The sequence below is a fragment of the Pseudovibrio sp. Alg231-02 genome, assembly GCF_900143565.1.
Lineage (GTDB): Bacteria > Pseudomonadota > Alphaproteobacteria > Rhizobiales > Stappiaceae > Pseudovibrio.
In genome coordinates, this window is sequence record NZ_FREX01000007.1 from 230,687 (window position 1) to 288,357 (window position 57,671).

45 protein-coding genes (2 of these 45 running past the window's edge) are annotated in these 57,671 nt (G+C 51.7%); 29 read left to right on the plus strand and 16 right to left on the minus strand.

The features are described from left to right. Positions 1-418, minus strand: partial view of a lysozyme inhibitor LprI family protein gene (locus DHN43_RS18710; RefSeq protein ID WP_108819634.1) — the 5' portion only. The gene continues 65 nt to the left of window position 1, outside the view; 418 of the gene's 483 nt are visible here — the first part of the coding sequence; the start codon lies at positions 416-418; its stop codon lies beyond the left edge, outside the window. A 742-nt stretch (positions 419-1,160) separates the two neighbouring features. On the opposite strand from DHN43_RS18710, the gene DHN43_RS18715 reads away from it, so the two are divergent. From DHN43_RS18715 to DHN43_RS18725, 3 genes are all read left to right on the plus strand, one after another. Then, positions 1,161-2,861, plus strand: coding sequence for a Na/Pi cotransporter family protein (locus DHN43_RS18715; protein WP_108819635.1), 1,701 nt, complete (start codon positions 1,161-1,163; stop codon positions 2,859-2,861). Between the two features lie 99 nt (positions 2,862-2,960). Further along, positions 2,961-5,267 (plus strand): nitric-oxide reductase large subunit, encoded by a 2,307-nt coding sequence (locus DHN43_RS18720; RefSeq protein WP_108819636.1) that lies wholly within the window; start codon positions 2,961-2,963, stop codon positions 5,265-5,267. A gap of 241 nt (positions 5,268-5,508) precedes the next feature. After that, positions 5,509-6,921 (plus strand): MATE family efflux transporter, encoded by a 1,413-nt coding sequence (locus DHN43_RS18725; RefSeq protein WP_108819637.1) that lies wholly within the window; start codon positions 5,509-5,511, stop codon positions 6,919-6,921. Positions 6,922-6,930: 9 nt separating this feature from the next. On the opposite strand, the gene DHN43_RS18730 is transcribed toward DHN43_RS18725, so the two are convergent. After that, positions 6,931-7,770, minus strand: coding sequence for a helix-turn-helix domain-containing protein (locus tag DHN43_RS18730; protein ID WP_063287741.1), 840 nt, complete (start codon positions 7,768-7,770; stop codon positions 6,931-6,933). Between the two features lie 126 nt (positions 7,771-7,896). Between DHN43_RS18730 and DHN43_RS18735 the strand changes: the two genes are divergently transcribed. Further along, positions 7,897-8,133 carry a DUF2061 domain-containing protein gene (locus DHN43_RS18735; RefSeq protein WP_108819638.1) on the plus strand — a complete coding sequence of 79 codons (237 nt, stop codon included), beginning with the start codon at positions 7,897-7,899 and terminating at the stop codon, positions 8,131-8,133. 16 nt (positions 8,134-8,149) lie between these two features. Here DHN43_RS18735 and DHN43_RS18740 read toward each other — a convergent pair whose 3' ends face one another. The 3 genes from DHN43_RS18740 to DHN43_RS18750 form a co-directional block, all read right to left on the minus strand. After that, positions 8,150-8,560 (minus strand): NUDIX hydrolase, encoded by a 411-nt coding sequence (locus DHN43_RS18740; RefSeq protein WP_108819639.1) that lies wholly within the window; start codon positions 8,558-8,560, stop codon positions 8,150-8,152. Positions 8,561-8,632: 72 nt separating this feature from the next. Next, positions 8,633-9,271 carry a peptide chain release factor H gene (gene prfH / locus DHN43_RS18745; RefSeq protein WP_108819640.1) on the minus strand — a complete coding sequence of 213 codons (639 nt, stop codon included), beginning with the start codon at positions 9,269-9,271 and terminating at the stop codon, positions 8,633-8,635. Continuing rightward, entirely contained in the window at positions 9,268-10,425 is a 1,158-nt protein-coding gene (locus DHN43_RS18750; protein WP_108819641.1) for an RNA ligase RtcB family protein, read from the minus strand. The genes prfH and DHN43_RS18750 overlap by 4 nt, the downstream gene beginning before the upstream one ends. A gap of 287 nt (positions 10,426-10,712) precedes the next feature. Between DHN43_RS18750 and DHN43_RS18755 the strand changes: the two genes are divergently transcribed. Next, entirely contained in the window at positions 10,713-11,747 is a 1,035-nt protein-coding gene (locus DHN43_RS18755; RefSeq protein WP_108819642.1) for an NAD-dependent epimerase/dehydratase family protein, read from the plus strand. 4 nt (positions 11,748-11,751) lie between these two features. Here the strand turns inward: DHN43_RS18755 and DHN43_RS18760 are convergent, their stop codons facing one another. Beyond that, positions 11,752-12,867 carry an NAD(P)/FAD-dependent oxidoreductase gene (locus DHN43_RS18760; protein WP_108819643.1) on the minus strand — a complete coding sequence of 372 codons (1,116 nt, stop codon included), beginning with the start codon at positions 12,865-12,867 and terminating at the stop codon, positions 11,752-11,754. A gap of 123 nt (positions 12,868-12,990) precedes the next feature. Between DHN43_RS18760 and DHN43_RS18765 the strand changes: the two genes are divergently transcribed. The 8 genes from DHN43_RS18765 to DHN43_RS18800 all read left to right on the plus strand — a co-directional run bounded on the left by DHN43_RS18765 (position 12,991) and on the right by DHN43_RS18800 (position 20,476). Further along, entirely contained in the window at positions 12,991-13,434 is a 444-nt protein-coding gene (locus tag DHN43_RS18765) for a MarR family winged helix-turn-helix transcriptional regulator (RefSeq protein WP_108819644.1), read from the plus strand. A 92-nt stretch (positions 13,435-13,526) separates the two neighbouring features. Next, on the plus strand, positions 13,527-13,916 hold the full coding sequence (locus tag DHN43_RS18770) for a hypothetical protein (RefSeq protein WP_108819645.1): 390 nt from the start codon (positions 13,527-13,529) through the stop codon (positions 13,914-13,916). A gap of 396 nt (positions 13,917-14,312) precedes the next feature. Then, positions 14,313-15,815 (plus strand): NCS1 family transporter, encoded by a 1,503-nt coding sequence (locus tag DHN43_RS18775; protein ID WP_082596461.1) that lies wholly within the window; start codon positions 14,313-14,315, stop codon positions 15,813-15,815. Between the two features lie 111 nt (positions 15,816-15,926). Continuing rightward, the gene (locus DHN43_RS18780; RefSeq protein WP_108819646.1) at positions 15,927-16,457 is read left to right on the plus strand and encodes a GNAT family N-acetyltransferase; all 531 of its coding nucleotides are present in this window, start codon (positions 15,927-15,929) and stop codon (positions 16,455-16,457) included. Positions 16,458-16,561: 104 nt separating this feature from the next. After that, entirely contained in the window at positions 16,562-17,077 is a 516-nt protein-coding gene (locus tag DHN43_RS18785) for a YgjV family protein (protein WP_108819647.1), read from the plus strand. Between the two features lie 130 nt (positions 17,078-17,207). After that, on the plus strand, positions 17,208-18,329 hold the full coding sequence (locus DHN43_RS18790) for a type III polyketide synthase (RefSeq protein WP_108819648.1): 1,122 nt from the start codon (positions 17,208-17,210) through the stop codon (positions 18,327-18,329). Continuing rightward, positions 18,322-18,822 carry an isoprenylcysteine carboxyl methyltransferase family protein gene (locus DHN43_RS18795; RefSeq protein ID WP_057461081.1) on the plus strand — a complete coding sequence of 167 codons (501 nt, stop codon included), beginning with the start codon at positions 18,322-18,324 and terminating at the stop codon, positions 18,820-18,822. Before DHN43_RS18790 ends, DHN43_RS18795 begins: the two co-directional genes overlap by 8 nt. Before the next feature lie 136 nt (positions 18,823-18,958). Next, a complete protein-coding gene (locus DHN43_RS18800) occupies positions 18,959-20,476 on the plus strand; it encodes an aldehyde dehydrogenase (NADP(+)) (RefSeq protein ID WP_108819649.1) in 1,518 nt (505 codons plus the stop codon). Between the two features lie 187 nt (positions 20,477-20,663). Here DHN43_RS18800 and DHN43_RS18805 read toward each other — a convergent pair whose 3' ends face one another. Genes DHN43_RS18805 through DHN43_RS18835 form a run of 7 tightly spaced genes read right to left on the minus strand, consistent with a single transcriptional unit; the run spans position 20,664 to position 28,819 of the window. Next, on the minus strand, positions 20,664-21,767 hold the full coding sequence (locus DHN43_RS18805; protein ID WP_108819650.1) for an ABC transporter ATP-binding protein: 1,104 nt from the start codon (positions 21,765-21,767) through the stop codon (positions 20,664-20,666). 10 nt (positions 21,768-21,777) lie between these two features. Continuing rightward, positions 21,778-22,647 (minus strand): endonuclease/exonuclease/phosphatase family protein, encoded by an 870-nt coding sequence (locus DHN43_RS18810; protein ID WP_108819651.1) that lies wholly within the window; start codon positions 22,645-22,647, stop codon positions 21,778-21,780. Beyond that, on the minus strand, positions 22,634-23,668 hold the full coding sequence (locus DHN43_RS18815; RefSeq protein WP_108819652.1) for a LacI family DNA-binding transcriptional regulator: 1,035 nt from the start codon (positions 23,666-23,668) through the stop codon (positions 22,634-22,636). The genes DHN43_RS18810 and DHN43_RS18815 overlap by 14 nt, the downstream gene beginning before the upstream one ends. 11 nt (positions 23,669-23,679) lie before the next feature. After that, a complete protein-coding gene (locus DHN43_RS18820; protein ID WP_108819653.1) occupies positions 23,680-25,776 on the minus strand; it encodes an alpha-amylase family protein in 2,097 nt (698 codons plus the stop codon). 3 nt (positions 25,777-25,779) lie between these two features. Then, positions 25,780-26,601, minus strand: coding sequence for a carbohydrate ABC transporter permease (locus tag DHN43_RS18825; protein ID WP_057461075.1), 822 nt, complete (start codon positions 26,599-26,601; stop codon positions 25,780-25,782). Then, entirely contained in the window at positions 26,598-27,551 is a 954-nt protein-coding gene (locus DHN43_RS18830; RefSeq protein WP_063293524.1) for a carbohydrate ABC transporter permease, read from the minus strand. The genes DHN43_RS18825 and DHN43_RS18830 overlap by 4 nt, the downstream gene beginning before the upstream one ends. After that, on the minus strand, positions 27,548-28,819 hold the full coding sequence (locus DHN43_RS18835) for an ABC transporter substrate-binding protein (RefSeq protein ID WP_063307040.1): 1,272 nt from the start codon (positions 28,817-28,819) through the stop codon (positions 27,548-27,550). The genes DHN43_RS18830 and DHN43_RS18835 overlap by 4 nt, the downstream gene beginning before the upstream one ends. A 1,008-nt stretch (positions 28,820-29,827) precedes the next feature. Here DHN43_RS18835 and hmgA point away from each other — a divergent pair. The 4 genes from hmgA (at position 29,828) to DHN43_RS18860 (ending at position 42,142) form a co-directional block, all read left to right on the plus strand. Continuing rightward, positions 29,828-31,192, plus strand: a complete 1,365-nt coding sequence (hmgA, locus tag DHN43_RS18845) for a homogentisate 1,2-dioxygenase (protein WP_108819655.1) — start codon at positions 29,828-29,830, stop codon at positions 31,190-31,192. A gap of 113 nt (positions 31,193-31,305) precedes the next feature. After that, the gene (locus DHN43_RS18850) at positions 31,306-32,832 is read left to right on the plus strand and encodes a Fic family protein (RefSeq protein ID WP_108819656.1); all 1,527 of its coding nucleotides are present in this window, start codon (positions 31,306-31,308) and stop codon (positions 32,830-32,832) included. A gap of 386 nt (positions 32,833-33,218) precedes the next feature. After that, positions 33,219-40,781: a type I polyketide synthase gene (locus tag DHN43_RS18855; RefSeq protein ID WP_108819657.1), complete on the plus strand. Its 7,563-nt coding sequence runs from the start codon at positions 33,219-33,221 to the stop codon at positions 40,779-40,781. Next, positions 40,781-42,142, plus strand: coding sequence for an aminotransferase class I/II-fold pyridoxal phosphate-dependent enzyme (locus tag DHN43_RS18860; RefSeq protein ID WP_108819658.1), 1,362 nt, complete (start codon positions 40,781-40,783; stop codon positions 42,140-42,142). The genes DHN43_RS18855 and DHN43_RS18860 overlap by 1 nt, the downstream gene beginning before the upstream one ends. Positions 42,143-42,161: 19 nt before the next feature. Here DHN43_RS18860 and DHN43_RS18865 read toward each other — a convergent pair whose 3' ends face one another. Further along, positions 42,162-42,929, minus strand: coding sequence for an SDR family NAD(P)-dependent oxidoreductase (locus tag DHN43_RS18865; RefSeq protein WP_108819722.1), 768 nt, complete (start codon positions 42,927-42,929; stop codon positions 42,162-42,164). Positions 42,930-43,173: 244 nt separating this feature from the next. Here DHN43_RS18865 and DHN43_RS18870 point away from each other — a divergent pair, with 244 nt between their 5' ends. The 7 genes from DHN43_RS18870 to DHN43_RS18900 all read left to right on the plus strand — a co-directional run bounded on the left by DHN43_RS18870 (position 43,174) and on the right by DHN43_RS18900 (position 50,722). Next, positions 43,174-44,355: a polysaccharide biosynthesis/export family protein gene (locus DHN43_RS18870; protein ID WP_108819659.1), complete on the plus strand. Its 1,182-nt coding sequence runs from the start codon at positions 43,174-43,176 to the stop codon at positions 44,353-44,355. Positions 44,356-44,520: 165 nt separating this feature from the next. Further along, entirely contained in the window at positions 44,521-45,894 is a 1,374-nt protein-coding gene (locus DHN43_RS18875) for a hypothetical protein (protein ID WP_063303039.1), read from the plus strand. 9 nt (positions 45,895-45,903) lie between these two features. Next, entirely contained in the window at positions 45,904-46,674 is a 771-nt protein-coding gene (locus DHN43_RS18880; protein ID WP_108819660.1) for an ABC transporter permease, read from the plus strand. Next, positions 46,671-47,327, plus strand: coding sequence for an ABC transporter ATP-binding protein (locus DHN43_RS18885; RefSeq protein WP_063303037.1), 657 nt, complete (start codon positions 46,671-46,673; stop codon positions 47,325-47,327). Before DHN43_RS18880 ends, DHN43_RS18885 begins: the two co-directional genes overlap by 4 nt. 18 nt (positions 47,328-47,345) lie before the next feature. Continuing rightward, a complete protein-coding gene (locus DHN43_RS18890; RefSeq protein ID WP_208995489.1) occupies positions 47,346-48,647 on the plus strand; it encodes a capsule biosynthesis protein in 1,302 nt (433 codons plus the stop codon). After that, the gene (locus tag DHN43_RS18895; protein ID WP_108819661.1) at positions 48,644-49,942 is read left to right on the plus strand and encodes a capsular biosynthesis protein; all 1,299 of its coding nucleotides are present in this window, start codon (positions 48,644-48,646) and stop codon (positions 49,940-49,942) included. The genes DHN43_RS18890 and DHN43_RS18895 overlap by 4 nt, the downstream gene beginning before the upstream one ends. Before the next feature lie 33 nt (positions 49,943-49,975). Further along, a complete protein-coding gene (locus tag DHN43_RS18900; protein WP_108819662.1) occupies positions 49,976-50,722 on the plus strand; it encodes a formyltransferase family protein in 747 nt (248 codons plus the stop codon). Positions 50,723-50,746: 24 nt separating this feature from the next. On the opposite strand, the gene DHN43_RS18905 is transcribed toward DHN43_RS18900, so the two are convergent. Beyond that, positions 50,747-51,679, minus strand: a complete 933-nt coding sequence (locus DHN43_RS18905) for a DMT family transporter (protein ID WP_063293512.1) — start codon at positions 51,677-51,679, stop codon at positions 50,747-50,749. 214 nt (positions 51,680-51,893) lie between these two features. Beyond that, positions 51,894-52,163: a DUF2798 domain-containing protein gene (locus DHN43_RS18910; RefSeq protein WP_057461061.1), complete on the minus strand. Its 270-nt coding sequence runs from the start codon at positions 52,161-52,163 to the stop codon at positions 51,894-51,896. 258 nt (positions 52,164-52,421) lie between these two features. On the opposite strand from DHN43_RS18910, the gene DHN43_RS18915 reads away from it, so the two are divergent. The 5 genes from DHN43_RS18915 to DHN43_RS18935 form a co-directional block, all read left to right on the plus strand. Further along, positions 52,422-53,792: a cytochrome P450 gene (locus DHN43_RS18915; protein ID WP_063307046.1), complete on the plus strand. Its 1,371-nt coding sequence runs from the start codon at positions 52,422-52,424 to the stop codon at positions 53,790-53,792. Positions 53,793-53,885: 93 nt separating this feature from the next. Continuing rightward, a complete protein-coding gene (locus DHN43_RS18920) occupies positions 53,886-54,398 on the plus strand; it encodes a GNAT family N-acetyltransferase (RefSeq protein WP_108819663.1) in 513 nt (170 codons plus the stop codon). 66 nt (positions 54,399-54,464) lie between these two features. Further along, entirely contained in the window at positions 54,465-55,151 is a 687-nt protein-coding gene (locus DHN43_RS18925) for an MOSC domain-containing protein (RefSeq protein ID WP_108819664.1), read from the plus strand. A gap of 190 nt (positions 55,152-55,341) precedes the next feature. Continuing rightward, the gene (locus tag DHN43_RS18930; protein ID WP_108819665.1) at positions 55,342-56,301 is read left to right on the plus strand and encodes an ADP-ribosylglycohydrolase family protein; all 960 of its coding nucleotides are present in this window, start codon (positions 55,342-55,344) and stop codon (positions 56,299-56,301) included. A 224-nt stretch (positions 56,302-56,525) separates the two neighbouring features. Continuing rightward, a protein-coding gene (locus DHN43_RS18935; protein ID WP_108819724.1) for a flavin monoamine oxidase family protein crosses the window boundary here: on the plus strand, positions 56,526-57,671 show its 5' portion. Its footprint extends 237 nt past the window's final position; 1,146 of the gene's 1,383 nt are visible here — the first part of the coding sequence; its start codon is at positions 56,526-56,528; its stop codon lies off the right edge, out of view.

Here is a 57,671-nt window from a genome sequence, read left to right on the forward strand (position 1 = left end):
CCATGCAAACGGACATGGCAAGCGATGCGTTGCTGCCTCCCTCATAAATCAGCGCATTCGCGGAGCACGTATCATCACGAAACTTGATCCAGTTGCGTTGCGCATTCTTCAGGCTGGCTTTCACATTGGTGCTGGCCACCTTCATGATCTCAGCATACGCAGTGTTGAAGCGCTGGTCCCACACCATATACTCCTGCACTGCGCAGAAAATCATGTGGCTGTTTTGGTACTGACTACCGATACACTGCTCCATCACCTCTCCAAAGCAAGCCATAGCCGGATAGCCACCGCCCTTCTCTTCTACACACTTTGCGATAGTCGCGGCCTGTTCCTCCGTTGGCTCATCAGCAGCCTGAGCGAGAGAACAGAGTGAAAGAACCAACGAGAGCGAGAACAGAGACGTGCGCATAAAACTCATAGAAACCTCAAAGTAATTTTCTCTATAAAATGTGATAGGTGATCCACTATGAGAAATTACTAAACCAACTCTCTGAGAATAGCCTAGTCATTCTCCGCAATACTTCGCAGATTTCCCACCATAGTTACATGACAAACGAGTTTGGTTTGAAACGCCACACAAGATCGAAGCGGGTCATTCAACTTGATGCGCCTTTGCGGTCGGTCCTCAAAACTGGGCGAAACCGATTCAATTACAAGAAGTGCAGATCGAAAGGCGCTATATTACGCTTTTGTGAGGGGCTGGGGAAAACGCACGTTGTGCGCATTTTGCAAGCACTGCTTCCCATTGGTTTGCCAACTAATAAATATTCAATTATTTCAGAGCCTTGCGAGAGTTCATAAAATTCAACCTCATAAGTTTGCTGTGATCACGTAACATCTCAAAAAACGCAATTATTGCGCAAATTTCTCGTCATAATTGAGCTAAGCATATTGAGTTATTGGCATAAGTGTCTTAAGTTATTTATTAAATCATTGAGGTGGCTAATTTGGTTGCCGGATCGATTTCAAGAATCCGCTAAAGCTCCCAAGGCACGCGAGCGATCCCTTGCTTCCCTTCTCGTCCAAACGGGGAAGCGAGAGATCTCGCATATTCTGATAGTCCGACAACTCCTGCTTAAAGACCTTTGCCGTGCATCACGACAACTGCGTTTAAGTGAGCCTCCTATTAATAACCGCGAGAGCTGAATCCGGAGGCTGTGATGGGCAGTTTTGAAATACTTCTACACCTTGCTGCCGGCATTTCCCTATTATTTTGGGCCACCAGAATGATCCGGACAGGCGTTGAGCGGGCAGTTGGTCAAAAATTCCAAGGTTGGATGCAGCAAGCTTCTAAAAACCGCTACACCAGCTTCACAACCGGCTTTTTAGTCTCCATCATCTTGCAGAGTGCAACGGCTACAGCCATTCTTGCGCGCGGGTTCATCAGCAAAGGCTCCATTACGCTGGCAGCTGGTCTTGCCATCATGCTTGGCGCAGACCTTGGCTCCACCATGGTCGTTCAGGTGCTCTCATTGGACCTCAGCTGGTTGCTACCGGTTTGTCTTGTTGTTGGTGGCGCCTTGTTCTCGCGCGGCAGCACACGCACCATGCGCCAGACGGGCCGCATCATCATTGGCGTGGGGCAAATGCTGATCGCACTGTCTTTCATCGGCATGGCCTCCGAGCCTCTGCGTGAAAGTGGAGCTCTGCCAGTTATCCTGAACCTGCTGATCGGTGACCCATTTGTTGCGATCATCACTGCAGCTGCTTTGACCTGGCTGCTGCATTCATCCGTTGCAGTGGTTCTCATGATCATGACACTGGCAAGCACCGGCGTGCTGCCGATGGAAGGTGCTCTGCTTTTCATTTTAGGTGCAAACATCGGTTCCAGTATTATCCCTCTGGTCCTTACCATGAGCGATAGTGCAGATGTACGCCGTGTACCGCTTGGCAATATGATCTTCCGCGTGGCCGGTGTGTTGATCACATTGCTGCTGATGCGCTTTGATGTGTTCACCATCGACATGTTGGGCGATGATCCGGCACGCGCGATTGCAAACTTCCACAGTGGGTTCAACCTTGCTGTTGTTCTGCTGGGCATTCCAACCATTGGCCTTGTCGCTCGCCTGACCAAACTCATCATCTCTGATAGCGCAGGCCAGTCTGACGAAGATGCTGTTATGGAGCGCCTCAGCCTGCTTGACCGCAAGCTGCTGGAGACCCCCGACCTCGCCTTTAACGCTGCTACCCGTGAAATGCTGCATATGAGCGAAAAGGTGGAAGCCATGCTGCGTGGTGTGATGGTGGTGTTCCGTGGCGATGATGCAAACACAGCCAGACGGTTGATGAAGATGGATGACGAGATCGACGATCTGCACCGCTCCATCAAAGAGTATCTGACTGATGTGACCACCAAATCCATGAGCGACGAGGACTATCAGAAGTATACGGAATTGATGAACTACTGCGTTTGTCTGGAACAGATGGGCGATGTCGTTCAGCGCAACCTGCTTGTTCTGGCAGAGAAGAAATCCGGTCTCAACAAGGAGTTCTCGCAGGAAGGCTGGAAGGAAATCAAAGTCCTCCACGCCGCAGTGCTGCAAAACCTGCAACTCTCTCTGCGTGTGCTCATCACTCGCGATGCTGAGCTTGCACGGGATCTGGTTGCTCGCAAGGTTCTTGTGCGTGAGTTGGAATACAAGAGCCGCGATGCACACCTGCGCCGCCTGAGCCAGAACCGTCAATCCAGCCGGACAACAAGCTCCATTCATCTGGAAACCATCAGTGATCTGAAGTATCTGAATGCGCTTTTGACCACTGTCGCCTACCCGATTGTTGAGGGGGAAGGCGAACTACTGCGTAGCAGGCTCACCAACGAGCCACAGAAAAACCCGGTTAGCGCCGTACCAGTGGGCACATAAGCGCCTCTCCTAACTTTGAGGGAGGCACGGCCGAAGTCAGATTGATACTCTGATTTGAAACGCAAGCCAGTGTTTCCCCCGAGGTCAGGAGCTACAAGCATGTTTGACAAGGACTATGATGTAACCTTTTCACTCAAACGGCTTTGGATATTCCTCGCCGTTGGCATGGTCCTCTCATTTGGTGTTCTGCTTTTTTTTGGCGCTGAAATTTACCGCTTGAAACCGCCGATCCCGGACATGGTGGTCTCGGACAATGGCGATATCATCTACACAAAGGATGACATCGAAGAAGGCCAGAATGTTTGGCAGTCTTTAGGTGGCATGCAGCAGGGCAGCGTCTGGGGGCATGGCAGCTATGTAGCGCCGGACTGGTCCACCGACTGGCTGCACCGTGAAGCACTGGCTCTTCTGGATGTTTACCACCGCGATCGAGTTGGTTCCGGTTACACCCCACCAAGCGATGAGCAACGGGCCTTCCTTCAGGTCCTCATAGAAGACGAAATGCGGCGCAACCGCTACAACTCTGCCAACGAAACCATCACAATTTCAGATGACAGGGCAATTGCCGTCAGACAGGTGGAAGATCACTTCACAAGGCTGTTTTCATCCTATGACAACATCGACGGGCAAAACCTTCGAGACGATTACGCCTTCCCTCCCAACATCCTGATCACACCCGATCAAGCTCAAAAACTCTCCGCCTTTTTCTTCTGGACCTCCTGGAGCTCCGTCACCAACCGGCCAGATGATACAATCTCCTACACCAGCAACTGGCCTCATGAACCACTGGTCGGCAATCAGCCCACCGGGGCCGCCTTCATCTGGACCATTGTCAGCATCCTTCTGCTGCTCGGCTGTGCAGGAGCCCTGTGTTTCTATTACGTGCGCCAGTATGACTTATGGCGCGAGCGCATTGTGCCGGAAGGTGGTGCAGCAACAAAGAACCCACTGGCAAATGCCAAACTGACACCATCTATGCGCGCGACAGCCAAATATTTCTGGGTGGTTGTAGCCTTGATGGTTGCTCAGGTGGCCCTGGGAATTCTCACCGCTCACTATGCCGTTGAAGGGCAGGATCTCTATGGCATCCCGCTGGCGGAGTTTATTCCTTATTCCATCTCACGCACCTGGCATACACAGCTGGCAGTGTTCTGGATCGCAACGGCCTGGCTGGGCACAGGCCTGTTCATGGCACCGTTACTTTCCGGCAAAGACCCAGCCTATCAGACGCTTGGCGTCAACTTCCTTTGGCTCTGTCTCATCATTATCGTCGTGGGCTCATTTGCTGGCGAATGGCTCGGGGTCAATCAGTTCTTCTCCCGCACGATGAACTTCTGGTTCGGTCATCAGGGCTACGAATATGTTGATCTAGGGCGCTTCTGGCAGATCTTCCTCTTCATCGGCCTGCTGCTCTGGACCGGTCTGGTCCTGCGTGCTCTCTATCCCGCGTTGAAGGGCGGTCATAATCGCAGTCTCATTGCTCTCACACTACTGTCCGCTGTTGCCATTGGTTTACTTTACGGCGCAGGCCTGCTTTGGGGCCAGAACACTCATATCAGCGTCATGGAATACTGGCGCTGGTGGGTGGTTCACTTGTGGGTTGAGGGCGTCTTTGAGGTGTTCGCGACAGCCATCATTGCACTCATTTTTGTGAATCTGCAACTGCTTCGCGCCTCAACCGCAGCTGTCGCCGTCATTTTCGCCACCATCATCTTTATGGCCGGCGGTGTGCTGGGCACATTCCACCACCTGTACTGGAGCGGTACTCCAATCGGTGTGCTGGCGCTTGGGGCAGTGTTCTCGGCGCTGGAGGTTGTTCCGCTATTGGTTATCGGCTTTGAGGCCTATCAGACCCACAAGCTGGAACAGAACACTCAATGGATCAACCACTACAAGTGGCCGCTTAACTTCTTCGCCTCGGTTCTGTTCTGGAATCTGGTTGGCGCTGGCTTGCTCGGCTTCTTCATCAATCCACCACTGGCGCTCTATTACATGCAAGGGCTCAATTCCACACCAGCCCACGGCCACGCCGCCATGTTTGGTGTGTATGGCCTGCTGGGTATTGGCCTCATGTTGTTCTGTCTACGTTCCCTCATTCCAGACAATCGCTGGAGTGACAAGTGGCTGCAGCAAGCGTTCTGGGGGCTCAATATCGGCCTTGCCATGATGCTTGGGCTCTCGCTGATCCCGCAGGGGATTTACCAGGCCTACATCAGCTTTACTGAGAGTTACTGGCTCGCTCGTGCACCAGAAACGATCCATGGCCCGGTCATGACTGCATTGGTCTGGGCCCGCGTGCCCGGAGACATTGTCTTTAGCTGGGGTATCTTTTCAATCGTCATGTTCATGTATCGCGCTTACTTTGGCCAACCAGTAAATGAAAAAGAACAGACGGCAAAGGCTTAAGGCCTCAAACGCACTCTGATGCTGAGCAAGTGCTTATAAAGCCATAAAAAACAGGCCTCGCCTCATTAGTCGGCGAGGCCTGAAAACGTAGCGGCACACACCGTTTGTGGCGGAGCAGCAACACATACTCTCATTCATGTGTATAGCCATGTGCATTGCGTAAAAGTGTATCTACAACTAGAAAGAGCTATATATACTGGCTACGATTTTTAGTTTTATTTCCGTAAGGTACATTTCTTAGTTGCTTAGATTTCCGCTGTTCCATCATGAACTGACGCGGGTTCTGCGCATTTCAGGTCCTTTGATGCTGGCCATGTCCGGTAGAACTCTGATGATGATCGTAGACCGACTGTGTCTCGCCGCCTATTCCGAACAGACCCTCACGGCCTCTGGCCCGGCGGTCTTCATGGGCATGTCCGCAATCTCCTTCTTCTCCGGCGTCACCCAGATTGGCCGATCAGTCATTGCAGAAGCTTATGCCCGCAGCGGAATAGAAGCGGCACACAAGATGGGCGGCAGACTGTTCGCCGTCGCAATCCTGTGCGTATTGGGTCTCATCCTCACGCTGCCTTTACTGATGAACCTGTCGCAATTCAGCTCCCGACCGGGCGAAATCATTGCACTGGAGAATATTTATCTCAGTTGGGCCATGCTGTTCGGGTCCATCATGATCCTTGATGGCGCAGCGAGTTGCTATTTTGGCGCTGTTGGAAACACACGCCTCATTTTCAAGGCCAGCATTGCAGGCCAGTTGGTGTCCATGCCCATGACCTATGTTCTGGTGTTCGGGCTCTATGGATTTCCCGAGCTTGGCATGGCGGGTTCCGCCATCGGCACGGTGCTTGGGTCCCTTGCGGTATTGATTGTCTACCTCACTCAAACACCTCGCGCTTTGCGGGTTGCAGCGTTGAATGAGGCGAAGGCGTTGATCAGTAAATCACGCCGGGCTTTTGAGGTGATTGCGCTCTTCAAACGCGGTGTTCCTCTGGGCGCACATGACAGTACGGATGAGATTGGCAACACCGCCATTATCTGGGCTGTGTCCATGGTGGGGGCCACCGCACTGGCGGCCAACAACTTCAACGTCATTCTCAATTATGTCGGCATCATTCCGGTGATCGGCATTGCCAATGGCGCGACGATCCTGTCTTCCCAAGCCATTGGCCGCAATCAGTTTGAGCGTATTCCCAAAATTGCCAGCGCCTCCCTGTTCGTGGCGTTTTCCTATGTGGCAGTCGTGACGGTGCTGTTGCAGAGCTTTGATCGGGAAATCACCTCTCTGTTCTCGCTTGGCAATTATGGGCAGGACATTTTCGAGCTGTCAGTCTCCGTCACCTCACACATCTGGTATTATGCGGTGGCTTTTGCTGTTTCCTTCATCGCCAGCGGTATGTTGCAGAGCTTTCACCAAAACACATATGTTTTCAAAACCCGCATCCTCACCATGTGGTTTGGCAGCGTCCCGGCCTCCTATCTGATTGCTTACAACTGGAGCATTGAGGAGGGTGCGCTTCAACTCATCTGGATCTCCCTGAGCACATTCGAGCTGGGGCTCGGCCTGCTGTTCACAGTCAAGATCTTTTCTTGCCTGAAAGAGCACAACCTGCCCGAGCCTGCTTGGGAGACAGAAATTGAGAGAACCGAAGTGACTTGAGTTGCAGATCTACGCGATCAGAGTCTCCACATAATCTGCGACGTCTCTGGCATCCACAGAGGCCTCGCGGACAAGCCAGTCGAAATGATCAGTGAGCGAGCTGACCCTTTCCGCTTCACGAAATGCCAGATAGCACTGCCCCACATAGACCACCGCCAGATTTGGTCCGAAGATGGTGATCGGCGCGCTGAAGACTTTGTGCGCATCAAAGAGAAACAGGCGTAAGCGAGGGAACATTTGGCGGCAGGTATCTGCCACAAATTTCAGCTGCTCAACCCGCGTTTCCTTATTCAGATGGGCATAATAGCCAATGCCTTGCGCGCAGGCTTGTATCTCATGAAGCGGGATGGCGATTTCATAATCAGACTGACGCGAGCGCAGCCAGTCCAGCTGTCCGCTGATAGACCCAACCACCTCTTCAGGGTCCAACCCGCGAAACGAGGCATACTCCCATGCCAGCATACGGTCTGTCTTTAAAATGTCAGGCAGTGTGGCTGGCACATGGCGCACTTTCAGTCCGGTTGCTTCCTTGTGCCAGTTGAGGATTTGCTCATCAACGGAGGATCGCTCCGCCGGGCTCAGGGCCATTGCAGCTGCAATGATATCACCCGGACGCTCTGGCCTGTTGGTGAGCCCTAGCAACCAATCCGCACTCACCCTGAGCGAGGCTGCCAGATCGGCCAGCAACTGGCTGTTGGGCAACCGCGGGTTTTCATTGTTCAGTAACTGACCAACGGTAGAGCGATCAACACCCGCATTGCGAGCCAGTTGGCTGCGTGTCACATCGGCCTCTGCCATCGCTTCAAACAGCCTGTTTCGAAACAAAGTCGCTCTGTCGCGCTTGTCCATCAAAATCACCATTGCAGATTATAATCAACAAAATGAATTTATTGCAGCTAATTTACCAAATGTCCAATCTGCATTTTCTCCGGTAGCAACGAGAGTAGGAATTACATTCTTACCTGGACATCTTATATGGACACTGCATCACGCATTTTTACAAAATCAGTTACCTGGCAAGTCATGGGGCTTTTCTCTATGACGTTGATCGGATTTGTTTTTACGGGCTCCGTCACGCTCGGCGGCGGCATTGCTATCGTCAGCTCCATCCTCGGCTTCATCTTCTACTTCCTGCATGAGATGGTTTGGTCCAACATCCAGTGGGGCCGCAAAATCACCGAGACAAACGCACAGCAGGATACTCGGAACTGACTTCACTGAGCTGTCCTCACAGCTCTCCTCTTTCTCTCAGCACGTCAAAGACTTCCCTATACTCAGGAAATGCAAGGTCAGGCAGGCTGACAGCTTCCTCAAAACCCATCCACCGCAGTTCGGTATGCTCATCACCAAGGTTCTCTGTCTCACCCTGCCATTGGGCTACAGTGAACAGGTGAAAGACAATTGCGTCTTGCGGATCGTCAGCTTGTGTTCTGAATTCGGTGATTTTCGCAAAGGCTTCTGCCTGAATGCCAGTTTCCTCTTTCAGTTCACGTAAAAGAGCCACCTCCAGTTTCTCCCCGGCTTCAACATGTCCGCCGGGGAAACTCCAGACATTCGGGGAATTCTGCCGTGCTGGCGACCGGAAGCCCATGAGAACACATTTGCTCTGCAGCAGCAGCCCATTCACAATATCAGTCATTATCGGATTTCCCCCAAGGCGAATCTGAGCCACGAAGTGCCAGTTTAAAGAGGCACTCCGTGGTTGTTCAAATCAGATTTCCTTAAAGCGTGCCCCTTTAAAGCAACGCACAGGATTTCCCCGTTCCAGTTCGTGATGGAGTTGTCGCTGTGATCTCCGCAGGCGGTCCTCCTCTGTCACAGAAAGACCCGCAAGTTTTTCCTGCAAGCGCTGCACAGCGAGTTGCTTGTTGCGGTGTTGTGAGCGTTCATCCCGAGCCACGACAGTGAGACCAGTCGGCACGTGGGTCGCACGCACCGCGCTTTCGGTCTTGTTTTGATGTTGGCCACCCGGCCCACCAACACGCAACGTCTCAAACCGAAGCTCATCTGGTTTCAGCTCACCGCGTTCCTCTGAGAGGGGCGGCAACTCGAACACACCGATGAACCAGTTCTGCCGCTTGTGGTTGGGGCGAAACGGGCTCTGGCATGTCCACTTGATTGTGCCATGCCATGACTTGGCGAAGGCCTCGTAGCCGCTGCCTGAGAGCGTGACTTCAACAGACGCTACATCAGCAGACAAACCGGAAGTCTCAGGATCACACACCATGGAAAGCCCAAGCTTTTTCGCCGCTTTTTCCATGGCACCAAGTGTATGCCGAATGGCGAGCCTGCATTCCGCAGGTCCGTCACCGGATGTTACCAGCAAGCGCAAAGATGCATTCTTTGTCATCGTTTGACCCTCCGCTCATCCGCACCACGTGCCGTCTTGAACGTGACGACAGGTGTCATCACTCCAACACACGTGGCAAGCTGTGCTTCAACTAGTTGGCTCAGAACATCCTCAGAGTTTTTGTAGGCCTGCGGAGCTTCTTCCACGAGGAGCTGTTTATCCTCACAGACAACGCGCCCGCCATAAGACGTGCGCGCTAAAGCATTGCGAACAGACTTCTGCTTTGCGATACGCCCATGCATGGACGCGCGGTCATATTTGCGCCCTGCTCCATGTGCCAGTGAGGACAGTGCCTCTGGATTGTTGCCGGTTGGTTTCAGCAAAAAGCTCTTTGCATCGCGAGAGCCTGCCAGCGGGACCAGATCCACATCGGCTTTGGCTGCTCCTTTGCGGTGAAGAAACGCATCATCATAACGCTCAATGAGGTTATGGCTGCTGTCTACCACCAACTCCGCATCGCAGCGCAGAGCAGCTGCTGCCCGCTCTGCGATCACTTTGCGGTTCAGACTCGCCCATCGCACAGCAAGGTCATGCCACTTGAGATAAGCGTGAGTGCGTTCGTCCCCAGCTGGCATCCCTTCCGGGCCAAGCGCTGCATATTCTTCAAAGATGCTGGCTCCCAAGGAGCGGGAACCGGAATGCACGAAGAGCAGTACGTCGCCTTTTGCAATACCAGCTCTCGAGGCAAGATCCGGATCCGGCGTCTCAGCCAGAACCTGCACCTCGCAGAAATGATTGCCGCCACCGATTGTGCCGATGGCATGGGGAGACAAGTCCTCTGGCAAACCAGCAGAACGCAGATACGCCTGCCCCTCTTCCAGATCAGAATAATCCTGAAGCATACGCAAACGATCCGCCAGTTTCTGCGGTTTTAGTTTGTGAGCACTGAGCGAGGTGCGGAACACGGTCATGCCGCAGCCGATGTCATTACCGATCATGTGCGGATGCACGCGGTCAGACAGGATAGCGACACCGACCGGACCGGGGTGAAGGTCAGGAAACGCGGCGATCTGTTTGACGGCTTCAAGCTCAGCGAGTTTGTTAAGTTGGACTTCTGCATCCCCAAGGATCCAGGCGGAAGTCCCATAGAATTTATGGATTGGCGCAGGCGCACTGGCAGCGCGGGTCGCGCAATCCAAGCGTAAATTGCCCATAAGAATGGCCTATAGTTCTTGAAAGTATCTCCGAGCAATGGCTCGAAAGAAGATCCTAAAGGCCGCTAGCGCTGGCTCTGAGAAGGATCAGTGCCCTTTTAAGGGCGAAACGCGGAAAGACATGGTTCGCTCCAAACTGTGCTGCGCACCAATTGCTGCAGCTGAGGGCTGGGGAAATAGCAGAGGGAAGCCGCAACGTCAATGTGGCTATCCTCGTCAATCCGAGCACCGTGGCTGGACAACCACATCAGTACGTCTAGGGTACTTTACAAACAGGGGGGACTGTCATGCGGGTTTTGGTTGTTGGAGGCACCGGTTTTCTAGGCGGCGCGATAACGGATGCGCTTGTCAGTGCAGGCCATCAGGTTGCTGTGCTGGTGCGAGGTAGTACCAAACGATCGTTACCAGAGGGCGTTGAAGCAATCACAGCTGATCGGTACGGTGATCTTAGCGTTTTGAAACACCACACGTTTGACTGGGTCTTTGACACCTGCGCCTTCTCACCTGATGCCGTGCGCAACTTGCTTGGTGCGCTTGGAGACCAACTGCAACGCTATGTGTTCATCTCCTCAATTTCAGCCTACGGCACATTTGCAAAACCGCATCTGAATGAACAAGACCCTGTGCCCGCTGCGACTGAGGGTGATCTGGCTGTTGCTCAAGGCCTTTCACCTGCCGAGCGTAGTTCAGCGGCTTCTTACGGGGCGTCTTATGGTGCCCTCAAACGGGCAAGTGAGCTTGCTGCGGAAGATGTTCTTGGTGAGCGAGCAACCTCCTTGCGCGTGGGTCTGCTGGTTGGCGCTGGCGACTATACAGATCGGCTGACCTGGTGGGTCCGCCGTATTGACCAGGCCACACCGCAAGCCCCTGCGGTCCCAGCCCCTGCTCCGGTCTCAAGACAAGTGCAGATGATTGACGTGCGGGATGTGGCTGATTTCGCTCTGGCCTGTGCGCAGACCAAACGCGGAGGCATCTGGAATGTCACCAGCCCTCCGTTTCAACTCGGTGATCTTCTACAGGCAATTATATCAGAAGCGAACTCCCCTGCTCGCCTGCATTGGGTGGAGGAAGAGCATATCGTTGATGCAGGCATTCAGCCGTGGACCGACCTGCCCGTCATGATGCCCTCCCTTCCAGACTATGCACACTTCATGAACGTGGACACCACCCGTGCAGAGGCAGCCGGTTTAACCTGTCGCCCACTGAACGAAACGCTCAGTCCGTTGCTGGCGTGGGACCGTACCCGGCGCGATACAGCTCTCAAATGCGGTTTGACAGCTGATCAGGAAGCAGCTCTGCTCAAGCAACACACCACAAGCTGAGCGTCTACGCCTTGGCAGCAGCACCGAGCGCTTTGCGGTACATGGGCACCAACATGGTTTTTGCCTTTGCCATGCGTGTGAACCAGCTGGCTTTTACTGTACCGATTGGTGGCACATCGGAAACACCGGTTTGACTGCCAAGGGTGACGACCATCATGTTATCGTTGGTTTTCGGCTTGTAGCTCTTCAGCTTGGCCTGCGGGTTCTTCAAAATTTGCAACACGTTATGGGTCACAGTTTTCACATGACCGCGCACATACAGTGCCTTCTTCACTTCATCAATCCCAGCGATGTCACCCAGCACAAAGACGCTGCTTTTGCCTTTCATCTGGAACGTGTCTTCAACCGCAATATAGCCGCGTGTATCAAGCAGATGAGCAAAATCCTGTTGCATGTAATCCGTATTCGGCTTGCCGCCTACACACCAGATGATCAGGTCGTAATCTACGACCTCGCCGCTAGAGAGCTTGGCTTGCCCGGCTTCAGCCTTCAGTGAGCTGGATGGCGCAGGTGAAAGCACGCGTTCGCCCAGCATAAACCTCACCCCGCGCTGCTGCAGCACTTTCACGGCATGGTTTGCCGTCTTGCGGGAAGTGCCTTTGAGGATTTCACCGCTGGATTCCACCAAGACAACAGATTTTTGCGGGAACCGCTCGGTAATCTCACCTGCCATCTCAACGCCAACAGGGCCACCGCCAACAAGCAAGATTTTCTGCGCAGACTCAATCGCACTATGGGTCGACTTGAACGCGGCGTGTCGCTCCTTCGTTGAGCCAGAAGTCGGGCGGATCAGCTCTGAGGGAAACCGGCTACCTGTTGCCAGAATGGAGATATCAGCCTCCAACATATGCTCAGCACCATCAACACCGATGACGTGCCCGACTTCACCAGTAAACCGCTCCAGCTTGCCGTGAATGAAGTCCACGCCCTTCAAAAACGAATGAAATGGCATAACCGCCTGGTGCACATAGTCTGGCTGCACCGCTACACGGGGCATGGCCATTGGCACCTCAAAATAATCAAGCGAGCTGACAAGCTTCACATTGGCATGCTTTGAAAGCTGGGTTGCAAGGGTCGCTCCGGCGATTCCACCGCCATAAATCACAACTGACTTGGACATGTCTTTACTCCGTTCTGTTGCGCCTTATATACTACAATGATTTAATAGTTCAATATTATAAATATTACTTTTTTAAAGCAAACCTGATATGACGCCACCTGCAGATTTGAGGACGTGAATGAAATGAAAGACTTACCGGCAAGCATGCTTGTGCTTTTCCAGTTTCAGGAAATTTTGGGACGTATCCATAAATCCTACTCGGAATACGCTGATAAGCTCACACCGACAGAAACCAATATGCTGCTGCATCTGGGCGAACCGGTGCGCATGGGCAAACTTGCAGACCTGTTGTTCTGCCTGCCCTCCAACGTGACTGTGCTGGTTGATAAGTTCGAGAAACTCGGTTTGCTGCAGCGTCAACGTTCCGCAGAAGACCGTCGCGCAATCGAGGTCGCACTGACCAGCAAAGGTCAGGCGCTCCGCACGCAGACCATCAAACACATTTCAAAAGTCATTGAAGAGCAATCCGGTCTTGAGCAGGAAGATTTTGAGAAGATCTTCGACGTGCTGAAGCAGAAGTCCATGATTGACGGTTCCTGTGGAGCCTGCCCTTCAGGGGAGAGTTAAGGTTTACCCCGCCATCTCGTCCGCTTCACAAAACCATTCTAACTGCGTCTCCTGAATGCCCAAGGTTGGGCCAATAAGAACAGGAGAACCACATGAAGCTTTCACAAATGATTCTGGGCGCGTTTCTCGCCTCAACAATGGTAGTTTCTGGCGCGCAAGCGGCGGTCTACATTGGAGACAAACTAGCGACGGCGGAGCAACTGGCTTCTAAATCCTCCGACAGCGATAAAACCACGATCGCAGAAACGCTTTCCAATTCCGTTCAAGAGTCTATCACGAACGGCTACAACTCCATCGGCAACACAGACCTGGAGATCACCAAGGGCTGGCACAAAGGCGGCAACTTGCCATTCGACAGTACGTTTGAGCACGTCACGGTCCAAGTCTACAAAAATAATGAGTATGTTAAAACCTGCCATGCCTACTCTTTTCAAACTAAACTGGATGGTCCGTATCAGGCCAGTTGCGTAAAACCAAAGTAAGTTATCCATCTGACAGCGTGTCTCTATTCCTGCTGAGGTTTAGGGGCACGTCCCACAAGAATTACATCAATCAATACTTTTACCAGTTGATCAAAAAACTTAGTTTTGAAGATTTATTCGCACTTGATAAATATTTTCACTCTAATACTTTTGCGAAAATCTAGTAAAATTTGCTCTGTCCTACTTGCGCAATACATATTTTCAGGTTAGTTAGCCGACTTTAGCAGAACAATCTCATCAGGCTGTATTCAGCCTCGCAGTGCATGTAGTGCAACTACCGGCAAACGGTAATGTTATTTCTACTTCTTGCTGTGAGCGCTGCTTTTGCACGCGCATACTTGCGCCCTGCTAAGATTTACTGTCTCAAAAAAGTTAATATACATCAGGATCTAGAACATGGCACAAACCCAAGTTATGGATGAGACTTCACGCGGCCAATCCCGCCTCATGGAGCCAGCCATCCTTCCCGTCTGGCTTAATCAACGTGCCATCTCCAACCGTGGTTACATTGGACTTTGGATCTCGATGGCAGTGATCATCGCAACCTTCCAGCTGGGTGCTGGCGGTGTGGCGGGTCTCCCTCTCCCAATCGTTATCGCAACAATCTTCTTCGCCAACCTGCTGCTTGGCATCGTCATGGCGATGACCGCCGACATCGGCACCGAGCACGGCATTTCCTTTGCAGTTTACCTCCGCGCCCCGTTTGGCACTGTGGGCACGCACATTCCCTCCATCACACGTGGTGTAGTCGCGGCCATCTGGTTCGGCATTCAAACCTACCTTGGCGCTCTGGCGCTAAACGGCATCTTCTCTTACCTCACCGGGTTCGATAACTGGGTGGTCTGGTACATCGGGTTTGCCGTTCTGCAGGTGGCCAACACCGCCATGGGCATTCGCGCTGTTGAGCGTCTTGCGAAAATCGCCGCTCCAGCTATCATGGCAATCTCTGTTTGGATGTACTTCACACTCGACAACCTTGCCACAGCAAGCGGAAAAGACATCTGGTCCTTTGCTGGTGATGCAGAAATCTCCATCGTTGCCCTCTTCGTTGCCAACATGGCCTTCTGGTCCTCGCTGGCGGTGGACATTCCAAACATCACCCGCTTCCTGCATGTGGAAGCTGGCACCAAGAGCTTCTTCAAGCGCAACAAGAATGTGTTTCTGGCGCAGTTCGTCGCCCTGCCAGTCGTACAGAGCTGGATCGCGCTGATCGGTGCGGTGTCCTTCATCGCAGCTGGTGACTGGAACCCGATCACCGTTATTCAGGGTCAGGGCACTGGCATCACGCTGGTGGTTCTGCTGGTCATGGTGGTGCTGGCGCAGTGGTCCACCAACACAAGCGCCAACCTCATCCCGGCAGCACTGACCTTCGTGAACGCCGGTGCTCCATGGATCACTTACGCCATGGGTCTGGTTCTGGCGGCCATTGTGGGCACGCTGGCGATGCCTTGGCTGATCCTTGATCACCTCTTCACATACCTTGGCCTTTACGGCGCCATGCTGGCAGCGCTGGGTGGCATCATGATCTGCGATTACTTCGTGATCCGCAAACGTCGCCTCAATGTACCTGAGCTTTATGAGGAAGACGGCCAGTTCAAGTACATCGCGGGCTGCAACCCGGCAGGTCTGATTGCATGGGCTGTGGGCGGTGCATTGGCGATCTACGTGATCGACCTCTCCTACTTCGTTGGTTTCTTCTCCGCCTTTGCGCTCTACTGGGTGCTGATGAAACTCTGGATCCTGCCAAAGTTCAAGCAGGATGAACTGGTGCATGCAGATGATGAGAAGTATCTGGCAACCAGCGTCAACCGCAACTGGGTGTATCTGGATGGTCAGGGCATGGTGAAAATGGATTGCGCCAGCATTCCGGACCACGCACTTTCTCGCGAAGATCTTTAGACGCTGCTGAAGCTTGCAATTGAGAACCCCTTGCGCCAGCCCGCGTGAGGGGTTTTCTCTTTTGAGATTACCCGTTAATGTTCAGGGGTCATTTTCAAAAGTGCATGTTTTATGAATACACCCACACAGCTTGCTACCCCACCCGTTTCCCTTCATGAAATCTGTGAGGCTGATGCGCTCGAAGTCCTGGAGTTTGAGAGTAGCAACAGCACTTTCTTTGAAAAGTGGGTACCCGCCCGCGGGCCTGAGCACTTTGAGGAAATGTCACTCCGACAGGTTATCAAAGACCTGATGGCTGATCCTGACCGGTTTTATCTGGTCCGCTCTGGCAATGGCGAGCTGGTGGGCCGCATCAACCTGCGCAGATTGGACAAAGAGCCTCTGGACACTGTTGAGCTGGGCTACAGAGTTGGCGAAAACCATCTGGGCAAAGGCTATGCCAAAGCCGCTGTTCTTACCGTTGTGGAGCAAATGCGGGCTGATGGCGCGATGAAGCATCTGGAGGCCTTTGCAGCAGACAACAACCCAGCCTCCTCCAACGTACTATTGGCCTGTGGCTTCCGCTGGGACAAAACGGGCACCAAGACCGTGCAGCTGAACGGCAACCCATTGACGTTGCACCGCTTTGCTCTGGCGCTCTGAGATTGGACTTATCCAGCCCGTAGTATCTCTGACCCGCGCAATTACAGACGATCTGAGCGCCAATCACGCCTACACTCCTCTTCCAATAAGAAAGAAAACGGAAGATGGATCCACTCGTCATACAGGGTTTTGGGCTGGCGGCCTATGCTGTCAACATAGTTGGCTTTTCCACCAAGCATGATCAACTGTTTCGCAGCCTGCTTTTTGTCAGCTGCTCCCTGTTCTGCATCCATTATGTGCTGATGGGCGCTTATGTTGCAGGGGCAAACCTTGGCATCAATGGTGTGCGATCCTTCGTTTCTCTGCGTTTTAAGGGCTACATATGGTTTGGCATCTTTGCCGTCATCCAAACCATAATGAGTGTGATGGTGTATGAAGGGCTCATCGACCTGTTACCGTGGTCCGCCTCTCTCATGAGCGGCTTTGCGCTGTTTTGCCTGAGTGGAATTCAGATGCGCTTCGCCATGCTCATCTGTGCTCTTACATGGATGGTCAACGCCCTGATCGTTGGCTCCTGGGGCGGATCTCTGAACGATATCACCAACGCCACCCTGCTTGCTTTCACGATTTACCGTATGAAAACCGCAAATGAACGGGAGGCCCAAACCGCTTCCCTCTGACATTCCATAGCACTCAATCTCACCCCACCAAAACAACCCCAAAAAACGCCGGATTTTCAGCGGCTTGGTCAAGGCCTATAAAGTTGATGATACATTATCTGGCAACAATGAAAGCAGGGTTGGAGAGCCGATGCCCGTTTACCTGACCGGCCTTGCGACAGCGGTGCCGCCCTATGAATTGCCCCAGACGTTGGTGTTGGACTACGCCCGCCGGATCCTCGGGCCAAAGTTCGCGCAGTTTGAGCGCATGGCTGGTACCTTCCTGTCCGCTGGCGTGAAGAGACGTTATTCCTTCGCCCCGTTGGAGTGGTTTCTGGAACCGCAAGACTGGAAAACCCGAAATGAAACCTATCTGCGCGGTGCAACGGATCTGTTTATTGTTGCCGCCCGCAAAGCGTTGATTAAAGCAGGTCTGCGCGCAGATGAAATCGACTGCGTGGTGACGGTGTCCTCAACCGGCATTGCAACACCAACACTGGAAGCTCAGGCCTGGAAACAGATGGGCTTTCGCACTGACATCCTGCGTGTGCCCGTGTTTGGCCTTGGTTGTGCAGGCGGCGTCTCCGGCCTTTCCATCGCCCAGCAACTGGCGCAGGCGAAACCGGGCAGCAACGTGCTCGTGGTCGCGTTGGAGGGCTGCACGCTTTCCTTCCGCAGTGACCGGCTCACGAAAGCGGATATCATCGCCACGGTTCTGTTTGGCGACGGTGCAGCTGCTGCCTGCCTGTCCACCAGCAAGCCCGAGAGTTCAAAACAGTTGTTTGTACTGGGCACGGGTCATCAGGAGATGTGGCCGGACACACTCAACATTATGGGTTGGAATGTGGAAGAACACGGCCTTGGCGTGGTGTTTGACCGTTCTATTCCCGATTTTGCAACCGAGCATTTCCGTGATGTCACCGAGCGCAGTTTGAATGCACTCACCATGGACATGGATGGTGTTGATCGTTTCGTTTGCCATCCGGGCGGCGCGAAAGTGGTTCAGGCGCTGGAAGGTGCGCTGGATCTGCCTGCCAACACACTGGATGTAGAGCGTGAAATCCTACAGGAATTCGGCAACATGTCCGCTCCAACCGCCCTGTTTGTGCTGGAGCGGGTTCTGGAGCGCTCCCCACAGGGCAACATGGTCCTGTGCGCGCTTGGGCCCGGCTTCACAGCTTCTTTCCAGCCAGTGTCCGTTGTTGCCAATGAGGCAAGTGGGCGCTGGGAGACCACCGGTTTCCAAAGACCAGAGGGGGTGATCAATGCCTGAGGCGTCCCTGCCTGCCGTAATCTTTCTGGCATTCATCGTCATTCAGCGTCTGTCTGAGCTCGTCATTGCCCGCAGCAACACAAGACGCTTGCTGGCTGATGGAGCCTATGAGGTTGGCGCCTCGCATTATCCACTGATCGTCAGCGTGCATGTGGCATGGATCATCGCACTCGTTGTGCTGGGCTACGACAAACCAGTCTCCATGCCGTGGTTGCTGGTCTTTGTGGTGCTGCAAGTGTTCCGCCTCTGGATATTGCTGAGCATGGGTCGCCGCTGGACCACCCGCATTATTGTGGCCAAAACTCCACTGGTGACGAAGGGACCGTTTGCGTTTGTGCGTCATCCCAACTACTTGCTGGTGGCTCTGGAGATCTTCACCGCCCCTATGGTCCTCGGCCTGTTTCCAATCGCCTTCCTGTTCTCAGGCTTTAACGGCGCTCTTCTTGCCCTGCGAATTCGCGTGGAAGATGAGGCCCTTACGGAGTTGCGATAGAAAAGACCTTTGCACAATATGAAGTTATCGGCTTGAACCTGACAGAAGATAGTGATATATCACTGTTAAATTTAAGCTGAGGGCTGCACAACAAGACTGCAGCGCCTGCCAGATAACTTCATGTGCCGAGGAAACGATGCTAACAGGTTGCCATCTCATTGCCGGAGAATGGGTCGATAACGCCCAGAAATTCCAGTCATCCCCGTTCTCGGGCCCTGCAAAAAACTATGCCTGCGGCACTAGCGAACTGATCGACCGCGCTGTTCAGGCCGCTGAAGACGCCTTCATGGCCTTCGGCTGGACCACCCGTGCAGAACGCGCCAAATTCCTGCGCACAGTCGCCGACGAGATCGATGCACGCGGTGCAGAAATCACGGAAATCGGCTGCGCAGAAACCGGCCTGCCGGAAATGCGCCTCAACGGCGAGCGTGGCCGCACCGTTGGCCAGCTACGTCTGTTCGCCGACCATATTGAGAAAGGCGAGTATCTGGACCTCACCCACGATGAAGCTCTGCCAGACCGTGCTCCTCTACCGCGTTCTGACCTGCGTTTGAGCCAGCGTCCGGTTGGTCCGATTGCCGTGTTCGGCGCCTCCAACTTCCCGCTGGCGTTCTCCACCGCAGGCGGCGACACCGCCTCTGCACTGGCAGCTGGGTGTCCGGTGGTTGTGAAGGGCCATGAAGCTCACCCGGGTACTGCTGAGATCGTAGCACAAGCCATTGATGCAGCAATCAAATCCTGCGGTATGCATCCAGGTGTGTTCTCACTGGTACAGGGCGGCAGTCGTGAAGTTGGTACGGCGCTGGTGCAGCATCCACTCATCAAAGCCGTTGGCTTCACTGGTTCCCTTGGCGGTGGTCGTGCGCTGTTTGATCTGTGTGCTTCCCGCCCTGAACCTATCCCTTTCTTCGGTGAGCTGGGCTCCATCAATCCAAACTTCATCTTCCCGAACGCACTCACCAATCGTGGTGAGGCCATTGCGGCGGGTTGGGCTGGCTCCCTGTGCATGGGCGCAGGTCAGTTCTGCACCAATCCGGGCGTGGTTCTGCTGGTGGAAGGTGCTGAGGCGGATGCCTTTATCGCCAAAGCTCAGGAAGCTTTGGGCGCTGCTGCGGAGCAGCCAATGCTGACAGATGGCATTGCAGCGGTTTACCGTTCCGGCGCTGAGAAAATCGCTGGCGAAGCGGGTGTTGAGGAGCTGGTGGGCACCGCCTGCGCAACCCGTGGTGCCAAGCCGTATATGTTTGTGACGGACGCTGAAAACTGGCTTGCGAACAAAGAGTTGCAGGAAGAAGTGTTCGGTCCGCTCGGTATCATCGTTAAGCTGAAGAATATCGAACAGATGCAGGATGTGGCGCGCACCATCGAAGGCCAATTGACCTGCACCATCCACATCGATGCAGCAGATCATGCAGAAGCCCGCAAGCTGATGCCATTGCTGGAGCGTAAGGCAGGCCGTGTGCTGGCCAATGGGTTCCCAACTGGCGTGGAAGTGTGTGATGCCATGGTTCACGGCGGACCTTACCCAGCCTCCACAAACTTCGGCGCAACTTCAGTCGGCACCATGGCGATCCGCCGCTTCCTGCGTCCGGTTTGTTATCAGGACATACCGCTTGAGCTGGTTCCGGGTTTTGAAATGGAAGAAATGGCGTAAGCCAGCCTCCAAAAGACTAAAAAAGCAAACGTACTCCTGAAAGCCGGAGCCATTTTTCGGGAGTACGCGATAACAGCAAAAGCCCTGAGCACATCCGCTCAGGGCTTTTCTTTGTTTACGTCAATCTGATCGATCAAGCGCGTCTCTCGAGGAGGTATCAAGTCCTCGGGAAACGCCCCAAAAGTTCTTAAGCGGCCAGATTGCGCAGGCTTTCACCATCAAACACATGGCATTTATCAAGCGCCATGTTGAAGCTCAGCATTTCCCCAGCATGCACTGTGCGCGGATTATACATGATGGACTGAACCGGAGAGCCTGCCAGCTCCGTAAACAAAGTTGCCTCTGAACCCAGGTCTTCTGAGAGCAACACAGGCAGCTGCAGCTGCACAATTTCGCCCGCTGTTGGCAACGCATTGCCTTCTGGCGAAATATCCTCTGGCCGCACACCCAGCTTCACCGCTTTGCCTGCTTCCAATGTGTTACGCAGGCGTGCCGGAGCACTCAGCTCGCTGCCATCGCCCAGTTTCAATACTGGGTCGCCATTGCTGCTGGCGACATGCGCGTCGATCAGGTTCATCGGCGGAGAGCCAATGAATGTCGCCACAAAGGTGTTGTTTGGCTTTTCAAAGACCTCGCGCGGACTGCCCACCTGTTCAATGATGCCATCACGCATGATCACGATGCGGTCCGCCAATGTCATGGCTTCCACCTGATCGTGGGTGACGTAGATGATGGTGTTGCCCACGCGTTGGTGCAGTTTCTTGATCTCAATGCGCATCTGGGTGCGCAGCTTGGCATCCAGATTGGAAAGCGGCTCGTCAAACAGATACACATCCGGATGGCGCACGATGGCGCGGCCCATAGCAACACGCTGGCGCTGACCGCCAGAAAGCTGTCCCGGCTTGCGCTTCAGGTAGGGTTCCAGCCCCAGAATAGCCGCTGCATCTGCCACACGCGTCTCAATCTCACTTGGAGATACGCCTGCAATTTTGAGCGAGAACCCGAGGTTTTTGGCGACAGTCATATGCGGGTAGAGCGCATAATCCTGAAACACCATGGAGATGTTGCGCTGGCGCGGTGGCATGTCATTCACCACACGATCACCAATCACCAACTCCCCGCCAGAAATCGTTTCAAGGCCAGCGATCATCCGCAGCGTCGTGGATTTTCCGCAGCCGGACGGGCCAACGAAAACAACAAATTCCTTGTCTTTGATCTCCAGATCAATGCCATGAATGACCTTGGTTGGACCATAAGACTTCTCGAGATTCTTCAGAGTAACTTGTGCCATGCTTTCCCCCTCAGGCGTCTTTCAGTTCCAGCCAGACCGGCAGATGGTCAGAGCCCTTCGCCTCTTCATCAACCTGCATGCCCGTAATGCGATGCCGCAAAGAGGCACTCACAAACAGGTGGTCGATGCGGCGCGTGTCGAAGTGAGCGGTCTTGCCGCTTGTCTCTTCATTGCCCAGCCATACCCACGGGTCGACAAAACCATCGAGCGTTTGCACACGGCCACCTTCTTCTGATGGCGGACCAGTGAACACCTCATAGACAGGCGTGCCCGGTCCATTGTTCATGTCCCCCAACAAAATGCAGTCGGTTGGCATGGTTGGCTGCGGTTCGTCATTGAGCCAATGAGCGTCGATACCCGGCCCACCGCACCATGCACCGCCCTCGGATGGGGCTGTCTTGATGCGATCTCTCACAAACCGTGCCTGCACCAGCGCGAAATCTGGCGACCAGTAAAACAGGTGGGTGTTGTAAACACGCAGCGGCCCACCTGGTGCGTCGATGACGGCCTCCAGAAGTGCAGCCTGAATGGCGTGACGGGTGATGGAGCCCATCTTGGGCAAAGGATATGTGCGGGTAGAAATGATCGGATATTTGGAAAGGATCATTTCCCCATGCTGACGGCGGCGGTTGACCAGCTTGCCGTTTTCATCGTGAAACGAGGCATCCATATCAAGACCCGGACCGTAGACCCAGCGATATCCGCCAAGCAGATCTGCCAGTTCAGCGGCCTGATCCACATTGCCATTTCGTTTCCAGAAGCGGTCAACTTCCTGCAGGCCGATGATGTCGGCCCCTTCAAGTTCTCCTGCAATTCTTGCCAGATCGACTTTACCGTCGATACCGGTACCGTATTGAATGTTGTAGCTAACTATCTTCATGGGTTTTTCCGGAGGCTTTCCGAGCAACTCCTAAGGAGCCGCGCAGCTTGAGCGCGCAATTGACGCGAATATTGCGGGGGTGGTCAGGTGCTGTTCCATCCAGCCGACTCAGCACGATTTCCGTCAGATGACGGGCAATCTGCTCAATGGGCTGTTCAATGGCAGTGATGCCCGGAGGGATCAGCCGGAACATGTCCGGGTCATCAAAGGTGACAAGATCAATGTCTTTGCCCACCTGTTTGCCGTTGCTGGACAAGCAATCCAGACCACCAATGGTCATCAGGTAATTGGAGAAGAACACAGCACTTGGCGGATTTTCCATGCCAAGGAACCTGTCCATGGCGGTGTATCCATCCAGCTGGCCCCAATTGCCAACGTAAACCAACTCCTCATCAACACTCAGGCCAGCTTGCTCATGGGCTTTTGTGTAGCCCTGCAACCGGTTTTGCCCTGTGCTTCCATTCAGGTCCCCTGTCACCACACCAATACGGGTGTGGCCAAAGTCAATCATGCGGCTCACTGCGTCTTGCGCAGCCGCCTCATCATTCACCAGCACCTTATCCGTTTCCACGCCCGGCACATCGTTGTTGAAGATGATGACCGGTTGTTCTCCGGTCAACAGCTCCTGCACCTTCTCCGTCACCTCATGGGTGCCGGACAAGATGATGGCATCGATGCGCCGCGAGGAGGCTGATTCCAGCGCCTCGTTGATGGCGTCCGCTTCATCAGAATGGTGAAAGGTTACAATGGAATACCCACGGGCACGCAGAGAACGCACCAGTTGGGTCAAAATCCCCGAGTTGAACTCGTCAAACTTGGGAACCAGATACCCGACTGTGTTTGTGCGCTCTGTTTTCATGGCGCGGGCAAGTGTGTTGGCCCGGTATCCCAGATCGGCAATCGCTTGTTCGATCCGGGTCCGGTTGTCCTTCCTGATGCGTTGATCGTTCAGATAACGCGAGACTGTGCCGACAGCGACGCCTGCGGAATCTGCTACATCGAGGATGGTTGGTTTTTTCACTGCACTGCCCTTTATTCCGCAGCCACTGCGTCATCTGCCTGTGAGATGACGGCGGCCCCATGGATATGGAGGCTAGGAAAGACGATGTGCAGCTTTTTGTCGAGGCTGTCATACTGCCATGGCAGTGTTTTACCCGAATAAGCGCAGGTTACATCGTCAGGCTCTTCGTCCATACGCACCCACGCCTTGGCTTCTTTCAACTCCGGTGCATCCTCGATGATCTCAACCGCACGGGTCTGACCGTCATTGTACGGCACACCGCTGCCACGCAGTTGAGTTGGCGCATAAAGCACGTGCAGCACCTGACGCTGCTCGTCCGCCTGCTTCATCAGCGACATGCGTGTGGCTGATGGCAACTCTGTGCCAATCAGCTGGCTTGGCATAAGGCGGTTGATGAGCCCGCGCACCAGATACTTGTAAAGCGTCTGACCCGTTGCGCCATAAAGGCGGAACAGTGGATACGCCACATAAGCCACATTGTCTTTTTGCACGATCGCCGCGCCAATTGGCTCGGCATCCGGATCTTCCGGCGTGTGAAGATGTGAGCAGAACTTGTCCCATGTGCGGTTGAAATAGGATGGACGAACATCAGCCAGCACATCACCATCAGTTGCACGCAGAGATGCCCCCTTCTCGTACATAACAACAGAAGAATCGACCAGATCATCATCCAGCTTTCCCCGACAAGACAGATAGCTCGGGTCATACTCCATTGGTGTGTCAGACAGTTCTGCTCCGATGTCGAGGAGGTATCGCTTGCCCTCAACATCAAGACCGGACTCGCCAGTCGCCAGAATGGCGCCGCCAGCGTCTGTAAACGCTTTGAGGCGAACCGCAAGATCATCACTCAGGCGAATGCTGTCCGGCAAAATAATCAGTTTGTAGTCATCAAAGCTGCTGGATGAGGAGATGAGATCAAACGGGATCTGCATTTCCAGCAGCATGCGGGCAGAGGCGGAATCGCTCGGCTCGCTGCGGTGCCCAAGGTGGCTACCAAGCTGGGAGACCTGCGCCTCGACAGAAAGGATCGCCACTTCGCGCTGATAGGTCGCGTTGCTGGCATAAGGCTCCAGCGCTTTGACACGGGAATATGCCGGGCGGATCAGGTCATAGGTGGCAAAATCCATATGTCCATTCGGGTGCAACTGGTCACCAATGGAACAGCGCGCACCCAGAGACACCATCAAACAGCACTCATAGGACAGCGCGTCAGCCCGCTTGAAGCCGCCGAACTCACCCCAATGCGTGTGGAAGCGTCCCGTCATGCCAAGAAACGGCAGGTTCAGTGTATCAGCGTACCGTGCTGAGACGGGGAAATGGTCATAGCCCCAACCGCCGGTCGGCAGGCTCTCCAGCTCCAGATGACCGTAATACTGGTAGCGCTCATCCTGCCCTTTGTAGATGTGGCCAGAGTTGAAGAAAATTCGTGTATCCGGGAACTCGCCGTTGACCGCTTGCGAAAACCTTTCAAAAAAACGCAAAAGAACGCGTTTATCGTTGCTCTTACGATCGTCCGCCTTCAGCGGGTCCAAACCCTCTGATTTCATTGAGGAAAGGCAAGCGTTACAGGTGCACTCCCAGGAGGCGAGGATGTCCATAAACAACGCAGGCGGATTATAACGAGCGCAAACTTCCAGAGCGATGTCGATCTGTCGTTGGATTGCGCCTTCGTGGTTCAGGCAGATGGTGTGCCAGGTGGGCGTAAGTTGGTTCATCGCGGACGGCTCTGTGCCCGGATAATTGGCTGCCGTGTTTTGCGACTGCATCACACGCCATTCCGGATGCTCCCGAGCTGTCAGCTCATCCCATTGAACTGTCAGGTAAATCGGGGTCGCAATGTCGGCCTCATGACAGGCTGTGATCATGTCCCCCAGCAGGTCCGGGTTTTGCAGTTCCGGGTGCGGCTTGCCCACGTTGGTTGGGTAATAACTCCAGCCGTGATGACAACGGGCGAACAGCGTGACGGAGTCCACCTCACCATGCTTCAGCGTTTCAATAAACTGCTTCGGATCAAACTTGGACCCGATCCCCGGAATATGTTCGGAACTATGAAAATCCAGATGAATCTGGCGGTATCGGAAGTCTTTTACTTCTTTTTTATGGCACATGATTTAGCCCTTGGAACCGCTGTTATTTTTGCCGTCAGCGGAGAAATACTTCTGGAAGAACAAGAAGATAACGAGTGGAAGGATGGAGGTAATAATGGTCGCAACAGCGCGCTGATCCCAGTTGGGTTCATAGGCGCCAGAGATCGTGGAGAGCATCACCGGCAGCGTTGCATTTTCCCGCAGGAACAACATCGGCAATAGAAGAGAATTCCAGGTCCACATAAACTGCAGAATGCCAACTGCTGCCATCGCCGTAATCGTGTTTGGTAGCACGATAAAAAAGTAGGTCCGCAAATGTCCGCACCCATCCACCTGCGCCGCATCAATCAGCGACCGCGGGAAGTTGGAGAGGAAGTTTTTGACCAGCAAAACAGCCCAGGCAAACGACAGCCCAACGAACGGAATGACCACAGACCAGTAGGTATCAATGAGCCCAGTCTCTCGCCACAGCTTGAAGAGTGGGATGATAACCACCTGATTTGGAACAACAAATGCATTCACAAGGATGAGCAGCAAGATCCGGCGAAACGGAAACTTGAGGTAGTGAAACGCATAGGCCGCCGCTGGTGCAAACAGAACTGGAAGGACGGTTGCGAAGCTGGCCACAGCCAGAGAATTGAGAAACGCACGGCCAATCGGGTAGTTGACCCAAACCTCACGCCAGGCATCCAGCGTGAACGTAAACGGCTCGATCGTCCACCATCCGCTGGTGATTTCCCCTTCGGGGCGAATGGACATGGCGATGATGCCAACCAGCGGAATGATCCAGACAAGCGCCACGGACCCCAGCACATACACAGGCCATTTTGGAGTTTGAGTGATCATTTGCTCTCCGATGCCTTGTCCAGAATAAGTGGGATGGAACAGACGATAACTGCGAGCAGAAGCACCACCGTACTTGCAGCGCCATAGCCCTGCTTAAAGTAGATGACAGACTCCTGATACATAAAGTAACCTACTGTTTCCGTTGCTCTAATCGGACCTCCAGCCGTTAGAATATGGATCATATCAAACGCTTTGAGGCTGTTGAGCAGGTTGATGAAAATCGCAATACGCACACCGGGAAGGCTAAGAGGCGCCATGATGTACCGCAGGATCTGGAAGTGAGAGGCACCATCCATATGAGCCGCTTCAAGCTGGCTTTTCGGGATCGCCTGAATAGCCGCGTAGCAGGTGAGCAATGGCAGACCAGCTTGCGTCCAGACATAGGCAGCAACAACGCCCCAGATTGCGGTAGATGGTTCACCCAACCATGGCGAGGCCCAGCCTTCCAGCCCAACAAGGCGCAGAATGCCGTTGAGGAGACCAAAATCCGGCTGCAAAATACCCAGCCACATCAAGCCACTAGCAGTCTCTGAAATGCCATAGGCTGCGAAGATTGCCACACGGAACGGCGCGGTCTGCTTGGGAGCCAGACCGGAAATCAACGCAACACTCCAGCCAATAGCAACGGAGATTCCCGTACACGCCAACGTCCAGGTGAGTGTCACACGCAAGGCATTCCAAAAGTTCGCATCACTAAACAGCTTGGTATAGTTAGAAAAACCCGCAGGTTTCGGCTGGCTCAATCCGGTCCAGTCCAGAAAACTCACACGGATCGTCTCGAATAACGGATAGAGCACGCCGATGCTGAAGAAGATCAATGTCGGCGCCAACAGAGCAAATGCAATCCAGTCAGCGCGGCGCAGGTTACCTCCGAAGAGCCGGGTGGCGAGGCCCGCAAAAGGCCCCGCCTGGGTCTGGGAGGTTAAGATAGACCCATGTTGAACACTCATTGATAAAGCTCACTCGCTTTTGCTTCGAGTGCTGCTGTGACACTATCAATGCTCGCATCGCTTGGGTCGCGAAGGAACTTTTGCAAGCTAATACGGAATTCACCACTCAACTCAGCTGGCAAAAGGTCATCAAGAACAAAGAAAACATCGACGAGCGGCAAAATCTGAGCGTATTTGCGCACAATCGGATCATAGGACGAGGGATCCACATTTGCACTCGGGGTTGCAAGGTTCTGCGCCGCGATAATTGCAGAGCCCTCCTTGCTCAGAACGAAGTCGATAAACAGTTCTGCCCCTTCCGGGTTCTTCGCTTGCTTCATCACAAGGAAGTTCTTGCCATCAACACTCATCGCATTGCCGTATTCCGGCTTGATCACCGGGAACTGCATGTATGAGTAGTCTTTGATTGGCGTCAGCCCATACTCATTCTTGGCGCGCTGGTTTGCCCAGGAGCCAATCAGCATGAAGCCTGCCTTTTTGTTTTTCAACACGGCATCCGCAGCATCCGTCCAGTGAGAGCTAAGCATCGCGCCCGGCTCAGCACAGCAGTCAGCTTCCAGCATGTCACGCAGATTGCGGAAGGTTTCCTTCACCCGGTCATCGGTCCAGGCCACCTTGTGTTCAGACAGCTCTTTCGCAAATGCAGGGCCAGCCGTGCGCAAAAGTGCGTTTTCAAACCATTCGGTCTGCGCCCAACTTCTCGCACCAATGGAAACAGGCAGCATGCCGATTTCTTTCAGGGCACTGAAGGAACTGAGGAAGTCTTTCCACTGAGTAGGTTCACCCGCGATACCCGCCTTTGCCAGCGTATCTGGACGATACCAGACACCGGAACGGTTGCCCGCGATGAAGTAAGCGCCATAGGTTTTGCCGTCATGCTTCGCCAGATTACGCCAGCTATCATTCAGCGCTTGAGACCAGCCATACTGCTCCCATGCAGCATCAATTGGGCTGATCAGGTCGGCCGCAACCAGTTCCTTTTCAAAAGAAGGCCATGTGTTGAGCAGCAGATCAAACTCTTCTCCAGACAACATCGCTGAACGGATGCCAGACCGCGGATCATCTCCACCTGCGGCCGGGTTGATGTCTTTGATCTCATAATCCGGATATTTGGCTGTGAAGCCCTCTTCGAGTGCGATGATCAGATCACGCTCTGAACCACCCAACCAGTTGAAGATCACCAGCTCTTTTTCAGCTGCAAATGCGGTCCCCCCCGCAAATGTCATAGCGGCAATCGCAAGGGCGGATGCCGAATTCAATATTTTCATAACAAGCTCCCAAATATGAAACGTTGTCAACTTAGTTAGATTTCATGAGAGATGTCTAGAAAAATTTACGTATTTTTGATGAAGGATTAATACCTGCTACGTCGAATTAGCAAATTTTATAAGGCGTTATTGCCATTTGTGGTGATCAAAATTTCTCATGCATAAATGTTGGATAAATGTACTTTTCGGCTAATCAGCCACAGAATCTAACTCGTATTTTTGATGAAATTAGCAACTTAACCTAGCTTTAATTAGAAAGGTTTCAACTTTTTATTTTACTGGACAAATACCATCCGCACCTAAAGTAAGATGCTCCGATTGCAGCCTTTTGGGCTGACGATCAGCTCAGCAATGATGAAAAGGAGATTGAATATAGACAGGCCTGAAACATCGCTATTTTCACATGAGCCACGGCAATTTACCTTGGCAAAGTGTACTGCCACTGCCTGAAAGCTTTGAGAGGTGGAAGGCCCGTCTTCAGGCTGACAACCACGATGGCAAGCCCCCACTCACCAACGTTTTTACGCGCCCAACTCAACCTGAAAACGGACCTAAACAGAAGCATCGCCTCCTTTATCTGAAACAACCGGGAAACCCTGATCTCCAAAAAGCCGAAGCCGATCCAGCTGCAGGATCCACACCTTTTGCATAAAAGCAGGCGATAAAAGGCGCACCTGCTCCTTACGAGGTGAATGACATCCTGCTGTCAGCTCCATCAGACAAGCTGCCCGGTTGCTGGCTATCACCCTACTGCCACTGAGGATTTAGCCAATCCACGGATCATGGGTGCCGCAGTTTGAAGGGTCAGGATTGTTAGCAGGTAAATCAGTAAAGGCTCATGGCCCTGCCATTATCGTCACGTAGTTTTCAGGAGATGAATTACCTCCCTCAGATCGCGTTGATTGCGCTGATCCGGTTCTATGGTCTGATGCCTCCACCCAACCCAGGTCCAGAGATACTGCGGCGCAGCCCTCTTTAAAACTCGTTGGTGACGTTTTGGAGTGAAACATGGAAAATCCGACAGATCAAAACACAGCATCCACCCATGACAGTCGCTACGGAACTCAGCCAGGATATATGGTTGGGTTCGGAAATGATTTTGAGACCGAGGCTTTAAAAGGCGCACTGCCTCAGGGACGCAATTCCCCACAGCGCGTTGAATACGGATTATATGCTGAGCAGCTCTCCGGTTCGCCCTTTACCGCCCCTCATGCAACACTCGAACGATCCTGGCTTTACCGCATTCGCCCATCGGTTAAGCACTTGGGCCGGTTGCAGAAAATAAATCATCCTTACTGGATGACCGCGCCTAGCAAAATTCCAGATGTGGTCTCACTCGGTCAATACCGTTGGGATCCAACGCCCTTCCCTGAGGACCAAAACCTCACCTTCATTGACGGTATCCGCACCATGACAACAGCGGGAGACGTGGGCCTGCAAATGGGCATGGCCGCGCATGTTTACCTCGCCAATACAGACATGGAGGACGAGTACTTCTACAGCGCTGATGGAGAACTGCTGGTTGTGCCTCAGATCGGGCGATTAAAGATCGCAACCGAGTTTGGCGTGATTGATCTTGAACCGCTTGAAATCTGTATTTTGCCACGTGGCATGGTGTTTAAAGTGAACTTGCCTGACGGCCAAGCCAGAGGTTTCATCTGCGAGAATTATGGTGCCAAATTTACCCTTCCCAACCGTGGGCCAATCGGCGCCAATTGCCTTGCAAACCCAAGAGATTTCAAGACACCAGTCGCGCAGTTTGAAGACATAGAACGCCCATGTCATGTAACTATAAAGTGGTGCGGCGAGTTCCACCGAACGACTATTGATCATTCACCGCTGGACGTGGTCGCATGGCATGGCAACTACGCCCCCTATAAATATGACTTGCGCCACTTCGCCCCCGTAGGCGCCATCAGTTTTGACCACCCGGATCCATCAATCTTCACCGTCCTTACAGCTCCCACAGCAGAAGAAGGTACGGCCAACATCGACTTCGTGATTTTCCCACCTCGCTGGCTGCCGCAGGAAGACACCTTTCGCCCGCCCTGGTACCACAAGAACATCATGTCAGAGCTGATGGGCAATATTTACGGGCAGTACGACGCTAAACCACACGGCTTTGTGCCCGGAGGCATCAGCCTCCACAATTGCATGCTGCCCCATGGCCCGGATCACGAAGCTTTTGAGCAAGCTTCTCACAACAGCTGGGACCCAGTGAAGCTGAAAGACACCATGAGTTTTATGTTCGAAACTCGCTTTCCGCAGCAACTCACTGAGTTTGCAGGCAAGGAAGCTCCGCTACAGGACGATTATGTGGATTGCTGGTCTGGCTTAGAGCGCAAGTTTGATGGCACGGCAGGTCTAAAATAACACTTTTTCATTAGCTCTGTCGGTTTTTCAGGGTTCAGACTAAAAAATGACAGGTATTCACAGAGCTTACTTATTGCGCTATATTTCGTGATAGTTTTTCACGGAGATAGTGCATGAATAAGCCTTTTTCACAGGCTGTAACAGTTTTTCACGAAAGCTGGCTTCCTGTGCCCGCAACTCCGGCGGGCTATTCAGCACTTATTGATGCATACGAATTGAGAGTGCCGATCCCGCACACTCTATGCGCCATTGGCGATCGCCACAAGATCATAGAGCAGGACGGCTGGCGGATCTTCACACCTCGTCACGCACCAGAACCAACATTACTGGGTCACCTCACTTTTGCCTTGAAAAACGAAGGGTTGGACCTCGCAGTATTGAAGCGCCTGTTCCTTGCATGCGGGCCTGAGCCTGTTGAGGAGTTGGTAAGATCTCGCCCGACGGGCCGTTATACAAGACGCATCTGGTTTCTCTATGAATGGCTTTTGGGTGAGCTGCTGGACTTGCCAGATGTTGAAACTGGCGCATATGTGGATGCGCTTGATACAACAAAGCAATTTGGCGGCAGCACAGTACCTTCTCCACGTCACCGCGTACGCAACAACCTGCCCGGCACACCTCAATTCTGCCCTCTCATCTTTCGCAATAAAGATTTGGAGGGCTTCCAGCAGGCTAAGCTGCAAGAAAAAGCTATGGATGCGGCGGCATCCGTCCCTAAAGATCTGCTCGCCCGCACTGCAGCCTTTCTGCTTCTGAAGGACAGCAAATCCAGCTTTGCCATTGAAGGCGAGCGCCCTGCCCATGACCGCATCCAGCGTTGGGGCCGCGCCATTGCTGACGCCGGAAAAACACCACTGAGTATTGAAGAGTTTCTCCGCCTGCAACGCGTTGTGATCGGCGATGACCGCTTCGTACATATGGGCTTACGAGAAGAAGGTGGCTTCGTCGGTATGCATGACCGCGAGACCCGCATGCCAGTGCCAGACCATATCAGCGCCAAACCGGAAGACTTGAGAAGTCTGATGAAAGGCATGATCGACTTTGCACAGGACTACGCCAAGCATCTGGACCCGGTTCTCGCTGCGGCCGTTCTCGCCTTCGGTTTCGTTTATGTGCATCCATTTGAGGATGGCAACGGAAGGTTGCACCGCTACCTGATCCACCACGCACTGGCACAACGCGGCTTCAATCCACCCGGCGTCGTCTTCCCGGTATCTTCGATTATTCTAGAGCGAATCGATACTTACCGACAGGTGCTGGAGGACTACTCCTCCCGCCTTCTTGGCAAGATTGACTGGCAACCCACGGCGCATGGTAACCTGACCGTGACAAACGAAACAGCCGACTTCTACCGATTCTTTGACGCCACCGCCCACGCAGAATTTCTCTACGCCTGTGTAAAACGTACGGTTGAACACGATTTACCGGAAGAAGCGCGCTTCTTGCAGAACCATGACCACTTTCAACGCGAACTAAACCAAGTCGTAGACATGCCTACCCGCCTTGCAGATTTACTCTTCCGATTCCTGAATCAAAATAACGGAAAACTCTCACACCGAGCCAAGGCCAAAGAATTCGCAGCGCTTACAGATGAAGAGACAAAGAGAATTGAAGAGATTTATGAACGGCTTTTTGAATAGAAACACCTTAAACCCCATCAGAAACTTTGAGAAAAACTTCTCGACTTCGCACTCAAAAGTGTAACTGAAGTCAGAGCAATTATCTTGACGCAATAAAAGTAATTAAAAAAACAAAATTACTCTCAAAAAATATTTCAAACAAACACATACCATACAATCCGTAAGCAACATAGAAGTTCATATTTTTATAAAATTCAACATAATTAAAATAACCACTTAGTTTGCAGAAACGAAATCTCCTCCCCTACATCAAGTGATATCAAAATATCTGTTGATGCGTTCTTTTTTGAAAGTACATTCGCGTCTAGGTTATATATGGAACTTTAAGTTTAAATGCAGGCATCACAAATCTAGATGCTATCCCCTGTTTGAGTGAGTTTTGCTGCGTGTTGGAAATTGTAGGCCTTTCAGTTCGTGTACCCGGAGCTTCAAGTAAAGAAGCACTATGGCATTTGCTGAAATCAGGACAGAACAGTGTTTCCGAAATTCCTACTGATCGCTGGTCGCACTTCAGATACCTCCATCCCCGCATTTCAGAGCCCGGCAAAGCATACACTTTTAAAGCGGGTGTCCTAGATAATTTGTGGGAGTTTGATCCTACAGCTTTTGGCATTTCTCCTCGAGAAGCAGAGCAAATGGATCCTCAGCAGCGTATTTTGCTGCAGCTCACTTGGGAAGCTATTGAGGACGCAGGCATATCACCAGATACCATAGCTGGAGATCATGTAGGCGTCTATGTTGGGGCATCTGCGCTTGATTATGCCAACGAAAGCCTGTTCGACCCTAATGTAGCAACCGGTCATTTTATGACTGGCAATACGCTTTCTATTATCTCAAACCGCCTCTCTTATATATTCGACCTTAAAGGCCCAAGTTTTACTGTCGACACCGCTTGCTCGTCTTCTCTGGTCGCGCTCCACGAAGCCTATCGTGCGTTAAACTCTGGCAGAATTGACTGCGCTATTGTCGCTGGTGTCAACGTGCTTGCCAGCCCTTTTCCTTTTGTAGGTTTCGCACAAGCAACGATGTTATCTCCCGATGGGCAATGCAAAGCTTTCGATGCGGGTGGCAATGGCTATGTACGCTCTGAAGGTGGCGTTGTACTTGTCATCAAAAGAAAAGACGCACCGCGCTGGAAAGGTCAGCGCTCCCACGCAGATATTGTTGCCGTCGATGTAAATTCAGATGGTCGTACCGTGGGCATGTCGCTTCCATCGGATGTCGAGCAGGCAAATCTTCTCGACCGTGTCTACAAGGCACACGGAATTGATCCCAATCAGCTTGCATTTGTCGAAGCTCATGGCACAGGAACCCGTGTTGGAGATCCGGCAGAAGCCGGATCGATTGGTCGCACTATTGCGCAGAAGCGACGCGCACCGCTTCCGATCGGCTCAGTTAAAACCAATGTAGGCCACCTGGAACCAGCTTCAGGGCTGGTGGGACTGGCAAAGTCAGTATTGGCACTTCAGAACAATCATTTCCCGGCAAGTCTCCACTTTAACGAGCCAAACCCAGACATCGACTTTGATGCTCTCAACATTCATGTCGCGAGCGAAGGTGTAGAGCTACCACGTAGTGAGAGCCCGAGATATGCCGGAGTGAACTCGTTTGGCTTTGGCGGAACGAACGCGCACGTCATTCTCAAAGATCCGGAAATCAAGACAGATAATGTCGAGCAACTCACTCAGCCAAAAACCGTAAGCTCATTGTTTTTATCAGCACCGACAAAGGAAGCACTGGTTGAGCTTGCAGGTGGTTATGCGCGTGATGGGGTTTTGACAGAGCAAAGCAACCAGAAGATTTGTGCGGCGGCCTTTCATCGCAAACGGATTTTCCCGGAAAAAGCAGTATTTTCTGGTACTGATATCGAGGCTCTTAAAAATACCTTGTCTGACTTTGCATCCGGTCAGAAGAATGCAAACGTCATTTACTCCAATAAAGCGACAAACCTAGGCAAGTGCGCTTTCGCATTTTCTGGCAACGGAGCACAGTGGGCTGGCATGGGCCGCGATGCCTATGTTGCCAACCAGACCTTCAAGATTGCTTTTGAGAAAGTTGATGAGCTTTTCACAAACCTTTCTGGCTGGTCCCTAAAAACCGAACTGTTCAGTGAGACACTTGACGATGCTCTGAAAAAAACGAGCATTGCGCAGCCATTGCTGTTTGCGGTTCAGGTTGCTCTTTGTCAGGCGCTTGAGGACTACGCAATAAAACCAGACATGGTTCTGGGTCACAGTATTGGCGAAGTTGCAGCAGCACATGTCGCAGGTGCCCTCGCGCTGGATGCTGCTGTATCGTTGGTCTATCATCGTTCAGCAGAACAGGAAGTCGTCGCGGGCCACGGAACCATGGCAGCGCTCGTCCTCCCTGCTGATGAGGCCCGTCAACTCATCTCCAAAAGTGGATTTGAATCCCTTGAAGTTGCAGCGGAGAACAGTCCGAAATCTGTCAGCTTATCTGGCACGAAAGAAGACATAGACGGGTTTGCGAAGTTTGCACGGGCCAACCATGTCGCCTTTAGAAAAGTCGCGCTGAATTACCCCTTCCACAGCCAGCTCATTGAGCCCGTTGAGCATCCATTCCGTAACGCAGTCGGGACTGTGACTTCCAAGTCTGCGCAGGTGCCATTTATCTCGACCGTTTCTGGGGCAGTCTCAGATGGCAAGGACCTCAATGCGGCCTATTGGTGGCGGAACCTTCGCAAGCCAGTATTGTTCTCCAAGGCCGTTGCGACCGCTCTTGATCTTGGCGCTGAAACGATCATCGAGATTGGTCCAAAACCGATCCTGCAAAGTTATCTACGCCAGGTCGCTGCTGAAAAAGGCGGAAAAGGATCTGTACTTTCCAGCCTTTCGAACGAGCAACTTGGTGGAACAGACCCAATTATCAATCTCGTCGCCCGTGCTTTTGTTGCAGGCATCAATGTTGATACGGATAAGCTCTTCGGCAAGAACCCGGATGAACCCGTTAATCTGCTCCCTCTCCCCTGGCAAAATAAAAGCTTCCGCTTTGAAAACAGTGGTGAGGCCAATATGGGCATTTTCAGGGGTGGAGATCATCCGCTTTTAGGTTGGCGTCCGAACGCCACCTATAACGTCTGGACCACTCATCTGGACCGCTTCACGGTTCCATTCTTGGAAGATCATATTATCAACGGACAAATGATTTTCCCCGGTGCAGGCTATGTTGAAATGGCTCTTGCTGCCGGTTCCGCTCTTTATGGAAGTGTCGCTGTAGAACTGCGGTCTATGGATATTTTGCAAGCGCTCGTTTTGAGCGACGAATATCTGACCGAAGTTCAAACTGAAATCTCTGAGGAAACTGGGACTGTTAAAATTTCCAGCCGCATGCGCCTGAGCGGAGATGACTGGACGCTGCATGCCGTCGGCAGGGTTGCAAAACTGGAGACTCCAGCACCAAACATTCAACTCAACTTTGAAGCAGCCCAACTCATCAACACGGGTGAGGAAATTTACAAAGCGGCGCTCACATACGGACTTGAATTTGGGCCACGTTTCCAACGCACCCAAAATGTCTCTCAGGTAGATGAGGGTACATTCATCGTCCACCTGTCTGCACTTGAACATGACGAGCAGGTTTCTTCCTTTGGCATTCATCCTGCTGAACTTGATGGATGTTTCCACGGCCTGCTCTCGCTATTCAGAGAGACAACATCCCAAAACAGTCGCCCCAAAGCGTATGTTCCAATTTTCTTTGATAAGGTTCGCCAATATCAAACAGGCGCGTCCCCAGCCTATGTTCGCATTCAGGTCAAACGTGCTTCTGAACTCTCAATTTTAGCAGACTTCCAGATTTTCGATGAAGATGACAACGTCATTATCGCGATTTCCGGAGGCCGCTTCCGTGCAACTGAACTGGGCCGCAAAGACAACCCGTCTGACCTGATCTATCGCGTCGAAGCAGAGCTGCAGCGAAACCCAGCGACCACAGTTGCAAAACTCAACCATAACTTCCCGGCAATTGAAGACTACGTTGCTGAAAAGTTCCGTACTGTTGAAGATGAAGCTGAGCGTGAAGCTTATCTGCTACTAAATGCGGCGGCACAACGAACAGCCTTTGATATTATCTCAAAGTTTGCAGATGGCGAACAGACTGTTTCGGTTGAGGACTTACCAAGTAATCATCGTCGGTATTTTGTTACTCTTTTGACGATTCTTCAGGAAGCTGGGGCAGCGACAGAATGCGGGGTAAATCGCTTTGAATTGAATAGCGATTTTGAGCTTCCTGATTTCGATCTGCTGGTTGAGAGTGTACTGGAAGAAAGTCCGCAAGACATCGCCGCTGCAACCATTCTTGCAACCACACGCAAATTCGTTCTCGATAGCCTTGACCTTGATAGTTTTGAGGGCGATGGTTTCGAACATTCCAGTGCGATGCTCGAGCAATACTGGTATTCCTCCCCGGAAGCACAAACACGAAGCCAGAGTATCTCTGAATGGCTCAGAACCGCGCTTGCGACCTGGGACACAGACACGCCGCTTCATGTACTGGATCTAAGCGGTTCAGGGCTGAATCTGGCAAAAGATATTCAGCAGATACTCCCTAGCCAAGTAACAAAGGTTTCGATCGCTGACAGCAATCACAAAAGCGCGGCGCGTTTGTCTGCCAGTGTTTTGGATGAGCCAAACATCGCTGTATTTGATACGAGCAATCTGGACAGTAACCACACTTGGGATGCCGCGTTAGAACAGGGACCATTCGATGTCATTGTATCATCCGGTCTTCTTCACGAAGCATGTCAGAGCGAGACAAACCTCTTCGAAAAACTCGGACAATCACTGACAGAAGGCGGTCAATTCCTTGCAATCGAACCACTTTCAGATGTTTTCCATGATGTGGCTTTTGGTCTGTCTGAAGACTGGTTTGCCGGCTCAATTTCCGACGAGTATCCGGTCGGCCCGCTGAAAACAAGCAATGACTGGCTGGATCAGTTTACCTCGACATCGTTCAACGCTCCAATCGCAATTGAGGCACTCAAAGAAGGTGCATCCATTGTTTTGCTGAATGCGACTGCAAAACCTGTAGACGTAAGTCAGCAGCTTGATCCAACCGCCGATTTGCCTGAAAGCAAGGCCATGGTCATTCTGGCAGGTAACTCAAAGCTGGAGCAAGAAATTGCGAAGGCTATACAGAGTGATGAGAGATTAGCAGCCTGTAATATCAAGATTCTGGATGCAGATAGTGGGCAGTTCGACCTGAATGAAGCCAGCGGTTGGAAGTCCGCGCTTGCTGGTTCTGCTTTCCTTGATGCAGAACTCAAAACCATCATCCATCTGTATGGTCTGGCAGAGGCCGGTGACGCCCCTGTTGACCAAGTCATGAAGCGCTGTGCAACTTGTGTTGGCCTCGTAAAGGCTTATCCAGGTTTAGCCGGTCAACTCGCACTTGTTGCTCCAGGTGGCAGCGGTCATAACGCTGAACTCGAAGCTCCCGCACAAAGTGCTGCCTGGACGTTTGCACGTGTTCTTGGCAATGAGGCTCCAGAACTGACACCTCTTACCCTTGATGTTTGCATTGAAAAAGGTGCCAAAGGCATTGCCTCCGACATATTGGAGGCTGTTTTCTATCAGAATATGGAGAACGAACTCCATCAGCCGCAAAAAAGCCGAGTAGTTTCACGTGTTAAATCCGGGTTTGGTCAATCCACCTGGAAACCTGCAGAGAATGTTGAACTAAACTTCTCAGAGGCAGGTTCTCTCAACCATCTGAACTGGCGTGGACAGCAACGTACTAAGCCATCTGAGGATCATGTTGAGATTAAAGTCGCCGCGACTGGCTTGAACTTCCGTGATGTTATGTGGACTTTGGGCATGCTTCCAGAAGAAGCGCTTGAAGACGGTTATGGCGGACCTAATCTTGGCTTGGAAATTTCAGGTACTGTTACACGTACTGGTGAGAATGCCGGCGACCTGTCCGTTGGTGACAAAGTAGTTGCGTTTACGTCTGGTGGATACTCTTCCTATGTCACCTGCCCTAAATTTGCGGTGGCGAAACTGGACCAAGGTCAGGATCTTGTCTCTGCTGCGACTTATCCAGTTGCATTCCTGACCGCTTATTACTCGCTCATCCATCTTGGTGAACTCAAAGAAGATCAATGGGTTCTCATTCACGGTGGCGCAGGCGGCGTTGGTCTTGCAGCACTACAAATTGCAAAGCATGTGGGCGCTAAGGTCATTGCCACCGCTGGGTCTGAAGAAAAACGAGAGATCCTTCGTCTGCTCGGTGCCGATCATATTCTTGATTCTCGCAGTTTGCAGTTCCCAGACAAGGTCATGGAACTTACTGATGGAAAAGGCGTACATTCAGTCTTGAACTCGCTTGCAGGCGAAGCGATGGAAGCAAGCATCAATATTGTACGCCCGTTTGGCCGGTTCCTTGAGCTTGGCAAACGAGACTATTACGCAAACACCAAGATCGGTTTGCGCCCGTTCCGTCGCAATGTCTCTTACTTTGGGATCGATCTGGATCAGATCCTGCTGCATGATAGTGATCTGGCACGCAAGCTCATTGAAGATGTCTTTGAGCTGATCAAAGACGGTACTTTCACGCCATTGCCTCACCGCGTGTTTGAGGGTCGCAATGTTCAGGATGCCTTCCGGCTCATGCAACGGTCCGGGCACATCGGCAAGATCCTGATCACGCCACCAAAACCTGAAGAAGTTAAAGTTCCGCAAGAGCGTACCTCTCTCAAATTTGCTCAGGATGGTCATCATGTGGTGATCGGCGGTCTTGGTGGCTTTGGCTTGGAAATCTGCCGCTGGTTGGCTGATAATGGTGCACGGCGTATTACACTCACAAGCCGGTCTGCAAAGGTGAGCGAGCAACACGAAAAACTGTTTGAGACCTTGGCGGAAAAAGGCGTAACTGTCTCCGCGGTGAGCTGCGATGTCACAGATAGAACAGCTGTTCACGGCTTGCTGAGCGAACTGCGCCAGTCCGCACCACTCAAGAGCATCACCCATGCTGCGATGGTGTTGGATGATGGCATTATCCAACAGCTGGACGAGAAGCGGTTCCGCAAGGTGCTTGAGCCAAAAATTCAAGGTGCAAGTCTGCTGGATGAGCTGACACGTCAGGACGAGTTGGACCAGTTTATCCTGTTCTCCTCTGCAACCACCCTGATCGGGAACCCTGGCCAGTCTCATTACGTCGCTGCCAACGGATATCTCGAAGGACTTGCAAGAGCCCGACGTAAAGCTGGCAAACCTGCAATTGCTGTCGGCTGGGGTGCGATCGGCGATGTGGGCTTCCTTGCCAGAAATGCTGAGGTTTCCGACAAGCTTTCCAGGCATCTGGGTGAAGCAACCATTAAGGCTCGTGAAGGTCTGGATATTCTCAAGCTTGCCATGGAACAGGATGATGGGTCTGCACCAGGTGCCGTGGTCCATATTGGCCGTTTTGCATGGGCAGCAGCTCATCAATCTTTGTCACTGTTGAGCAAGCCGCTCTTCCGCGAAATCGTTGGCCGCAGCGATACGGATGGAGACAGCGACAGTGCGACCGATATTCTGTCTCTCATTGAAGGCAAGTCGGATACAGAGGCCAAAGAAATTGTTGCTCATATTCTTGCCGGTGAAATTGGCCGCATCCTGCGCCTACCAGCAGAGGACATTTCTCATCAACGCCCACTTGCGGAGTTTGGAATGGACTCCTTGATGGGGCTTGAACTGAGAATGGGAATTCAGAAACGCTTCAATCTGGAGATTCCGCTGGTATCTATTTCGGGCGGAACGTGTTTGGATGACTTTGCTGCGCAGATCCTACAAAAACTTCGCAAACGCGAAGGTGGAGAGGCTTCTGCTGAGGATGGGTCCCACAGCGTTCTGGCCAGCCAACACCTTTCTGATGATCTGGATGACGCTCAAAAATCAACTGTGCGCGAAATCCTCGATACTCATCAGGACAAAACAGCAAGACTTTTGAATTAATGGCCAAATCAGACAAGAAAAAACTAAGCAAAGACGACCGGTTGAATGCTTTGAGCGCTGTCAGGCGCTCAAAGTCTGCGCTTCCAAAGCAGAAGGCTGCCAAACCTCAAGCTGATAAAGCAATAGCTCCGAAATTTGCGGACCTTCCGGGGTTTAAGGAAATTCGCCTTCAAAAAGCAGCGGCGGATCTGTTGCAGATCAACAATCCTTTTTTCCGTGCGCATGACGCGCGCGCGGGGGCAACGACGCTGATTGACGGAGAAACCTACCTTAACTTCTCCTCCTACGATTATCTGGGACTGAATGGGCATGAGAAGGTTCAGGAAGCTGCCAAAACAGCCGTCGACCACTATGGCATTTCAGCCAGTGCCAGCCGGGTTGTTGCTGGCGAGCGTGTAATCCATACCGAGCTTGAAAAGCTCATTGCTCGGATGCATGGCGTTGAAAGTTCTGTTGCTTTTGTCAGTGGCCATGCAACCAACGTCACCAGCATCGGCCAATTGATGCAGCCGGATGATCTGATCATTCATGACAGTTACATTCACAACAGCATCGTCACAGGTGCAAAGCTTTCTGGTGCCGTTCGGCAATCCTTCCCCCATAACAATTTCGAGGCACTGGAAAACATTCTGGAGCTGCGCGCCCATAAACACCCGCGTACACTGATCGTGGTTGAAGGCGTTTACTCAATGGATGGGGACTACCCGGATCTTCCACGTCTGATTGAGATTAAAAAGAAATACGGTGCCTGGCTCATGGTCGATGAGGCGCACTCCATCGGCATTCTCGGAGAAACAGGCCGCGGCCTCGCCGAGCACTTCAAGGTGGACCCGAGAGATATTGATATCTGGATGGGCACATTCTCCAAGACATTAGCTGGGTGCGGCGGTTACATCGCTGGCTGTAGTGATTTGGTTGACTATCTCAAACTCACAGCCTCAGGTTTTGTGTTCAGTGTCGGCATTGCCCCACCAATCGCAGCAGCGGTTTGTGAAGCCATTCGCCTCTTGGAAGCAGAGCCTCACCGGGTACAGGTAGCACAGTCAAACGGGCAGTATTTCCTTGAGAAGGCTCAGGCTGCAGGTCTTGATACTGGTGTCAGCCAAGGCTGTGCAGTTGTTCCGATCATGATGGGCGATTCATTAAAGGCGACTGTTTTGGCTGCGCGTTTGCTCGATCGCGGGCTCAATGTATTGCCAATTATCTATCCGGCAGTTCCAGAAAAATCGGCTCGTCTGCGCTTTTTCATCACGTCAGAACATACTGAAGAGCAATTAGATCAGGCGATCGAACTGGTGAACGAAGAAATAGCGAATTACGATAGTAATCCTATTTTAATTCAACAGGTTATGTCTGCTTAGTTAGCAATATGAAATTGAGTCAGCGCTGATAATTAAAGCGCTGATTTGCTAGTCTGCGCAGTTTCCAGGGCAGCAGTTTTCCGATACGAACACTCAGCGCCAGTTGCCATGGGAATGCATAAAACGCTTTTTTCCGTGCAATCGCTTTCATTATTGAAGAAGCAGCTTCCTCTGCCGTGTATTCATAAGGTCGCCAGCTTTTAAATTGATCGGCCATCGGCGTCAGAATATATCCCGGACAGATCACGGATACTGACACTCCCCACTTATAAAGGTGGTCCCGCATCGCTTCACCATACGCGATCACACCAGCTTTTGAGGCCCCATACGCAGGTCCATCAGATATCGGCTGCATTCCTGCCAACGAGCTGATCAACGCAATTCGACCGCTTTTACGCTGCTGCATAAATGGTGCGACCGCTGTCAAAACATTGACAGCTCCCCCGAGGTTAGTCGCAATCTGAGCATGTGCCGTCTCTGCAGTCTCGACAGCGCCATCAACCTCATGTGACCCCGTGATACCTGCATTAGAGATGACCAAATCGAGAGTTGTGTGCCGCTCTAACTCCTCAACCCAGTTTTGAAGAGCCACCGCATCACAAACATCAAGCGCTTTCCAAAGTACAATGCCCCCTGCTCGCTCAACCTCACGCACAGTCTCAAGCAGCCGCTCCTCATTTCTCCCAGTCAAGCAAAGAGTTACGCCTTCACCTGCATAAGAAATAGCCAAAGCCCTCCCCAACCCGGAGCTGGCACCTGTGATGAGAATCGATCTCGGAGAAAACATAAAAAAAGGGCTCCAAACAACGCGTATTTCATTTGTTTTGGCAAACAGAAAGTTAACGTGCAACCTAGATTTCTACGGACTTCCAGAAAGTGTGACTTTCTCCAGAGAAAACAACAGGTAGTTGAACTCCTTTCCAATCACAAATTTGAAATCTATCTCAGATTGAGGTATTAATCTCTTCATTCGAGCTGGGTGTTTTTGACATGCGTATTTTTAATCCGGCAATAAAGTGGATAGAAGATTTATGAATTTATTACCCGACTCGACCAAGTTACGGTCGACCCAAGTATTTTCAGACTTCTTTAAATCCATTGCTGTCATTACACCCTTGCTGGGTCTCCTAGCTGGCTGCGCTGCACTACCTTCAGCTGGCCCTATGTCTGCAGAGATTCAGGCTGGTTCTTCTGATCGACGTGCGGATCCCTTCGACTATCATCTCATTGATCTTGACGATTCCGTTGTATCAGTGCTTTCAGCCTATCAACCTAATGGTTTGTCAAAAGTTTTCACGGGTGCAAAATGGGCTCCAAAACATATCGTTGGCATTGGAGACACTGTTTCTGTTGTCGTTTGGGAACAAGGCATTGATCGTTTATTTACACCGACAGGACAAGCCGGAGGTGTGGAGTTAGGCCCATTTGTGGTAAGCCAAAGTGGCGCAATTACTATACCATATGTAGGAAAGGTAAATGCGCGTGGAAAGTCTGTTGAGCGGCTTCAAGAAGCGCTACAAGTCGCGCTAGATCGCAAAGCAAATAATCCGCAAGTAATTGTAACACTTGTACAGAACGCAAGCAGTTTAGTCACCATAAATGGCGCTGTTAAAAATCCTGGGCAATATCCCTTAGATCTGAATGGCAAGCGATTGCTCGATGTTGTCGCGAATGCTGGCGGAAACTCACTGCCTGCAACAGAAAGTTATGTGTCGATTACGCGTAATGAGCGTCAGGCAAAGCAGCTGTTGAGCACCGTCTTTCTGAAAAACTACGAAAACGTATATATGCGACCAGGAGATCGTGTCTTCATCACGCATGACCCCCAGACATTCACAGCTTTTGGAGCAGTACCAAAGGTTGGAGAATATCCAATTCAAGCCTCCAATGTTTCTCTTATTGAGGCACTAGGCCGTATTGGTGGTCTCGACGAAGCATCTGCAGACTCAAAAGGGTTATTTGTTTATCGTTATGAGAAATCAGAGATTCTTGCAAAGTTGAGCTCAGATTATAAGATTGTGAATAACGTCGGTGTTCCAGTTATTTATCGACTTAATATGCGCGATGCCCGCTCTTATTTCAAAGCGCAGCTCTTCACGTTAAGGGATAAAGACGTGGTATATGTTTCCAGCGCCTATGGGGCCGAGTTAAATAAATTTGTCAAAATTCTAAGCGGAACTTTGGCGATTGGAAAAGTCGCTCGTACGTTCTGAGTTTGAGGCCAATAAGACACAGCGCACGTCATGTGTCTAAAGCGAAACCAAAGCATATTTCTCAAACTGAATTGTCATGTTATGTTCTATTATGATCATGCTGAGAGTTTGAAATAGGCATCCCCTCGACGATTATATGCACATTTGAAAAGGTGAAGACCTAATATGGAAAAAGGGACAACCGCAAAAGTTGCAAAGATTCGTCGTGCAGATGCATCCGCTCCAGATCAAATTGCGCAATCTGAAAACTCTACTAGAGCGAAACCTGCCGAGCGTCCTGCAAGATCTAAGTCTTCACCCAAAAAGGCAGCTTCAATCGTCGCACTGCCAATTGATACATCAAATAAGACGAAAAAAAGAGACACTGAATCACAAGTTTTCTTTCGAAGTTTGAGACCACAACAACTGAGGCGAAGAGCGTTAGCTCTTTCATTCGCTTTGATGGTTCTTTTGCCTAGTATATTAGGTGCTACTTACTTTCTGCTTATTGCCTCTGAGCGCTATGCATCGTCGATAGGATTTTCAGTTCGTGGAATGGATGGTACATCCGCTGGGGGCGATTTCCTAGGAGCGTTGACTGGATTAGCCAGTGTAGGAACGACAACTACAGACTCCTTTATTCTAATGGATTATCTGGAAGGTAGAGAGGTCGTAGAAAAGCTCTCTAAAGATATCGGTATTGTTAGCCACTTCAGTAAGGATAATGTAGATTTTGCCTATCGTTTGGATCCAAACCTACCAATAGAGGAATTAGTCGCCTATTGGCAAAGTATGATTACAACGAGCTTTGATAATACCTCGAGCATTATTGAGGTAGAAGTTCAAGCATTTTCACCAGAGATGAGCGAGCTTATTGCTTCACATGTTCTTTCTTATGGGGCAGAACTTGTGAACACACTTTCTCAGAGTGCACGTCGTGATGCAGTAAAGTTTGCTGAAGAGGAAGTCCTCCGCGCAGAATTACGCTTAAAGATGATCCGTAGGCGAATAAAGGATTTTCGAAGCGCTGAAAGCTCAATTGACCCGACAAAAAATGCTGAAGTTCAAATTGAGCTTATTGCTGGGCTAGAAAAGCAGCTCTTGGATACTAGGTCGCGACTTGCAACACTTGTTGGAACTATCGATGAGAGTTCCCCGACAATCCGGCAGTTGCGGAAACAAGAAGAAGTTTTAATTAAGCAAATATTAAATAAGCGGGATGAAATAAGCGGGAAAAACCTGACGCGTCTTCAGCCTTTAGCTAGCGGATCAGATCGTCTTTCCTCGCTATCCGCACTATTGGCAAATTACGAAGAACTGGTAGTAGAGCAAGAGTTTGCCCAACAAGCCTACACTTCAGCACTTGCTGGTTTGGAACGCTCGCGCGCGGAGGCAGATCGCCAGCAACGATATCTTGCAGTTTTTCATCCTCCAGCAAAACCACAAGAAGCAATTTATCCGAGGCGCTTGGTCAATTCTCTCATTCTGTTTCTTGGGTTACTCGCCGTTTGGGCACTTGCTATAGTGATTGCTTATTCCATCCGTGACCATCTCAAATAGTTAGTGCATATGGAAGGCGTTATCACCACTCAAGCACGTGTCATTGGTGCATTAGTTCTACGAGAAACTAGAACCGCATTTGGCGACACCCAGTTGGGATACCTATGGGCAGTTGTCACTCCGACTCTAAGCACTCTTGTATTAGTCTTTATTTTCTCTACTGTTGGAAGGGCCCCTGCATTCGGAACAAGTTTTGCTTTGTTTTTTGCCACGGGTGTTTTCCCTTTTCAGACATATTCTAAGTTATCAAATTCATTGATGACGGCAATTAGTTCTAGTCGCGGTCTGTTGAGCTACCCACTAGTCAAAGAAACCGACATTCTACTGTCAAAGTACATTTTGATTACCTTGACATATTTCATGATAATCATTGTTTTTTTTACTACATTAGTTTTGTTCAATGATGCACCTATACCTGTTCGAGTTGAAGAATGTGGAATTGCTTTCTTCATGCTTACGTTACTTGGATTAGGAGCCGGAGCAACAAATGCAGTCATTTTTAGATTGTGGCCAACCTGGAAGCAATTGGAAGCTATTATAAGTAGGCCTTTATTTTTTCTTTCTGGGATATTCTATGTACCTAGTGATTTTCCAACAGATATTGTAAAGTTATTGTCATGGAATCCCGTTCTTCATGGGATCGAGTGGTTTCGAGAAGGGTACTACGGGAATTATGATAGTATTGTTCTGGATAGAACTTATCTTCTAACTGTCGCTACAATACTTCTGCTTATTGGCTTCTTTGGCGAGCGCCTCTATAGAAAGAAATCTATTAGATGATAGAATTTCAAGAGGTCCATAAAAGTTATCGCCTCAAAGGCGTGACTAAGACAATTTTAAACAAACTCACAACTAGATTTCCAACCGGCAAAAACATCGGCATCTTAGGACATAATGGAGCTGGCAAATCTACACTTATGCGTCTAATCGCTGGTGCAGAGTTGCCTGATAGTGGTCGGATAAAGCGCAACGTGAAAATATCATGGCCTCTAGGATTTGGCGGCGGCTTTGCAGGAAAGATGACTGGTATTGAGAATGTGCGTTTCGTGGCGCGAATGTACGGTGAAGACACTGAGCGCATGGTAGAATTTGTTGAAGATTTCTCTGAGCTTGGCCCCTCGATGACACTTCCGATTCAGACTTATTCTAGCGGTATGAAGGCACGCCTCGCTTTCGGAGTTAGCATGGCGATCAATTTCGAGTGCTATCTTATTGATGAGGTCACGGCCGTTGGAGATCGGCGTTTCAAACGAAAATGCGACGAAGTATTCGAAAGCAAACTTAAACACGCCAATATCATCATGATTTCTCATTCAGAACGAACGATAAAAAAACTCTGCGATACCGCTTGCCTGTTGCATGAGGGTGAGTTGATTATGTATGACTCTGTCGATGAAGCGCTTGCTCAGCATCGGGAAAATCAGCTTAAGTAGCTGAGTGTGGGTGTCCTAGTGGATCGATCAGTTCTTATTTTACAGTCCCACCCTTCTGCCTTTTGTCGGGCGCTTGTTGAAGAGTTTGAAGCTCGCAAGATCAGGTACACCATTGTTAACTTTTCACTTAGTGACTGGTATTTTCGCGTTGGGTTGGGGGCGAAAGCTTATTGGGGGCGGTTGAAGAACTGGCAAAGCAGGTTGGAGCAGCTGATTGATGAGAATGGTATCACGGACATTCTGTACTATGCAGATCGGCGACCGTATCACCGGGTAGCGCATGATGTTGCCATGCAACGGGGCATCAACACATTTGCCTATGAGTTTGGTTATATGCGCCCGGATTGGATCACGCTGGAGCGCGGTGGCATGGGAGTGTACTCGCACTTCCCGAATGATCCGGCACAGATAAGGCAAAGCGCCGCTGACTTGCTTGAGCTGAAAGCTGCAAGCCGTTTTCCGCATGCGTTTTTGCAGGAGGCGACCAATGAGGTCATCTGCAACCTGATCCCGATCTTCTTCCCATATCTGTTCCCGTTTTATCAGCGGGATCGCTACTATCATCCGTTCAGGGACTATTTCAGCTACATTCCGCGCTTGATGCGCCAGAAACGGCTTGGGCAGGAAGCGGAAGAGGCAATCAACACGCTCATCCAGCAGCAGGCCGAGTATTTTGTCGTCCCTATGCAAATGCAGGGCGATTATCAGATCAGGCATCATTCGCACTACAAGCATCTGTCCGGTTTCATTCGCGAGCTTTACAGCACGTTTTCGCAAAGCGCTTCAGCTGAGAGCAAGCTGGTGTTCAAGCTTCATCCGTTTGACAACAACGTTGAGAACTGGCCGAAAGTCATTCGCGAGATTGCTGCGGAGTTCGGTTGTTTGGAGCGCACAATCATTATTGATGGTGGCAATCTAAATCAGTTGCTCAGGCATTCGCGTGGGTGCGTGCTGGTGAACAGCACGGTTGGTATGGAAGCACTGAAAAGCGGCGTACCGGTGAAAGCCATGGGTATTGCTGTCTATGATATTGCCGGATTGACGGACCAGCGGTCTCTGGATGACTTTTGGAGGGAACCAGCTCTACCGGATGCTGACCTTTATCACGACCTGGAAAAGCTTATGGGGCATACCATTCAAGTGCATGGAAGCTTTTTTAATCCCGAAGGTCGAAAGATCGCGGCGCAAGAGTTTGTGAAACGCATGATGGAGGATGGCGTCAACGGTCATGGCGCGTTTGTTGAAACGCCGCCGCGTCTGGCGCAAGCCAAAGCTGCTGGCGTTCCCATCCCGGCAAATTGTTACTGGAGTGACAAATGACTTCAGAAAACAAGCGCTGCATTTTGCTGCTGCAAGGTCCACTTTCCAAATACTACGCCCGCACTGCACACCATTTGGAGAAGCTGGGCGCGAAGACGCTTAAGGTCCATTTTTGTGGCAGTGATGTCCATGACTGGGAGCAGACAGAAACCATCCATTTTTCTGAGCCTGCTGAGAACTGGGCCCTTTTTCTAGAAGCCTTGATTGTTGCGCATGGGGTCACTGATATTCTGCTTCATGGAGACCGGCGCTACTACCATAAAGTCGCCATTGGTGTTGCCAAGCGTTTGGACGTCACCATCATTGCGACCGAGCTTGGCTATCTGCGTCCGGATTGGATGACAGTCGAGTATGGTGGCTGTTCTGCGCTTTCGCATTTCCCGCAGAACAAGCAGGATCTGATGGCGCTGGAGACACAGCAGGCGGATGACACGCCCACCGTCCTTTATCCTGGCAGCTATAAGCAGATCGTACTGCAAGAGCTCGGTTTCACATTCTATAACGCAGTTCATGCCCGCAGGTTTCCGCACTACCACAATCACCGCACGGAATCTCGTGTGCAGGTTTATGGTGGCTGGCTCAAGGCTCGCCTGCAGGCCAAGCGCCGAAAGCAGGAAGCGGATGTTATCTGGAACCAGTTGAAGCAAAGCGGCACACCTTATTATCTCTTTGCCTTGCAGCTGAATGGGGATTTTCAGATCCGGGATCACTCTCCCTTTGCCAGCATTTATGAGGCAATTGAGAAGGTCATCACCTCTTTTGCACGCAATGCGCCTGAAGGGACATTGCTGCTGCTCAAGAGCCATCCGCTGGAATACCGCTTCAAAGAGCTGTCTCGGGCAATTGTTGAGGCCAGCCGGAAGCATGGTGTTGAAGAGCGCACGCAGCTCATTCATGGGCAGACGATCAAAGCACTTGCTGAACCATCCCTTGGGATGCTGACCATCAATAGCTCTGCCGGCATTGAAGCGCTTGAATATGGTGTACCGACCTGCTGCATTTTGCCAACGATTTACGATATGGACGGCCTGACGCATCAGGGCGACTGGGAGACGTTCTGGCGCTCAGCAACACCGCCGGAGCCAGATGTGTTCCGCAAGTTTATCGATGCGTTGAAAACCACCATTCAGGTGCGCGGGTCACTTTACAATGCGGCTGGCCTGGAAGCTGCGGCAAAGGGGACAGCAGAAAAGATCCTCTCCACCTCCTACGCAGAGCAACGCCTGAAACGGGTAGAGCCGCCAAGGATGGAAAAAGCACGGAAAATGGGCGTCACCTACGATTACTTTATGTAGTTGACGACCACACTATGCAATTGGGGAGTATGCATGCAGATTTGTCTTGTTTCCAACGCCAGCGTTTACACTGATGCTGCTTTACATTCTTTGCTGGCATATCCGGAAATCAAGATCTGTGGCCTTGTGAAGTGCACCGCCGTATCGGGTAAGCGCAATGACTGGCGGGCTTACAAGGATCTTATGCTCCGCTCCGGTCCGCTTTATGCGGGATACCTGGGTGCCGTGACAAAGCCAGCCTACCGGATGCCACATGTTCCCAAATGGAAGAGCATGCGGACCTGGGCTCATAGCCTGCAATGTCCTGTTTTACCAACGAATGACGCCAGCGCGCCTCAGACTCTCGACTTTATCGAGCGTTGTAAGCCGGATTTGATTCTGACGGTTCATCTGGGGCAGATTTTGAACACGGCATTTTACGAGCGGTTTTCCGGCAAGACCTACAACATCCATCCCGGTAAACTGCCGATCTACAAAGGGCCGGATCCGGTCTTTCATGCAATTTTGGAGAATGAGCAGGCTTTCACCCTCAGCCTGCATGAGAGCATTCAAAAGATTGATGCGGGTAAAGTGCTGGCGGAAACACCTGTAGTGCCGGAAAAGAGAACGCTCTTTCGCACCAACCTTGACCTGTTCCGCAAGACAGGGAAGCTCGTCGCCTCCCATTTTCTTGGCAAGAACGACTGCCCACCAGCACCGGATGACCGGGCGCCGCGGTATCGCAGCTGGCCCACCAATGGCGATGTTCTGAGGTTTCTGACCCGCGGCAACCGGCTTTAAACCGCACGGAAAGCACGCGACACGTTAGTCCGCGCGCGCAGCCACTTCCTCTGAGGTCTCAGGTTCAACTCCCGTTTCCTTCTCGGCTGCACGGATACGCTGGCGAGACAGCGAGAACAGGCCAGCACCCACCACGATGATTGCACCGAGAATGGTGCTCCAGATTGGCAGGTCGGAGAACACAAGGAACCCGATCGGGATCGACCAGACCAGCTGAAGGTAGTTGAACGGCTGAATGTCGCTTGCCTGTGCCAGCGAAAGTGCCTTCATCAGCAGGAAGTGTGCGGAGGTCCCCGTTGCGCAAATGCCGAGCAGCAGCGCCCATTCCACTTCATCAAACGCCATCATGTGTTGAGAGCCGATGATGGTGGAGAGAACTGTGCCCACGATGCCAACATAAAGGAATGACGTGAGCGCGCTGTCATCCTGGCTCGCAACACGGGTAAACAACTGATACAGCGCAAAGCTGACCGAGGCAGCCAGCGCCACCACAGCGCCCCAACCGCCGATATTGCCGTCCGGCTGCAGCATCACCAGCAAGCCTGCCATACCGCAGAACATTGCCAGAATGCGGCGCCAGCCAACCGTCTCGCCAAGGAAGAGAGCCGCAAGCCCCGTCACGATCAGCGGATGGGCTTGAAAAATTGCCGTTACATCGGCCAGTCCCAGCATGCTGAAGGCGAAGGTGATCAGGCAGATTTCGGCAAACAGCAGCAGGCCGCGAATAATCTGGAGCACCGGACGTTTGGTGCGCACCACATTATAGAGCCCTTGTTCGCTGATCATGGCCCAGCCAACCGCAATCACCAGCAAAACCCAAAAGCGCACCATCATGATGAACCAGACCGGGTGGTCTGACACGAGCTGCTTGGTGATCGCATCCTGCATCGCGAAGATCAGCGTAGACAGGATTGTAAGCGCGATACCCATGTTTCGCTTGCCGAGGAGCTGAGCCATTTTGTGTCCTTGTTAGCAGCACAAATCCGCTTACCGAGGCGAACCGGAAAGCGAATACAGTGGGAGGAAATGTGCTGAAAAGAATTCTTGGATGCCAATCGACATCAATACTGCACGTATACTGTGATGCATCACAAAGCAAATGCAAAAAGCAAGGGACACTCCTTTTTGCATCACAGTTAGGTCAGGTGCTTTGTTTTTTGAAAAACGGAGCTTAGCAGCCTTCCGTCACTTCCTGCAGGTCGGCAGGCTCGTCACATACTTTCACAAGCTTCGACAGCAGGGCGATCACCAGGGGAAAGACCAGTGAACTGATAACAACAGCAAGCGCGAAGGCAACAGAAAACGACTTGAACCACAGCGCCATAAAGTTTTCGACAAACCCGAGGTTCAACACCAGCATGGCAAATGACATCATAATGCTCATGAAGAATGAAATGCTGATACGCAGCAGGTAGCCATAGGTCCGTGGGGAAACATTCATGCACTTATCTCTATTTTTGTTTGAGGTCAAACTATATGAAATCAAGTCAAACTGTCAAGATACCGTAGCGCATGGCAGTTATGCAGAGCCGTGGTTTCATCATCTCACCAAAACCACCAGTAATTGCATTGTATTTTCAGTATGATCCGACATTAAATTCAGCGAATTATTAAAGCGGCAATGCCTACACTCGCGGATCGGGTCATTTCCCGCGAGGACCCTCGATGTGACCATCATGATGCAATCGAGTCAGGCTCTATGGATACAAACAACAGCTTATATCGCCCTCCGGCACCTCACCCATACACTGAAGGCACGGGGGACTTTGATGGCGTTGAGACAAACCTCCTGAGGCACCTCCCGGAAGAACTTTACAAAGCAGATATCGTTGACATTTCCACGGCAGAGCAACCCAATTACCTGATCAACGACCCGGACCTCATCTCCGTTATTTTTGAAGAGAAACCCGAGATCTTCGTCAAAGCCGAGGGAATGATTGAGCTGTTGCGCCCGTTACTGGGCGATCATCCGATTGTGACGAGCAACAACCGGTGTGTAGACCAGCGCGATATGATCCGGCCCATCGGCACCATGCGCACCCAGCAGGTGAATTTTGAGCACATCCAGAACTCAATCAACCGGTTCGAAGATTATTGCGAAGAAATTCAAAATGAAAACCGGGTGATAGACCTGTCTTTGCTGCTCAGACGCCTGAATGCAGACATCGCTTACAGAATGCTGTTTTCCAACGAGCTGCCAACAGATGTGTTCAACGAGATCAACTCCCATGCCCGTGACTTTGAGAAGCGCATCTCGCAAGTGATCCGTGAGACGGCAGAACAAGGTGTTGCCTGGCAGCTGCCCAAGCTACCCCAAACAGCCATGTATGCGGCCCAGCAACTGCGATATCTGGTCAGTATGCTCATTGATGGCAATATCCAGCACAACAGCTTTTCCCATCACAGCTTCTTACATAAGTTTCTCATTGCCCGTTCTCCAGAAACCAATATCCCCTTCACTCGCAAGCAAATCGTGGACCACGTCACCACAATCCTGAACAGTCAGGAGCTGGCCGCCGCAGCTTTGATGTGGGCGTTCTTTGTTCTCTCCCAATGCCCTGAGGCCAAGCAAAAGATCCGCGAAGAGGTCAGCAAAGTGGGTGGGCAGGACGACATTCAGTTCGAGCAGCTTTCACGCCTCAGATACACCCGCAATGTCTTCCGCGAGATCCTGCGGCTCTACCCGCCTATCCCGCACCTGACCCGTCGCGCCAGCAGACCAATCAAACTGGGTAAACTGGACCTGCAGGAAGGTGCGCAGATTACTGTGTCCCCATGGATTGTGCATCGACATCAGCAATACTGGTTCAACCCGGACCGTTTTGATCCTGAACGCTATATGCGCAAAGATCAGCACATCATCATGAAAAGCTTCCTGCCCTTTGGACGCGGCCTGCGCATGTGCACCGGCGCAAGCTCCGCCATTCTTCAAGGCACGCTCATTCTGGCAAACCTCGTTACCCGGTTCGACATAGACATCCTCAACGCCGACAAAGTAGAGCCGGAAGGTGTCCTCTTTCTCGAACCAACCCGCCCCATCGTCTGCAAAGTCACACCACTCCGCACTTAGGCGGGCATTCCAACATCACAACCGCTCGACGCCAGTCCTCATTCAGTGCTAATGCATTGCTCTGCTGAGTAGCTCCGACATGTGAGGGTGGTTATGTCTGTTGAGTTGAAGCCGATGGTATTGGCGGATGTGCCTGTGCTGAAAAATATGTTTCAGCTCTACCTCTATGACATGTCCAAGTACATGCACTGGCCGGTTTCTGCAGCGGGCGGGTTTGAGTTTGATGAAAACATCGTGCTTGCTTACTTCCGCGAAGCCGACCACCATCCCTATTTCATAATGCAGGCTGGTGAGATCGCAGGTTTTGCGCTGGTGCGGCAGTATCCCTATGACACCACGCTGATCGACATGGGCCAGTTCTTCGTGCTTGGAAAGTTCACACAGCAAGGCTTGGGACAAGCGGCCCTGAAAGCCTGCCTGAAGCTGCATCCGGGAGACTGGCAAGTGCGCGTGCTGCCCAAAAATACTGGAGCACTGGCATTCTGGACAAAGACAATCTCTGATCTGACCCATGCAAGCCACACGCCCCGCTCCGGTGACTATCAAGGAACAGAGATGACCTTCCTCCACTTCACCAGCCAAAGCACACTGGCCTCCACCACCTAGCCAACAGCTGGTGCCTCTGCCCACCTCGTTATACTAGCCACGAAACACCCGAACAAAGGACCAGCTTTGAAAATTCAGTCGCTATGGCACTACCCAATCAAATCTCTGCTTGGAGAAACGCTTAGTAAACTCGACCTTGATGAAAGAGGTGTGGTTGGCGATAGGCAATTCGCTATTTCTGATGACCAAGGAAAATTCGGTAGTGGCAAGAACACGCGGCGTTTCAGACGTATTGATAACCTGTTGTCATTACGTGCTGTATCGAGGGAGGGCGTTGTGTCAATTGGTTTTCCGGACGGGTGTGCCATTGATATTAGCTCAGAAAAAATCAATCACAGACTCACTGAGTTTCTTGGACAGCCAGTGACAGTCGTTCCAGAGAGAAACATCCCACATTTTGACGATGGTTCGGTGCACCTGTTGCTTTCATCAGAAGTGGCAAAATTGCAAAGCCTTGTTCCAGGGACACAAATTGATGAGCGCCGTTTCCGGCCGAATATCACCTTGGATGTACCGCAGGATGTAACCGATGACGATTTAATTGGCAGGATACTGACAATAGGTGGTGTGCAGCTGGAAGTGACACATAAAACAGAACGCTGCAGAATGGTAACCATCGCCCAAGATGACCTTGAGTTCGAGCCAGACATCTTGCGACCCATTGCACGCGATTTCGACGTTAAGTTTGGCGTTTATGCCAAAGTTGTCCAATCTGGTTCAATTGCTATCGGACAAAAGGTGAGTGTCTCGTAAAGCTGCATAGCACATACCTCTGAAGGACCCAGAGCAGGACTTGCGTGTTTTTTGCTAGATGAGAATGGTCCAGTATGTGTGCATCGCAAACCACATAAGTTCACTAAAAGATGACTCCAGAAAGACATCTTTAGAGGCTTCGCTTTAGATAAGACCAACAGCAAGTATTCGATTATGAATGGAGAATTGTATGAGTCAGCAAGCGTTTAAGGCCCATAGCCTTCTTGGTGCATTTGTTGCGGACGCCGCCTCGCTGGGGCTGCACTGGCTCTATGATGTTGATCGCATCCATCATGTCACGCAGGAACATGATGACTCTGCTGCTTTCGTGCCGCTGACTCCATCTTACTTTGAGGGCGTGCCAGCTTATTTCGCTCATGCCAATCGGCAGGACGGACAGTTCACCCAATACGGTGAAAACCTGCATCTGGTGCTGGAGCATCTGCTGGCTCACGACAAACACCTGAAGATGGAAGAGTTTCAGCAGGCCTTTACGGCTCACTTTGGCGCTGGTGGCACCTATAACGGCTATATTGACCGCCCAACACGGGGCACGCTGGAAAACATTGCTAATAAGAAGCTCACCCCTTCTGGCGTAGATGATGATCAGCTTCCTGCGCTCTCCAGGATTCCGGCCGTGCTATTCGCCTATGAGCAGAGCGAGCAGATGCAGGATCAGGTGGAAGCGATTATCCGCTCCACAAATGACAATGAAGAATCCGTCGCTTACGGCTTTATGTTTGCCGATCTTCTGGACCGTGTTGTGAACGGTGAAGACTTGCAAAGCGCCCTGTCTGCTGCAGCTGATGCTGCCCATCCTGATATTCAGGAGAAGCTTTTGGCTGCTCTTTCCGCATCAGAAACGGACCCCGTGGCATACGGTGAGAGCACGGGCCGTGCTTGTCACCTTGGCATGGGCGTGCCGCTGAGCTTCCACATCCTCAAGAACACAGGTTCTTATCGTGAAGCGATTGAAGCCAACATTCTGGCAGGCGGAGACAGCGCTGGCCGTGCCATTCTGATCGGTGCCGTTCTTGGCGCAATACATGGTTTGGATACCGACAAAGGCATCCCGCTTTCATGGATTTTGAAGGTCCGGAACAATGCAGAACTCTGGCAGGAATGCTGCGACTTGACCGGGCATAACTAGGGACAAAATCCGAAGATAAACACCGGTTTTCGGCGCGGAATACGTGCAGCATCGAATATTTATGCATGCTGCGCGTATTCGTATGAACGCAGTGTGTTTTTAGCTGCTTGAATCTCCCAAAACGCTTTCTCGGTTTGTTAGGGCTGTCCCTGAGTTTCCCTTGTGGGTTGCGATAAAACACCTCAAGGTTGCAGGCGCACCTCTTTCAAACCAAAGTGTTTCCAATGGTCTTTCGCCCCCGCAATAGCAGCCTTAACCGCAGGAATTTCCTTAAAACTTCAGCCTCTTCCGTCGTTGTTGCCGGCCTGTTTGATCTGAACCTCAACAAGCCAAACGTTTCATCCAGCGGCAAGAGTGTGATCATTATTGGCGCAGGCATTGCGGGCCTTACAGCGGCCCGCGAGCTGATGGATTCTGGCTACACTGTGCTGGTGCTGGAGGCGAGCAACAAGATTGGTGGCCGCATCCGCACCAACCGGGCGCTCGGTGTTCCCATCGAGGAAGGGGCCGGTTGGATCCATGGGCCTGAAGACAATCCGATCATGAAACTTGCGGAGCAATCCGGTCAAAAAACCTTTGTTACAAAAGACTCCAACTTTGCCGTCTTCAACCACAGAGGCAAAAAAATTTCTAATCAGATGATCTCCGAGATGGGACAGGAGCACCGGCAGATGCTGGATCTGATTGGCTCCGGCATGACAAAAGATATGCCCCTTTCCGAGGCGCTGGAGCATATGGCGCCGAAAATGTCCCGTGACCCGATCTTCAAATGGATGACATCCGCTTACACCGAGTTTGATACGGGCAGTCCGGTCAACGAACTTTCTGCCATGTACTTTAATCAGGATGATATGTTCCACGGTGAAGATGTGGTTTTGGTAGACGGGTACGACAGGCTTTTGGAACCTCTCACCCATGGGATCGCAATACTCACCCGCAAACCGGTGCGCCGCATCGCGTACCATGATCGCGCTGGTGTCTTTGTTCAAACGGACAAAGAAATTTTTGAGAGTGATTTCGTGATTGTCACGGTGCCACTCGGCGTGCTCAAGGCGCAGGACATCGAGTTCATTCCGCCCCTGCCCGAAATACATAGGAACGCAATTGAACGCGTTGGTATGGGAGACGTCACAAAAGTAGCTATGAAATTTGACGAGCTCCACTGGCCTGAAAACACACAGTATTTTGGCTTAATGACGCAAACGCAGGGCCGCTGGAATTATTTCCTCAATCATAAGCCCTTTATCGACGCAAACGTACTCACCGCACTGAGCTTCGGCAACTATTCCCGCATGATAGAGACCATGGATCACGACTATATGCTTGAAGATGCTATGAAAGCTGTGCGCACCATGTTCGGTTGGGACACG

Bases quoted from the DNA above. Each gene is read 5' to 3' on its own strand.
- DHN43_RS18765 (WP_108819644.1), top strand. From the start codon at position 12,991: ATGAAAGACTTACCGGCAAGCATGCTTGTGCTTTTCCAGTTTCAGGAA.
- DHN43_RS18795 (WP_057461081.1), top strand. From the start codon at position 18,322: ATGCCTGAGGCGTCCCTGCCTGCCGTAATCTTTCTGGCATTCATCGTC.
- hmgA (WP_108819655.1), top strand. From the start codon at position 29,828: ATGGAAAATCCGACAGATCAAAACACAGCATCCACCCATGACAGTCGC.
- DHN43_RS18880 (WP_108819660.1), top strand. From the start codon at position 45,904: ATGGAAGGCGTTATCACCACTCAAGCACGTGTCATTGGTGCATTAGTT.
- DHN43_RS18720 (WP_108819636.1), top strand. From the start codon at position 2,961: ATGTTTGACAAGGACTATGATGTAACCTTTTCACTCAAACGGCTTTGG.
- DHN43_RS18760 (WP_108819643.1), bottom strand. From the start codon at position 12,867: ATGTCCAAGTCAGTTGTGATTTATGGCGGTGGAATCGCCGGAGCGACC.
- DHN43_RS18790 (WP_108819648.1), top strand. From the start codon at position 17,208: ATGCCCGTTTACCTGACCGGCCTTGCGACAGCGGTGCCGCCCTATGAA.
- DHN43_RS18915 (WP_063307046.1), top strand. From the start codon at position 52,422: ATGGATACAAACAACAGCTTATATCGCCCTCCGGCACCTCACCCATAC.
- DHN43_RS18780 (WP_108819646.1), top strand. From the start codon at position 15,927: ATGAATACACCCACACAGCTTGCTACCCCACCCGTTTCCCTTCATGAA.
- DHN43_RS18750 (WP_108819641.1), bottom strand. From the start codon at position 10,425: ATGGGCAATTTACGCTTGGATTGCGCGACCCGCGCTGCCAGTGCGCCT.
- DHN43_RS18810 (WP_108819651.1), bottom strand. From the start codon at position 22,647: ATGAAGATAGTTAGCTACAACATTCAATACGGTACCGGTATCGACGGT.
- DHN43_RS18930 (WP_108819665.1), top strand. From the start codon at position 55,342: ATGAGTCAGCAAGCGTTTAAGGCCCATAGCCTTCTTGGTGCATTTGTT.
- DHN43_RS18800 (WP_108819649.1), top strand. From the start codon at position 18,959: ATGCTAACAGGTTGCCATCTCATTGCCGGAGAATGGGTCGATAACGCC.
- DHN43_RS18820 (WP_108819653.1), bottom strand. From the start codon at position 25,776: ATGTGCCATAAAAAAGAAGTAAAAGACTTCCGATACCGCCAGATTCAT.
- DHN43_RS18835 (WP_063307040.1), bottom strand. From the start codon at position 28,819: ATGAAAATATTGAATTCGGCATCCGCCCTTGCGATTGCCGCTATGACA.
- DHN43_RS18770 (WP_108819645.1), top strand. From the start codon at position 13,527: ATGAAGCTTTCACAAATGATTCTGGGCGCGTTTCTCGCCTCAACAATG.
- DHN43_RS18830 (WP_063293524.1), bottom strand. From the start codon at position 27,551: ATGAGTGTTCAACATGGGTCTATCTTAACCTCCCAGACCCAGGCGGGG.
- DHN43_RS18900 (WP_108819662.1), top strand. From the start codon at position 49,976: ATGCAGATTTGTCTTGTTTCCAACGCCAGCGTTTACACTGATGCTGCT.
- DHN43_RS18850 (WP_108819656.1), top strand. From the start codon at position 31,306: ATGAATAAGCCTTTTTCACAGGCTGTAACAGTTTTTCACGAAAGCTGG.
- DHN43_RS18895 (WP_108819661.1), top strand. From the start codon at position 48,644: ATGACTTCAGAAAACAAGCGCTGCATTTTGCTGCTGCAAGGTCCACTT.
- DHN43_RS18905 (WP_063293512.1), bottom strand. From the start codon at position 51,679: ATGGCTCAGCTCCTCGGCAAGCGAAACATGGGTATCGCGCTTACAATC.
- DHN43_RS18920 (WP_108819663.1), top strand. From the start codon at position 53,886: ATGTCTGTTGAGTTGAAGCCGATGGTATTGGCGGATGTGCCTGTGCTG.
- DHN43_RS18885 (WP_063303037.1), top strand. From the start codon at position 46,671: ATGATAGAATTTCAAGAGGTCCATAAAAGTTATCGCCTCAAAGGCGTG.
- DHN43_RS18785 (WP_108819647.1), top strand. From the start codon at position 16,562: ATGGATCCACTCGTCATACAGGGTTTTGGGCTGGCGGCCTATGCTGTC.
- DHN43_RS18870 (WP_108819659.1), top strand. From the start codon at position 43,174: ATGAATTTATTACCCGACTCGACCAAGTTACGGTCGACCCAAGTATTT.
- DHN43_RS18740 (WP_108819639.1), bottom strand. From the start codon at position 8,560: ATGACTGATATTGTGAATGGGCTGCTGCTGCAGAGCAAATGTGTTCTC.
- DHN43_RS18805 (WP_108819650.1), bottom strand. From the start codon at position 21,767: ATGGCACAAGTTACTCTGAAGAATCTCGAGAAGTCTTATGGTCCAACC.
- DHN43_RS18755 (WP_108819642.1), top strand. From the start codon at position 10,713: ATGCGGGTTTTGGTTGTTGGAGGCACCGGTTTTCTAGGCGGCGCGATA.
- DHN43_RS18865 (WP_108819722.1), bottom strand. From the start codon at position 42,929: ATGTTTTCTCCGAGATCGATTCTCATCACAGGTGCCAGCTCCGGGTTG.
- DHN43_RS18875 (WP_063303039.1), top strand. From the start codon at position 44,521: ATGGAAAAAGGGACAACCGCAAAAGTTGCAAAGATTCGTCGTGCAGAT.
- DHN43_RS18860 (WP_108819658.1), top strand. From the start codon at position 40,781: ATGGCCAAATCAGACAAGAAAAAACTAAGCAAAGACGACCGGTTGAAT.
- DHN43_RS18715 (WP_108819635.1), top strand. From the start codon at position 1,161: ATGGGCAGTTTTGAAATACTTCTACACCTTGCTGCCGGCATTTCCCTA.
- DHN43_RS18825 (WP_057461075.1), bottom strand. From the start codon at position 26,601: ATGATCACTCAAACTCCAAAATGGCCTGTGTATGTGCTGGGGTCCGTG.
- DHN43_RS18730 (WP_063287741.1), bottom strand. From the start codon at position 7,770: ATGGACAAGCGCGACAGAGCGACTTTGTTTCGAAACAGGCTGTTTGAA.
- DHN43_RS18910 (WP_057461061.1), bottom strand. From the start codon at position 52,163: ATGAATGTTTCCCCACGGACCTATGGCTACCTGCTGCGTATCAGCATT.
- DHN43_RS18775 (WP_082596461.1), top strand. From the start codon at position 14,313: ATGGCACAAACCCAAGTTATGGATGAGACTTCACGCGGCCAATCCCGC.
- prfH (WP_108819640.1), bottom strand. From the start codon at position 9,271: ATGACAAAGAATGCATCTTTGCGCTTGCTGGTAACATCCGGTGACGGA.
- DHN43_RS18735 (WP_108819638.1), top strand. From the start codon at position 7,897: ATGGACACTGCATCACGCATTTTTACAAAATCAGTTACCTGGCAAGTC.